This window comes from Streptomyces coacervatus, from assembly GCF_029223485.1.
In the GTDB taxonomy this organism is placed as follows: domain Bacteria; phylum Actinomycetota; class Actinomycetes; order Streptomycetales; family Streptomycetaceae; genus Streptomyces; species Streptomyces coacervatus.
This window is the reverse complement of sequence record NZ_JARHTP010000006.1, coordinates 285,972-343,642: the sequence shown is the minus strand read 5'-3', so window position 1 is coordinate 343,642 and position 57,671 is coordinate 285,972. Positions and strand designations below refer to the sequence as shown.

Here is a 57,671-nt window from a genome sequence, read left to right as displayed (position 1 = left end):
GTCGCCGTCCGGGTGACGAGCGTGGCCCGCGAACTGCCCGAGATCGTCCGGGCCCTGGACGCCGCGGACATCGTCGTCGAGCAACTCGAAGTACGCGCACCGACGTTGAACGACGTGTTCCTGTCGCTCACCGGCGACGGCCGGCAGGAGGCCGGGGACCTGCTCCCCGAGATGGCGTCATGAACACGACGCTGACCCAGGTGGCCTGGCTCGCCCGGCGCTCCGCGCTGCGGACGCTGCGCCGGCCCGCCGCCTTCCTCCCCATGCTGGGCTTCCCGGTGCTGCTGCTCGCCCTGTTCGCCGGCGGCCTCGACCTGTCCACGCGTGTCCCCGGGTTTCCCACGGACTCGTACTTCTCCTTCCTGCTGGCCGGCGGATTCGTCCAGGGCGCGCTGGTCGGAGGCGTGAACACCGGCCTCGACCTGGTGTCCGACGTACAGAGCGGATTCTTCGGCCGGCTGCTGCTGACGCCCATGAACCGGGGGCTGATCGTGCTCGCCCAGCTCTGCGGTTCCGCGATGCTCGCGGTGATCCAGTCCCTGATCTGCCTGCTCGCCGGCGGCGTGGTCGGGGTGTGGCCGCACTCCTTGGCCGAGGCGGTGGTGATCGTGGCGCTGAGTGCCGTCATGGGCATGGCCTTCAGCTCCTGCGGTGCCTTTCTGGCCCTGCGCACCCGTTCCTCCGAGGCGGTCCTCGCGACCTTCCCGCTGACCTTCGTCCTGCTGCTGTTCAGCTCGTTCTTCATGCCGAGGAACCTGATGACGGCCGGATGGTTCCGCACCCTCGCCTCCTGGAACCCGGTGACCTACCTCATCGAGGCCGTACGGGCGCCGCTCATCGGCGGCAACGTCGCACACGCCACCGGAGTCGGCTTCGCGATCGCGGCCGGGCTCGCCGCCGTCACGGTGTCCCTGACGGTGGGGCGCCTGAGCACCCGGACGGTGACGGTATGACCGCCACCACCACCCATGCCGCCGTCGTACAGCGGACCGGCAGCAGCCATGTCGCGCTCGGGATCGCGGCGCGCAACCTCCGCGCGGCGTTCACGACACCCTCCCTGTTCATGCCTCCGGTGGCCGCACCCCTGGTCTTCTTCATCGCGTTCGCCGGCGGGCTCTCCGTCCTCGCCGGGCAGCGGGGTTTCGACTTCCACGACGGCTACACGGCGTTCGAGTACGTCTTCGTGGCGCTGCAGGGCGCGGTCTTCACCGGGATCTTCAGCGGTCTCGCGCTCGCCCGCGACTTCGAGACCGGTGTCGCGCGCAGGTTCCTGCTCAGCGCGCGCAACCAGCAGGCGGTCGTGTGGGGGTACGTCCTGACCGCGATGGGCCGCGCACCGGTGGTCACGGTCATCCTGTACGCCCTGGGGGCCGCGGCCGGGATGCGGGTGAGCGCCGGCCCCGTCGAGCTGCTGCTGTTCTTCGTGATGAGCGAGCTGCTGGCGGCCGCCGGGGCGCTGTGGAGCTGCGGGATCGCGCTGCGGTTCAGGACCATGCAGGCCGCCCCGCTGGCCCAGCTCGTCGCCTTCCTCCTGGTCTACCTCGCACCGGTCTTCGCCCCGGTGGCCCTGCTCGCGCCCTGGCTGCGGGCGGTTGCGCGGGTCAACCCGTTCACCGTGCTCCTTGAGTCCGGGCGGGGCCTGATCCAGGGCGACGCGGTGCGGCTCGCGGCCTCGGGGGCCTGCCTCGCGGTGCTGCTCCTGCTGCTTCAGCTGTGGGTCGTGTTCGGCCTGCGCCGGGCGCGGGCGGCGGGGGCGTCATGACGCCCGCGAGCGAACCGCACGGAAATTCAGCGAACCGCACGGCAATTCGTCGAGAGAGGAGCTCCTCCACATGACCGGACGAACGACGGGCGAACCGTCGTCGCAGAACCGGATCTGCCTGGTCACCGGGGCCAGTTCGGGGATCGGACTGGAGACCGCACGCGGACTTGCCGCACGCGGCGCCGCCGTGGGCCTCGTCTGCCGGTCACCGGCCCGCGGACAGGCCGCGCTGCGCACGCTCAGCGAGGAGTTTCCCGCGGCCCGGCTGACCCTGTTCCAAGCCGACCTCTCCTCGCAGACGGAGATCAGGCGGCTGGCCGAGGACGTCAGGGAGCAACTGCCCGGTCTGAACGTCCTGATCAACAACGCGGGCACCATCGAGAAGGCGCACCGGACCTCGCCGGACGGCATCGAGCTGCAGTTCGCGACCAACTACCTCTCGCTGTTCCTGCTCACCTCGCTCCTCGCGGAGACGCTCACCGCGAACGCGCCGGCCCGCGTGGTCAACGTCGCCTCCGGGATCCACGGCCGCGCCCGGATGGACTGGGACGACCTCGTCTCGCCGCGGTCGTACGACGCCTTCCAGGCCTACGCCCGCTCCAAGTTCGCCGTCGTCGCCCACTCGAAGTCGGCCGCCCGGCGGCTGGCCGACAGCGGAGTGACCGTCAACTCCGTAGAGCCCGGACTGACGCGGACCGGCCTGCTCGACGACGCGAATGTCGGCATGTTCAAGGTGGTCCGGCGCTTCCTGCGCTTCGCGCCGACCGCCGCCCAGTCCGCGAGCCACCTCGTCCGGCTCGCCGTGGAGCCCGAGTTCGAGGGCGTCAGCGGCCTCTACTTCCGCAAGAGCAACCCGGCGAAGCCCGCGAAGGCGATCGCCGACCCGGAGGTCCTGCAACGTCTGTGGGCGTTCAGCGAGCGCCTGACCACGCAGCCCACACCGGACCGGGAGCCCTGAGCCACCCCGGGAAGTTCCGTCATCCGCACCACGTGACAGCACTGGACAGGAAGAGAAACTCCATGACTGAAACAGTTCCGCTGCCGGGCACGAGCGCGGGGCTCGCGACGCCCAACCCGCGGCGATGGCAGATCCTGATACTGCTCTGCCTCGTGCAGTTCATGCTGCTCCTCGACGACACGGTCGTGAACGTGGCGCTGCCGTCCATCCGGGCGGATCTCGGTTTCTCGCTGGCGAACCTCGCCTGGGTCGTCAACTCCTATGTGGTCGCCTTCGGCGGGTTCCTGCTGCTGGGCGGCCGGCTCGCCGACACGCTGGGCCGAAAGCGCATCTTCATGGTCGGCACCCTGGTGTTCGCACTCGGTTCGCTCGGCAACGGAGTGGCCCAGAGCCAGGGCATGCTGATCGGCTCCCGCGCGCTCCAGGGCCTCGGCGGCGCCCTCGCGGCACCCGCCGCGCTGTCCATGGTGGCCGTCCTGTTCACCGACCCCAAGGAGCGGACCCGTGCCCTGGGCCTGTGGGGTGCGCTGACCGGCCTCGGCGGTGCCACGGGCGTGGTCCTCAGCGGCGTGATCACCGATCTCGTCAACTGGCGCTGGATCTTCTTCGTCAACCTTCCGGTGGCGCTGATCCCGCTTCTGCTCCTGCCCCGTATCGCACCCGAGAGCCGTCGCACCGGCACCCGCGGGTTCGACGTGATCGGAGCGGTGACCATCACGTCGGGTTCGTCGATCCTCGTCTACGGCCTGCTGCACGCCTCCGACCACGGATGGGGTTCGACGGCCTCGGTGGCGAGCTTCGTCGCGGCGGCCGTGCTGCTCGCGGGCTTCCTGGTCCGGGAGCGCGTCGCCGACGACCCGCTGGTCCCGCTGTCCTTCTTCAAGCGGCGCGGCCCGACGATGGCCAACATCGGCCAGGTCCTGATGGCCTCGGCGAACTTCGGCACCTTCTTCCTGCTGACGCTCTACATCCAGCAGATCCTGGGCTACTCGCCGATGCGGGCCGGGCTGAGCTACATGGGCTTCTTCGTCGGTATCTTCCTCGGTTTCGGTACGGCGGCTCCGCTGATCCCCAGGATCGGCGTCCGGCCGATCATGACCGGCGGCATGCTTTTCCTCGCATCCGGCATGTTCTGGTTCGCCAACGCCCCCATGGACGGGAAGTACTGGTCGACCATCTTCCCCGGGTTCGTCCTCATGGCCGTCGGGATCGCCTGGACCTCGTTCTCCATCAACATCGCCGGAGTCAACGACGTACCGGAGCACCAGGCGGGCCTCGCCTCCGGTCTGCTGAACGCGAGCCAGCAGGTGGGCGGCGCGATCGGCCTCGGCGTACTGATCACGGTCAACTCCTCGCGCACCGGCCACCTTCTGCACGGTGGCGCGGCGCCCAAGGTCGCGCTGCTCGGCGGCACACATCTCGCGTTCGCCGTCGGTGGCGGTCTGCTGATCGCCGGCGCGGTGCTGACAGCCCTGCTGATCGGCCGCATCAAGCCCACCACCCTGCCGCCCATGGTCGTGCTGGAGGACCAGGGCGACGTCCAGATCGCGCGTTGAGACAGTCGAGACAAGGGAGTTGCCGTGACCGAGAACCCTTCACAGACGCAGGCACCCGGCCCCGGCGGACCGCCTGCCGGCTCGGAGAACCTGCTGCGCATCCTGACCAGCCCGTGGGTGGCGCAGGCCGTGTACACGGTGGCCAGGTTCGACATCGCCGACCGTCTCGCCGACGGCCCGCGGACCTCGGAGGAACTCGCCGAGGCCACCGGCCTCGACCCCGACGCCCTCTACCGGATCATGCGGACGCTCTCCTCCTTCGGAGTGTTCCGGGGCCTCGGTGACCGGAGGTTCGCCCTCGACACGGCGGGTCAACTGCTCCGCGACGGCGTACCGGGAACGCAGAAGTACTCGGCGCTGCTCTTCGGCGAGGAGACCTTCCGGTCCTGGGGAGAGGTCCTCCATTCGGCGCGGACGGGCCGCCCGGCGTTCGACGAGATCTACGGGAAGACGTTCTACGACTATCTCAGCGATCACCCGGCGGGTTCGGAGAACTTCAACCGGGTCATGGGCGGCGCCGCGATCGTGCCGCCGGTGGCCGAATCCTTCGACTTCGGGCCCTACAAGCATGTGGTGGACGTGGGCGGGGGCACCGGTGCGCTCCTGGTGAGCATCCTGTCCCGGCACCCGCATCTGTCCGGGACGTTGTTCGACCTGCCCGAGGCGATCACCCAGGCGGAACAGGAACTGGACGGGCCGGTGCGCGAACGGTGCTCCCTGGCCGCAGGGAGCTTCCTGGACCGGGCCCCGGCCGGCGGTGACGTCTATCTGCTCTCGCGCGTCCTGCACAACTGGGGGGACGGAGACGCGGCGGCGATCCTGCGCAACGTACGGGCGGCGATGAGCCCCGGCGGCCGCCTCCTCATCTTCGAGCGCTTCCTGCCCGACGACGACTCACCCCACATGGGCAAGATCTTCGACCTGGTCATGCTGGTCGTCCTCGGCGGCCGCGAACGAAGCTCCAACGAGTACGGGGCCCTGCTCGCCGAGACCGGCTTCCGCCCCGTACGCGAGATCGAAGGCCCGCGGAACATGGGGTTGCTGGAGGCCGAGGCAATCTGACCGCCCCCGCCGACCGCTCTGCGGCGCGAACCGGCGCGAACCGGCGCGACATCCTGTCGCACTTCCGGCCGGCTCGCGCCGCAGAGCGTCTTCTTCTGCTCTTCTTCTGCTCTTCCTCTGCCAGGAGGTTCCATGACCGGCGTCGGCCGGCAGCTGTCCGGGCTCGTACCGTCCTGGCCCGCCGCCTTCGGGGCGGATCCCGCAGGCGCACGACTGCGGCGGATCGAGCAGTCGCCGAACTACTCCGAGGGAGCGTTCAACAACCCCCTCGGCCCCCCTGACCGGCCCAGTCTCCGCGGTCTGGTCAGGGCGCTGCCGGTCCAGATGCGGGCGTCTGCGCTGCCCGGACGCAAGCCGGAGCGACCCGTTCCCGTGTACGGGAACACACTCGCGGACCTCGCCGTACCGCCCGTCTCCGGGCTGCGCCTGACCTGGATGGGACATGCCACGGTCCTGGCCGAGATCGACGGGCGGCGGGTGCTGTTCGACCCGGTGTGGAGCGAGCGCTGCTCGCCGTTCGACTTCGTGGGACCCCGGCGGCTGCACCCGCCGCCGGTGCCGCTGGAATCGCTGACCGGCCTCGACGTGGTCGTCATCTCCCATGACCACTACGACCACTTGGACATGCCGACCATCCGCACTCTCGTGGACCACGACGTGGTCTTCGCCGTACCGCTCGGCGTCGGCGCGCACCTGGAGCACTGGGGTGTTCCGTCCCAGCGGCTGTGCGAGCTGGACTGGAACGAGTCGGCCCAAGTGGCAGGACTGACCCTGACCGCCGTACCCGCGCGGCACTTCTGCGGGCGCGGACCGCTCGGCCGCCGGCCGACCCTGTGGGCGTCCTGGGTGGTCGGCGGGGACGAGCACCGCGTCTATCACAGCGGTGACACCGGGTACTTCCCCGGATTCACGGAGATCGGCGAACGGCACGGCCCGTTCGACGCGACGATGATCCAGGTCGGTGCCTACAGCGAGCTCTGGCCCGCCAACCACATGACGCCCGCCGAAGGCATGCGCGCGCACGCCGACCTGTCCGGCGGCACACCCTCGGGCGTCATGCTGCCGATCCACTGGGGCACCTTCGACCTCGCACCGCACCCCTGGGCGGAACCCGCGGAGGGCACGGTGGCAGCCGCGCGGGAGCTGGGCGCACGGATCGCCACACCCCGCCCCGGCGCCCCCTTCGAGCCCGCCGCCGATCAGCCCGAGGACTGGTGGTGGCGGGCGGCCGCCGTAGCACCGGAAGGGGGCTGGCCGGAGCATCCTGGCGCGGTCACCGGGACGAGTACGATTCTGGAATGAGTCCTCGCGCCACCCGGAAACCCGCCGAATCCCCCGGTGACGTCCTGCTGCAGGGAGAGATCTTCGAGCTCTTCTACGCACTTTTCGGAAGGCTGCGGGACCACTACGCCGAGACGGCCGCGTCGTTCGGCCTCACACCGCAGCAGGCCAAGACCGTCCGGCTCATCGGCGAGCCGCGGTCCATGCGGGAGATCGCCGTGGACCTGCAGGTCGACGCCTCCTACGTCACCTCCATCGCAGACCAGTTGGAGGACGCCGGCCTGGTGGAGCGACGGGTGAGCCCGAGCGACCGAAGGATCAAACAGCTCGCGCTCACCACGAAGGGCCGACGCACCCGGACCGCACTCGAGACGCGGCTCTTCTCGGAGGTGCCCGGTCTGAAGGCGATGCCCGCCGAGCGCCAGTCGGAGCTGCGGGACGCACTCAGAGAGATGTCGGACGGCATCTGACCCCTCCGCCGGTCCCCTCCCAAAATGCTGGAATGATTCATTCATTGAGTCAGTCATGCATATACTCGTGGGTGAGTCGGGGAGGGGGCTGCCAGATGGCAAGAACCGCAAGAACCGCAAGACACCTACGTTTCTTTCTCCATCCGTACGTCCTGCGGCTGCGGACCACCCTGCTGATCCGCCGGGTGGTCCTCGGGACATGGCGTGGCTTCATCGAACTCGGCCGGACGTGGTACGCGGCAGGGGAGCGCGGCGCCGAGGAAACGCCGAGGGGCCCTGCCCTGCGGGGACCCGGCCCCGGGCATCCTGAACGTGTCATCAGGGGGCTGCCGTTGACGGATGAGGAGCTGTTGCTGTGGACGGAGTTCGCCAGGACCCGTTCCGCGACGCGCCGTTGAGCGCGAGAGATCCGCTGGGGGCCGTACGTCACCAACTCGCCGTATACGGAACGGTGTTGGCGTGGGGTTCCGTCGCCGACTGGCTCCCGGCCGGGTGGGACGGCCAAACGCCCCCGCCCGGGCTGGATCCGGCCGACCGGCGTCGGCTCGCAGCGCTTCGGCATCCGCACGTACGGGACCGGCTGCTGGCGTCGAGGCTGCTGGCCAAGGAGGTCGCCGCCGCGGCGCTCGGCACCGTACCGTCCCGGATCGCCCTGGCCCGCGAACCGGGGGGTCGTCCCACGCTCGACGGCCGGCCCGGCATGGGCATCAGCCTCAGCCACACCGACGATCTGATCCTGGTGGGGCTCTGCCGCGGCGGGCGGATCGGCGTGGACGCGGAGCGGGCGGACCGGCGACTCCCGGCCGCCGACGCTCTGCGCAGACACCATTGCAGCCCCGAGGAGCGCGCCTGGCTCGCATCCCTTCCGGAGGCGGAACAGGAGGCCGAGCTGGTGCGCCTGTGCACGCTGAAGGAGGCGTACGCGAAGGCGGTCGGACTCGGCCTGAGCCTCGACTTCGCCGCGCACGGGTTCCTGCCGCGGCGTACGGAGGGCGGACGGCACAAGTCGGCCACCTACGACCTGGTGGCGACCCGCGCACGCACCGGGGCCGAGAACATCAGGAACGTTCGGAACGAGAGGTGGAGCTTTGCCTGCCACATCGTCGAAGGACCGTACGCACTCACCGTCGCCCGCAGCCACGACCGAGCCGTGTGAGGCGGACGCCGTGGTCCCGCGCCGTCGGCGCGGTCCGCTGCTGGAGTCCGCGATCCTGGACGCGGTGATCGCGGAGCTGAGCCGGGTCGGCTGGGCGGACCTGACCATGGAGGGCGTGGCCGCGGGCGCGGCGACGGGCAAGAGCGCCATCTACCGCCGCTGGCCGTCCAAGGAATCCCTGGTGGCCGCGGCGCTGCGCCACGCACTGCCGGAGCGGATCGAGTGCCCCGAACTCGGCACCGCGCGGGACGAACTCCTCGTACTCGCACTCTCCTTGCACAGACTCATGACCTCGCCGTACGGAATCGCGCTCCGCGCCGTACTCGAAGGATGCGACGCCGTGTCCCTCAGCCCGTTCGCCCGTCTCTTCACGACCACCGTCGCGGAGCCGGCCAAGCGATGCGCCCGCATGATCGTCCGCCGCTCCGGCCACACCACCGCCCACACGGACACGATGGCCGACATGGCCGTCGAGGCCGTACTGGCGCTGCTGCTGTACCGACCCAGGTTCGGCGCGGGGCCCCTTGCGGAACGGGAACTGCGGGGGCTGGTCGATGATGTGATCCTGCCGGTCGTGGGGGCCTGAAACCGCCCTCCCCCCGGACAACTGCCCGAGGCCGAGGAGGATCCCTCACCGGGGGAGAAACACCGGCGCCCGACCGTCCATGGCCCGCCGGGCTGCAGCGGTGGCGATCGGCCCGTCGAGGCCGCACCGTAAGCTGCGCCGGGGTTCTGATTCAGGGGATGGAGGCGCGGGTGGAGGATACGGTCCTCGGCGACCGGTACGAACTGGTCGAGAAGCTCGGTCAAGGTGGCATGGGTACGGTCCATCGCGGGGTGGATCGTCGGCTGCGCCGCACTGTCGCGGTGAAACAGCTCTCGTCGGTGCTGGCCCATGATCCGCAGTCGCGAGCCCGTTTCCGGCGTGAGGCGCACGCGGCTGCCGCGCTGAACCATCCGGCGGTGGCCACCATCCACGACGTCGGCGAGGAGCCGCATCCGGATGGCCCGCGGCCGTACCTGGTCATGGAGTACGTGCAAGGCGCCACGCTCGCCGAGGTCCTGCAAGGCGGCCCACTGCCCGTCGTCGACGCCATCAACACGGCATGCGCGGTGCTGGACGCGCTGCGGCACAGCCACGAGTGCGGGATCGTGCACAGGGACATCAAGCCCTCGAACATCATGCTGACGGGACCTGACACCGTGAAGGTCCTCGACTTCGGCATCGCCAAGGCCTTCACCGAGAACGCCACCCGCATCACCGGGAGCGGCGCGGCGATCGGCACTCCCGCCTACCTCTCCCCCGAGCAGATCAATGGATCGGAGATCGACCATCGGGCCGATCTGTACGCGATGGGCTGTCTGCTGCACGAACTGCTGACCGGGCAGCCCCCGTTCCGTGGCGAATCGCCCTTCTCCGTCATGCATCAGCACCTGTTCGCCGCACCCGAGCCGGTCTCCCTGCTGAGACCGCAGATACCGCCGGCGGTGGAGGCGGTGATCCTGCGCGCCCTGGGCAAGGACCCGAAGGAACGGTTCGCCGATGCCGGGCAGATGCGCGCAGCCCTCGTCGACGCCCTCACCCAGGCCTCCATGCCGACGGTCCAGGCCCCCACGCCCGGCCCCCCGGCGACGCGATCCGACGCCCGAACCGCTCTCCGAGACAGGTTCCGTTTCTCACTGCGCCCCTCCGCCGACAGCGCTCTGGCTCTGCTCGGATGCCTGCTCTCGCTGCTGTGCGCACGTGGCCGACTGGTGGACACCGCTCACTTCGGCTGGGTCGCCATCGCGGCCGGCGCCGTGGGCCTGGTGACGCTGCCGTGGTCCACACGCCTGTCGTGCGCGGTGAGTTGGGGACCGGTGGCCGAGGCCCTGGCGGTCAACTCCGAACTGCGGCGCGCCTACATCGGGTGGCACCACTCGTACGTCGCCATCGCCGCCCTGCTGGCACTGGCCGCCGCCTGCTGCCTCATCAGCGCGGCACGCAGCCGGGAGCGCGGCGCCGGCTCACTGGTCGCCTTCTGGTTCACTGCCACCGCATCGATCTGGTACTTCCTCGACGACCTGCACAAACTCTTCGTCTTCTATCTGCTCCTGGCGTTGGTCGCCGTTGCCGCCGTGTCGTGGGAGGCGGTCGAATTCGTGCGGCACCGGGCCGGAGATAGAGGACGACGACGTGCCTTCGGCCCTCGGTGACCCTCCGCCGGTCTGGGAGGACGTAGACGTGCCGTCTGCCTTCAGTGACCAGCCGCCGCACCGTCGCCGGCAACCGGGAGCAACTCCCATTGAACGCCCTGGTCAAGCCTTGATCAAGTCATTGACGGGGACACGACTTCGTGGGGATAGTGCAGGCGGTGACCGGATAGCGACGCTGATCGTGCAGGGCTGACCCCCCTGTCGACAGGTTCGAAACGGTGACCAGCGGGGGGAATGGGACTCGGGCCTGTCAGGTTGCTGGACGGCTTAATCTGCACCATCCCCTCTTCTCAATAGCCGACGCGGAGCCGGGTTATGACATGGCTCCGCCCGCCCAGGGGGTTCATCTTCATGAATGGGAAGCTTCGTGCTGTGCTGGCAAGCGCCGCCGCGCTGCTTGCAGTCACGGTGACTGCGGGTCCGGCATCCGCGGCAGAGATGCAGCCCATGAGTAAGCACACCGGCACGACAGGCTGCTTCAACTGGTCATGGGCAGACGGGTGGGACAGCACGACTGTGTACTTCCACAACACCTGCAAGACCACCCACGTCATAGAGATCACGTGGAACCATGACCTCGAGTACGACGCCTCCATACCGCCGGACTACAAGAGCAGCCACAACGGCTTGGGCAGCATGACGCACCTCTACGACCGCGGGGCCTGTGGGTCCTTCTGTTAATTCCCGGCCTCGACCTCCGCGTCGGCCTGCTCGTAGAGGTAGATGTCCTTCTTCGCGAGCGGGTCACGCCCGGCGCGGACCCGTTCTGGAAGCCGCCCCGTCGGGCGGATGCTGCCACGCTGACGTCGCTTGCTCTTGGTTTTCGCCATGATTCTGGAACCTATTCATGGTTAATGCCATGGCTACGACGACCAGCGCGTTTACCTCAGAGAGGTAAACGCGCTGGTCAGACACTGTGCCCCCGGCAGGATTCGAACCTGCGACACCCGCTTTAGGAGTGGGGTCGGATCCTTGCCGGGTGGTACCAGGCGCTGCCGCGCGATGCTGTTTTCCCTGGTCAGAACCGCACGGCGAGTCACTTGATCCGGCTCATGCCGCCCGCTATCGGGCCGTCCGCTCACGCATCGCTCACGCGCTGGCGCCTGCTGAGCAGTGCGTGGTCAGATCTGGCCGAGGTCGATCTCCACCGGGAAGGGGGCCGCTACCTTGAGGACGCCGGTGAACACGTCTCCGTCCCGGTAGGTCTTCGTCGCGGGGTCGAGAACGTAGGTGTACACGAGAGGAACGCCTGTCGCGGCCTGTTCGATCCGCCAGTAGAAGCCGATGCCTGCCTTGGCGTACTGGTCGACCTTCACGATCCGGTCGGTGGTCTCCGAGCCTGGTGACACCACCTCCGCGACCAGCAGCACGTGCTCAGGGCGGGTGGGGGTGATATCGATCGTGTCTGCGCGGTACACGACGACGTCCGGTCGCCGATTGGTGAGCGGGACGTCCTGAAGTCGGACGTCGAAGTCCGTGTCGGCGTTCCACTCCGCGCCCGCGGCGGCGTCCAGGGCGTTCGCCAGAATCCGGGCCAGCCGGTTGTGCCGCTTGGACGCGCTCGGACTCACGACGACCATCCCGTCCACGATCTCGATACCGGCGCACTGCTCCTCGGACCAGGACTCGTACTCCTCCGCCGTGATCTGCTCATGCATCCACGCCGGGGCCACCATCTCGGCCGTCATGAAGCACCTCCCGGACACTGGGCTGCGGGCCCGATCCCGCTGGATTCAGGGTACTGTCTGCCATCCGTCCGGCACGCTGATCTCGCTCACGCCACCTCCCCGTCGGCCGGCATCCGACCAGCGATCCCACGGCGAGTGAGGAACCGGCGCGGTGGACTCGTCGCCAGGGGAAGTGGACTCCAGACGCGAGGAAGGCCCCCCGTTCGAATGGAACGGGGGGCCTGGAACTCCCTTACCTGCGGTGCAGGTGGTGCCCCCGGCAGGATTCGAACCTGCGACACCCGCTTTAGGAGTTTTCCCCGGGTGGGGCTATGACCTGCGGAAACGTTGACTACAGGGTGCCTGGCCTGGGAAAACACCCCTCCGTAGTTCTCGCGTGTTCACGGGGTTTCCCGGCCTCATGGGTGCTGCATCCGTTCTGGCCGGGTGGCTGCTTGGGCGGCGGCCGGCGGGCCGACCGCTGGGCCGATCACCAGGTTCCCTTCGCGGCAGACAGGAGATGCTCGCGGACGAGTGTCACGTGCGGGTTGGTGGAGCTGCCCGGGCGTTGGACGAGGTAAGCGGTGTTGATCGGCGGGTCCTCCGGTTGGTGCAGCAGTTGGAGGGCGCCGGAGGCGAGTTCGGTGCGGCACAGGTAGCTGGGCAGGACGCTCCAGCCGGCGCCGACAGTGAGGGCGGTGAGGACGCTGCGCAGGTCAGGGACCGTGATCGCGGCCTGGGCGTGCAGACGGCGGTCGAAGACGTGGCGCCAGTAGCGGCGGGCGATGGGCAGGTCCTCGGCGTAGGCGATCAGTGGGAGGCCCTCCAGGGCAGCGGGCAGCTCCTGCCCCTTGAGCCGCTCGGCCCATACGGGGGCGCCGACCAGGACGAATTCCTCGTCGGCGAGGAGTTCGGCCTGCAGCATCCGGCCGCGGGGCCGTCGCGTGGCGACGACGAGGTCGTGGTGTCCAGCGCGCAGTTCTTCGAGCAGCGGTTCGGCCAGCCCGATGGCCACCCGCAGCCGGACGCCTTGCGCGACCAGCGGGGCCAGCACCTTCAGGCCGGCCACGCTCATGAACTCCGCGGGCCCCGCCAGATGCACCGGTGGCACGGTGCTGCTCGGCTCCTCGTCGGCGATGACGGCCAACTGGTCGAGAGGGGCGGACAGCCGGGTGGCGAGTTCGTTCGCGTGGGGCAGCGGGGTGACGCCTTGCGCCCGGCGTTCGAACAGCTCGCGGCCCAGGCGGTTCTCCAGCGCCCGGATCTGCGTGGTGACGGTGGACTGCGACAGGCTCAGCCGACGTGCAGCTGCGGTGAAGGAGCCCAGGCGGTGAACCGCGAGGAAGGTCCGTAGCAGGTTCAGGTCCAGCGGACCGGACGCATGAGTGTCGTGATCGCTCACGGATCCGAGCCTACGAGGTACGCGCGGCAGTCACACACTGCCTGCCCCAGGGGCAGCGAGGCATCGGCTCATCGATAGCTGGTATCGGGTGCTTCATTGGCGCGGATTCTTCAGCAGCTCTAGCTTCGAGACCAAAGAGCACTGGGCTTGAGAGACCGCCACCGTCGGTGTTGTTCGGCCGCACTCGGCCCCGAACGTGCAGTTGGCCGGCCAAGGAGACGTGGGAAAAGTGAGACGGAAAAAGATTCTGGCGGTGGTGACCAATCAGGCCACCTACGGGGCGAGCGAGCACCGGACCGGCCTGTGGCTGGCTGAACTCGTTCATTTCTACGACAAGGCGGTGAAGGACGGCCACACGGTGGATGTGGTGAGCCCGGCGGGCGGCGAGGCGCCGCTCGACCCTCGAAGCCTCGGCCGCCTGTTCGTCGACCGGACGGTCCGCGGATATCTCGACGACCCGGCCTTCATGGACGCTCTGCAGGCCACCGCTTCTGTCGGCGACACGGATCCGGACGACTACTCCACGATCTTCTTCACGGGTGGCCACGGCACGATGTGGGACTTCCCCGACAGCGCTGATGTGCAGCGAACGGCCGATGCCATCTACGCCGGCGGCGGCATCGTCTCCTCGGTCTGCCACGGCGCCTGCGCCCTGATCAACCTCCGCGACGGCGACGGGAACCCGCTTGTACAGAACCGCACTGTGACCGGCTTCGCGACCGTCGAGGAACGACTGGCCGGTGTGAAGAGCAGGGTGCCGTTCCTCCTGGAGGACGAATTGCGCGCGAAGGGAGCCAAGTACGTGCGAGGCACTGTCCCGATGACGCCCCATGCCGTGCGGGACGGCCGCCTGATCACGGGCCAGAACCCGGTGTCCACCAAGGCCGTCAGCGACCTGATTCTCGCTGCCTTGGCTGAGACCGAGTAACCAGTACGGAGACCTGGGCGCCCGCATCTGCCGGGCGCCGACCGATATCCCGGCTCTAGGAGACCGCACCATGTCGAAGATCCTTTTTGTGATGACCGGCGCCGACCACTGGACGCTGGCGGACGGCACCAAGCACCCGACCGGCTTCTGGGCCGAGGAAGCCGTCACCCCGTACCAGGCGTTCACTGCCGCCGGCCACGAGATCGTCGTCGCCACCCCGGGCGGCGTTGTACCGCCCCTGGACCAGGGCAGCCTGGCACCGCAGTTCAACGGCGGCGAGGAGGGCGCCAGGAAGATGGCGGACGCTCTCGCCTCGATCAGCGAGATCCAGCACCCCATCAGGCTGGAGGACGTCGACCTCGACGACTATGCCGCCGTCTTCTACCCCGGCGGACACGGCCCCATGGAGGACCTGGCCGTCGACGCCACCTCCGGCAGGCTCCTCATCGACACCCTCGCCTCGGGCAAGCCGCTCGGCGTGGTCTGCCACGCCCCGGCCGCTCTACTGGCGGCCACCAAGGGCGACGGCACCAACGCCTTCGCCGGCTACCGGCTCACAGGCTTCAGCAACGCCGAGGAGACCCAGGGGGGCCTCGCGGCGGGCGCCAAGTGGCTGCTCCAGGACCGCCTGGTCGAAATCGGCGTCGACTACCAGGAGGGCGAGCCGTGGGCCCCGAACGTGGTCGTGGACCGCAACCTGGTCACCGGTCAGAACCCTGCCTCCGCCGGACCGGCTGCGGCCGAAATGCTCAAGAAGCTGACGTGACGTAGTAGCGCACCCGCACCTGTTCCCGTACCCAACATCCGCATCCGTACGGCGGCGGCTGGTGCCCGTCCCGGTCTACGCGCTTTCCCGGGCTCAAGCAGGCCGGTGATGTCGCGACTCCGGCGTGCGTGCATGCGGTCGGCACTGCTGGCAGGCGCACACACCGCCGCCCGTCAGGTGCCCGAGAAGGAGAGACGTGAAAGCAATATCGATCAAGGAACCCGGAGGGCCGGAGGTCCTGGAGTGGACCGTGGTCGAGGACCCGTCCCCCGCCGCGGGCGAGGTGATCGTCGACGTGGTGGCCGGCGCGGTCAACCGAGCAGATGTCGCCCAGCGGATGGGGTTGTACCCGGTCCCGCCGGGAGCATCGCCCTACCCGGGACTGGAGGTCTCGGGCCGGATCAGCGCCGTCGGCGAAGGAGTGACCCAGTGGCAACCGGGCGACGAAGTATGCGCGTTGCTTGCCGGGGGCGGGTACGCGCAGAAGGTCGCCGTCCCGGCCGGCCAGCTGCTCACGGTGCCCAAGGGCATCAGCCTTCTCGAAGCGGCGGCCCTGCCGGAAGCCGCCGCCACGGTGTGGTCGAACGTCTTCATGACCGGCGCTCTGGAGGCGGGCGAAACCTTCCTCATGCACGGCGGAGCCGGCGGCATCGGCACGATGGCCATCCAGCTCGCCAAGGCCCGCGGCGCCCGCGTCGTCACCACTGTCGGCGGCCGCGAGCAGGCCGCCAGGGTACGAGACCTCGGCGCCGACCTCGCGATCAACTACCGCACCGAGGACTTCGCCGAGCACGGCCCGTACGACATGATCCTCGACGTCATCGGCGGCCACTACCTCCAGCGCAACGTGCACTCACTGGCCCCGGACGGGCGACTGGTCGTCATCGGTCTGCAGAACGGCCTGGAGGGCGAACTCAACCTCGCCGAACTCCTCTTCAAGCGCGCGTCCGTACACGGGACCACCCTGCGCTCCCGCCCGACCGGGCAGAAGGCAGCCATCGTGGCCGAGGTCCAGGAGCACGTGTGGCCACTGATCGAGAACGGATCCGTACATCCGGTCATCGACCGCACCCTGCCCATGACCGAGGCTGCCGAGGCCCACCGGATCCTGGACGCCCACCACTTCGGCAAGATCGTCCTGGTCAACCCCGACACCGCGTAACGCCGACGCCTATCGCTCACGAAGCTGACGGCAGGGTTGTAGTGCGCGCCGGAAACGGCCCGAGGAGCGCGGTCGGTGCGCCCACGCCGAAGACGCCGGCGAGCAGGTTGGCCAGCAGCAGTACGCCGACGTCGTGCGTGCCCGGGGCACCCGCAGTGGATCGGCGGACCCACGCTCAGCCCGTGCGCGATCGGCTCCGTCCTGCGCATGACGAGTTCCCCGGATAGGGCTATGACCTGCGAAAACGTCTGGCCCATGCCCATGCCCAGCCGGTCCAGTGGTCGACGAACCAGGCGAAGCGCTGGTGGATGGGGTCGTCCATCTGGTCGGCGTAGGCGTCGGCGTGTACGTCGATGAGGCTCCCCGCCTCTGCTCGCAGCCGCATGTGTGCTGCGAGTACGAGGGCCCTTCCGCCCGATGGACGGAAGGGCCTCTGACCAGGTGTTTCTCTGTGCCCCCGGCAGGATTCGAACCTGCGACACCCGCTTTAGGAGAGCGGTGCTCTATCCCCTGAGCTACGAAGGCAGGGATGTGTGGGCAAATGTGTTGGAAAGCGGCCGTATCGGATGGATCCCGTCCCGAAAGGCCCCAGACACCCACACGGTGCCCCGCCGAAGCGGTGCACCGTTCACAGTCTAGCGGTTGTCGGTCGGGGGGCGGAGCGGGATGTGCTGTCTGTCGTCGAGGCGAGGTCCCTCCCGTGAGAACCGGAAGACAAGCCCTTGTGCGACGGCGCGACAGCGGGGTGAGGGTGTGCCGGCCGGTGGCCGCACGGATGTGCGCGGGGGAGTGCCACCGGCCGGCGCCGGTCGTGGTCGTCTCCTACGGGAGTGACCAGAACCGGGGATCAGAGGGGGTCGGCAGCCGTGGGCGACGGTGCCGCGGCTGCCGCGGCCGGAACCTGGAGGTGGTGGTTTCCGGTGGCCGATGTGCACGGTTCCAGCAGGGCGTAGTAGGCCATGACGCTCCCGATCTGCCTGGTCAGGTGGAGTCCGGCGGCGTTCGCGTGGTGCGCCAGAGCGGCCGGACGGACCTGGTGGCGGTCGAAGAACTCGCCCACGACGAGACGACCGGTCGGCTTGAGCACCCGGCGCAACTCCTTGAGCGCGGACGGGAAATCAGGGATCTCACCCAGCGCCGTGACCAGGTAGGCGGCGTCGAAACTCGCACTCTCGCAGGGGAGTTCCCGCGCGTCGGCCAGGGTCGGGACGATGTTGTCGATGCCCCGGTCTGCAGCGCGGCGCATCACATGGTCGAGCATCTGCTGCTGGATGTCGACGATCTGCAACGTGCCGTCGGGGCCGAGCCGCGGAGCCACTTCCAGCGCTTGCAGCCCGGTACCGGGGCCGATTTCCAGGACGCGCCCGCCAGGCTGCGGCCGGAGCAGGCTGTTCAACCGCTCCTGGGTGAGGAACGGCAGCGGAAGATCGAGAATCCAGCGCTGTGCGTAGGGGTACGGCGCGGAGTCGGACGCCCACCAGGCGGCAGCGGCTGCCGCCGCCGATACGCCGGCCAATGCACAGGCACCCGCCTTGCCCCGGGGAAGGCCGAACCGTGAAGAGAGTCGTTGCATGGTTTTTCTCCAGCGCGGTATGTCTCACGAGGAAGCGCTCAGTGTCCGGATCTCCGAGTCCGTACCTCAGTCCGTACCTCAGTCCGGACCTCCGAAATCCACGACTTACGCTAAGGGGCCGTCGACCGGCCGTGCCACGAGGGAAGGCCCCCGAAACGGGGGTAGGGATAACCCACCTCTCCGCTGTCGTCGCAGCGAGCGGTTCTGTGCACTGGGCGGCGCCCGGTACACGTCCGGCACATCGGCCACGTATCGAACAAATATGGCTTTGCATTGCATCGTGTTCTCGCCGTTGGGTTTTCCCAAGGTGGTGTGGGAGTTCCAGGACGACGAGAGAAAGTGGACATGATGGATCAAGGGACTCTGGTTCCTGAGCGCGCCCTGCTCGACCTGACGCTCACCAGTGCCGAACGGGATGAGCTGGGGCAGGTGGCGGCCCTCCTGGCAGACGCCGGGCGGCGGCTGATCGACGACCGGGAGTGGCTCACACAGGCCCGGGAGCTGTCGTGCCGACTGCCCCTGCGGTTGCGGGAAGCGGTACGCCGGTTCCGGCACGACCCGGGCGACGACGGAGTGATGGCTCTCCGGAACCTGCCCGTCGGCGATCCCGGCCTCCCCGCGACTCCGACCGTCACGGAATCGGTGGAACGTACGGTGACCGTGCCGGCTGCGGTCGCCGTACTGATCAGCCTGTACCTGGGCGAAGTCGTCGCCTTTCGCGACGAGAAGTCCGGTGCGCTGGTCCAGAACGTGGTGCCGGTGCCGGGACGGGAGGGGTCGCAGAGCAATGCCGGCTCGATCCCGCTCGAACTGCACGTGGAGAACGCGTTCCATGCCCACAGACCCGATTTCGTCGGGCTGCTGTGTCTGCGCAACGACCATTCCGGGACGGCCGGCACGCTGGTCTCTTCGGTGCGGCGGGCGGTCCGGCTCCTTCCGCAGGACGTCCGGGACGTCCTGTTCCAGCCGCGATTTGCCACGGAGCCACCGCCTTCGTTCCGGGCGGCAAGCTCGCTCCACGGCCGCGGCACCGTACCCGCGAACGAGTCCCACGCCGTCCTGGGAGGACTGCCGGACGACCCGAACGTACGCGTCGACTTCCACGCCACCTGTGCCCTCGACGACACCGCGAAGGCAGCACTGGAACTGTTGCGCAACGCGTTTCTGGAGGTGGCTGCGTCCCTGGTGCTGCAACCCGGCGAAATGGCGTTCCTGGACAATCGCATAGCCATTCACGGCCGTACTGCATTCACACCGCGCTACGACGGCCGCGACCGCTGGCTCCACCGCACCTTCGTCCACCTGGACAACCGCCGTGGCCTGGCGCAGCGGGTGGGCGGCGGCCCCGTCATCAGCTGAACAGCACGGACACCAGGTGCGCCGGCGGCTCCGTCAAGGGAGCCGCCGGCGCACTGTCGCACACAGGGGGCGTTGCCTATGGGGTTGTCGGTCTGCCGGGTGCTGCGGAACTCCTAACCGGACATCGCGACGAGCACCCGGCGCCTACCGGTGAAGGCCCGCCGGCCGTGGCCGACCAGCACATTGTCGATCAGCATCAGATCCCCGGTCCGCCAGTCGACGTCGACGGCCGCCTCCAGACCGCGGTCGCGCACCTGCAGGACGTACTCCGGGGGAATCGGGCTGCCGTCGGCGAAGGTGACCGTCTGCGGCAGCTCGTCCATCGGCAGCACCTTGGCCAGGGCCGCCGCGTCCTTGCCCAGGGTCGCCGGATGCCACTGGTCCGACTGGTTGAACCAGACTTCCGTGCCCGTGACCGGGTGCCGCAGGATCGACTGCCGGGCGTGGGTGATCCTCAGATCGTCCCCCCGGCGCCATTCCCAGCTCGCCTCGGCCTCGGTGAGGAACCGCTCCACCTCGTCGCGGTCCTCGGTCTCGAAGGTCTGCTGCCAGCTCTTGCCCAGGCCCCGGCCGCCGTGCAGGTTCTGGGTGTAGCGCACGCCCCCGGCGAACGCCTCCCGCACCTCGTCGTCGAGGGAGGCGAGCCACAGCGCCCCGTCGACCACCGGAGTGGCGCCGCCCGTCTCCGCTGCGACGGCGCAGAAGAACAGCAGCCGACTGGGCCAGCGGTGCGCGTACGACAGCTCGTTGTGCATCGAGATGACGAACTCGGCCGGGTACTCCGTGGAGGTGTACACGTTCTGGCCGACCTTGGTCCGGGGTGAGTTTCCGTGCACATAGGCCGCCCGGCTGGGCAGCAATTCGTCGATGATCGGATCGAGAGACATCTCGTCCACTCCGAAGCCGCGGAAGACCACGGCCTTCTCCTTCACCAGAAGGCCGCCGATGTCCGCCGACTTCACAAATGTGGAAAGTCCCTCGGCGCTGGCCTCCAACTGCACATCCGCCGGGCTTATCTCCAGGGGACTCCACTCGTGACCGTCTTTCATCGAGGCCGCCCCTCCCTTCCGTCGATGATTTCCAAAGGTGCCGAAATTAGCCGTTCGAGCATTCTGACAGTCGTGTCTATATAGCCTCTACATGCTCTGGTCGGGGTTTTCGGCGAACGGTATAGACGGCTTATAGGGGAGCGCCGCACAGTGTCGTTGATCCAGTCTCATTCAACCTAGGAGCGAAATGGCCGAGCAGAGCGCCGACGTGCAGATCTACGACGTCGTTCTCAATGACGAGGAGCAGTACTCGATCTGGTGGGCGGACCGGGAGATGCCCGAGGGCTGGCGCGCCGAGGGCACCCGCGGCACCAAAGACGAATGCCTGGCCCATATCGACGAGGTCTGGACCGATATGCGCCCGCTGAGCCTGCGCCGGCGCATGGCGGAGAGCGCGGCGAGCTGAGGAAGCGTCCGCTGCGGACGGACCACGACCTGGGCGAGGCCCCATGGCCTCGCCGGGGGTCGGATCCCGGCAGTCGTCCGGCGCACAACTGATTGCTGAAGAAAGTCGCTTGGGGGAAGAGGAAGCATGAGCACCGGTGACGAGCCGTCCAACGGACAGGGCAGGAACGAGCTGCGGGAGAAGCTGCTGCGGCGCTGGTTGTCCGGGGACCGCGGAGCCCGTCGCTCACGGATGACCAGGGCCGATCGCGACCAGCCGCTGCGGCTGTCCTTCGGGCAGCAGCAGATGTGGTTCCTCAACCAGATGGCTCCCGACAGCCCCGAATACCTCGTACCGCTGGCGGCCCGGCTGCGGGGGCCGCTGGACGCCGAGGCGCTGCGCGCTGCCCTGGAAGGCATCGTCACCCGGCACGAGATCCTCCGCACCAGGTACGTCCTGTCCGGCGAGGAACCCGTCCAGGTGGTGGACGCGCCGCGGCGGCTGGAACTTCCGGTCGTCGGCCTGTCCGATGTGCCCGCGGACCGGCGCGCCGAGCGTGCGCGGGAACTGGCGGAGCAGGAGGCGTCCGTCCCCCTCGACCTGGCCCGGGACTGGCCGGTGCGGGCCAAACTGTTCCAGCTGGACCACGCCGACCACATGCTGGTGGTGACCTTCCACCACATCGCCTGTGACGCCTGGTCGATGGGCGTGTTCGCCGACGAGCTGAGCAGCCTGTACACCGCGCACACCGCCGGTCGTACGCCCGAGCTGGAACCTCTTCCCCTCCAGTACGCGGACTACGCCGCCTGGCAGCGCAGGGAACTCGCCGACGAGACGCTGGAGGCCGAACTCGCCTACTGGCGCGAGAAGTTGGCAGATCTTCCCGTACTGGAACTGCCCACGGACCATCCGCGGCCCGCGCTCCGCGACCCCAGTGGCGAAGGAATCGCCTTCGCCATTCCCGCCCACCTGGCCGAGCGCATCGGAAAGCTGGCCAAGGACAGCGGAGTCACCCGGTTCGTCGTCCTTCTCACCGCTTTCCAGATCCTGCTGTCCCGGTACACGGGGACCACGGACATTCCCGTGGGCACCACGGTCTCCGGACGCAACCGCCCCGAGCTCCAGCGACTCATCGGCTACGGCATCAATGTGCTGGTCGCCCGTGCCGCGTGGAACGGTGACCCCTCGTTCAGCGAGCTGCTCGCCGCCGGACGCGGCACGATCCTGGACGCCTTCGAACACCAGGCGGTTCCCTTTGCCCGCCTGGTCGACGAACTGCAGCCGGAACGGGATCTGTCCCGCAGCCCCCTCTACCAGGCCGACTTCATCCTGCGCGAGCGGCAGGGCGCGGGCCTGGAACTGCCCGGCCTCGATGTGGAGCCCGTGACGGGCGACGCGATCGTCAAGTCCGATCTGACACTGGACGTGGAGGATGCCCGGGAGGGCGAGCTCAACGCCCGGCTGATCTTCGCCACCTCGCTCTTCGCACGCGAGACCGCCGAGCGCATGGCGGACCACTACGTCCGACTGCTCGACGGCCTCACCGCCGCGCCGCAGGCACGGCTCTCCACGGTGGATCTCCTGTCGGACGGCGAGCTCGACCGTCTGCTCGACGTGTGGAATGCGACCGTCGAGTTCCCGGTGGGTGAGTGTGTTCATGAGGTGTTTGCGCGGCGGGCGGCTCGGGTGCCGGATCGGGTTGCGGTGGTGTGCGGGGAGCGTTCGCTGACGTATCGGGAGGTGGATGAGCGGGCGAATCGTCTGGCGCATCATCTGCGTGAGCTGGGCGCCGGCCCGGAGGTCTTGGTCGGCATCTCGCTGGAGCGGGGCATCGAGCTGATCCCCACGATTCTCGGTGTGCTCAAGTCGGGTGCGGCGTATCTGCCGCTGGATCCGGTGAACCCGGATGAGCGGCTGGCGCATATCGCGGGGGATGCGGGCGCTCTTGTGGTGGTGACGCAGGAGAGTCTGGCCGGGCGGGTCGCAGGGTTCTTCGGCGGTGGTCTGGTGGTGGTCGATGGTGAGCGGGATGCCGCGGCCATCGCGGCCCGGCCGGCCGCCGCCCCGGTTGCGCTGGGAGGTCCGGACCATCTCATCTATGTCATCTACACGTCCGGCTCGACCGGTAAGCCGAAGGGCGTGAGTTTGACGCATGCCAATGTGCTGCGGCTTTTTGCGAGTGCGCAGCAGCACTATGGCTTCGGTGACGGTGATGTGTGGCCGTTGTTCCACTCGTATGCGTTCGATGTGTCGGTGTGGGAGATGTGGGGTGCGTTGCTGCATGGTGGGCGGTTGGTGGTGGTGCCTGCGGCGGTGACGCGTTCGCCGGAGGAGTTCCTGGATGTGCTGGTGGGGTCGGGGGCGACGGTGTTGTGTCAGACGCCGTCGGCGTTCCGTTCGTTGTCGGCTCTGGCGGGTGCGGGTGATCCGAGGGTCGGGGAGCTGGCTCTGCGTGCGGTGGTTTTCGCGGGTGAGCGGCTTGAGCTGAGTGAGTTGCGGCCTTGGACGGACGTGATGGGGTATGAGCGTCCGGCGTTGGTGAACATGTACGGGATCACCGAGACGACGGTGCATTCGACGTTTCATCGGGTGACCGAGGCGGATGTTGGCCGGTCGGATCGTAATCCGGTGGGTGTGCCGCTGTCGGACACGGCGATTCATCTGCTGGATGGGCAGGGCCGGCTGGTGCCGGTGGGTGTGGCGGGTGAGATGTATGTGGGTGGTCCGGCTGTTGCGCGGGGGTATCTGGAGCGGCCGTCGTTGACGGCGGAGCGGTTTGTGCCGGATCCGTTCGGTCGGGCGGGTGCGCGGATGTATCGCAGTGGGGATCAGGCGCGGCGTCTGGCGGATGGTTCGCTGGATTTCCTGGGGCGTATCGACAAGCAGGTCAAGGTCCGTGGTTACCGGATCGAGCTGGGTGAGATCGAGGCCGTGCTGCGTGGCCACGAGGCTGTCCGGGATGCGGTGGTGGTCGCCCGGGAGGGCCGGGACGGCGAGAAGTCGCTGGTCGCGTATGTGATCGCGGAGACCGCCGTGCAGGCGGAGGAGCTGCGCGTGCATCTCGGCGCGAGCCTGCCGGACTACATGGTCCCGGCCGCATACGTCACGCTGGATGCGATTCCGCTGACGCCGAACGGCAAGCTGGATCACCGCGCCCTGCCGGCCCCGGACGCGGCGGCGTTCTCGGCCAGCCGGTATGTGGCTGCCCGCACCCCCGTGGAGGAACGTCTTGCCGCGATCTGGTCGGAGGTTCTCGGCCTGGAGCGGGTGAGTGTCGAGGACAGCTTCTTCGACCTCGGCGGCGATTCCATCCGTGCCGTCCGCCTGGTCGGTGAGATCCGGGCCGGCGGCTATGAGGTGTCGGTGCGCGATGTGTTCGAGTTCCGGAGTGTCGCGGAGCTTGCGGGCCGGTTGTCGGGGCAGACGGCGGGTGAGTCGCTGATCGCGGCGGTCGAGCCGTTCGCGCTGATCGGTGCCGAGGACCGGGCCGCGCTGCCCGAGGACGTCGTGGACGCCTACCCGCTGTCCCAGCTCCAGACCGGCATGCTGGTGGAAATGCTGGCCAGCCGTGACTCCGGCGAAAAGCTTGCTGCCTATCACAACGTCAATTCCGTTCGCTTCGACGACGAACAGCCCTTCGTGGTGGATGCGTTCCGTGCGGCACTGAATGCGCTGGCGAGCCGTCACGAGGCACTGCGGACCTCGATGCACCTGAGCGGCTACTCGCAGCCGCTCCAGCTCGTCCAGGCCACAGCTGAACTCCCTTTGACAGTCGCGGACTTGCGCGGCCTGGGAGTCGAGGAACGGGAACGTCGGAAGGGCGAGGACCTCGCCGAGGAACAGGCCGGCCTCTTCGACCTGGCCAACCCCCCGCTGCTGCGGTTCCGCGTCCACCTCGAAGACGGTGCGTGGCAGCTCACCGTCGTCCACTGCCACGCGATCACCGAGGGCTGGACGCTCAGCGTGCTGCTGACCGAGGTCGTGGAGTGCTATCAGCACCTGCGTGACGGTCGTGAGCTGCCCGAGTACGTAGCGCCTTCGGTGCGTTACGCCGATTTCGTCGCGGCGGAGCTGGAGTCGCTGGGCAGTGAGGTCGACCGGTCGTTCTGGCGGGGCGTGGTGGAGGAGCATGCTCCGTTGCGGCTTCCCGCGGAGTGGGCGGGGGCGGAGGAGGGTGCGCCGGAGCGTCATGGTGTGCAGGTGCCGTTCGCGGATCTCGAGGACGGGTTGCGTGGGCTGGCGCTGAAGGCGAACACGTCGCTCAAGAGTGTGCTGTTGGCGGCTCATCTGAAGGTGATGAGCTCGCTGACGAGTGAGGATGCGTTCCATACGGGTGTGGTGTTCCACGGTCGGCTGGAGGCTCCGGGTGCCGATCGGGTGCTGGGTATGCACTTGAACACGGTTCCGTTCCCGGCGGTCCGTCCGGCGGGTACGTGGCGTCGGCTGGTGGAGCAGGTGTACGCGCAGGAGGCGGAGATCTGGGCGCACCGCCGCTATCCGCTCCCGGCCATCCAGCGTGAGACCGACAGCGGCCGGCGTCTGCTCTCGGTGATGTTCGAGCACCAGAACTTCGACCAGCTCGATTCTCCCGTCATCGACAGCGGCGCGGACACGAAGGGCGCCGCCAACGAGTTCTCCCTCAGCGTCGTCGCCGCAGACGGAGCCTTCCACCTGGGAACGTCCACGTCGGCGCTCGACCAGATCGCCGTGACGCGCCTTGCGTCGATGTATCGGTCGGTGTTGGAGGCGATGGCTGCGGATGCTGAGGGAGATGCGTCGGTGGCGTGTCTTGCCGAGGGTTCGTGGGGCCGTGCGCGGGGTGAGGTCGTCGAGTGGTCGGGTGGCAGCACGCTGGAGTTGTTCGAGGCTCGGGCGGCGTCGGCGCCGGGGTCGCCTGCTGTGGTGTGTGGCGATGAGTGTGTGACGTTCGGGGAGTTGGAGGGGCGTGCGAACCGGCTGGCGCATCATCTGCGTGGGCTGGGTGTGGGTGCTGGTTCGGTGGTGGGTGTGTGCCTGGATCGTGGTCCGGGTGTGCTGGTGGCGATGCTGGCGGTGTGGAAGGCCGGTGCGGGGTATGTGCCGGTGGATCCCGGGCTGCCGGGTGAGCGCCGTGCCTACATGCTCACGGATGCCGGAGTGTCGGTCCTGGTCACTGAATCCGGCGTGGGGGCTGCGGAGTTCGACGGCCATCGGGTGCTGCTGGATGCGGACGCTGAGGCGATTGCCGGTGAGTCGGCCGGGTCGTTGGGTGTGCGGCCGGGTGCTGGTGAGCTGGCGTATGTGCTGTACACGTCGGGGTCGACGGGCCGGCCGAAGGGTGTGATGATCCCGCACCGGGCGCTGGTGAACCTGCTGATGTCGATGGCGGGTGTCGCCGGTAGTGATGCCGGGAGTGTGTGGCTGGCGTCGACGTCGATCTCGTTCGACATTTCGGGGCTGGAGCTGTTCCTGCCGCTGATCAGCGGCGGACGTCTGGTCATTGCGTCGGCTGGCGAGGTCAAGGACGCCGAGGCGCTCGTATCGCTGATCGGTGCGAATGAGGTCACGCATGTGCAGTTGACGCCGTCGGGTTGGCGGTTGTTGCTCGCGGCCGGGTTCGCGGATGACGCGGTGACGGCGTTGGTGGGTGGCGAGGCGTGTTCGCCGGAGCTGGCGGGTGAGCTGCGGGCTCGGACCCGGCGTCTGGTGAATGTGTACGGTCCGACGGAGACCACGATCTGGTCGACGTTCTGGGAGGTGCCCGAGGAGACCGAGTCGGTCTCGATCGGGGGGCCGCTGGCCAACACCGACCTGTACGTGCTCGACTCCAACGGCCGGCCGGTGGCCGACGGCGTCAGCGGTGAGCTGTTCATCGGCGGTGCCGGTCTGGCGCGCGGCTATATGGGGCGTGCCGATCTGACGGCGGAGCGGTTCGTCCCCGATCCGTTCGGCCCGGCCGGTTCCCGGCTGTATCGCACCGGCGACCTGGTACAGCGCCTGCAGGACGGCTCGCTGGACTACCTCGGTCGCATCGACTCCCAGGTGAAGGTGCGTGGTTACCGGATCGAGCTGGGTGAGATCGAGACCGTCCTGCGGGCCCACGCGGCGGTGCGGGACACCGTGGTCTCCGCCCGTGAGGACCACGTGGGCGACAAGACCCTGGTCGCCTACGTGGTCGCCGACGACGCGATCGACACGGCCGACCTGCGGCGTCACCTCGGGACCACGCTGCCGGAGTACATGGTCCCGGCGGCGTTCGTGGCCATCGACCGGATCCCGTTGACCAACAGCGGAAAGGTCGACCACCGCGCTCTCCCCGCGCCGGAGGCGGAGATGTTCTCGGCGCGCCGGCATTACGTGGCGCCCCGCACCCCGCTGGAGGAGCGGCTGGCCGTGATCTGGGCGGAGGTCCTCGGCCTGGAGCAAGTGAGTGTCGACGACAGCTTCTTCGACCTCGGCGGCGACTCCATCCGAGCCGTACGCCTGGTCGGAGCGCTGCGCGCCGCCGGCTACGAGGCCTCGATCCGTGACGTGTTCGAGCACCGGAGCATCGCGGAGCTTGCGGGCCGGTTGTCGGGACAGACGGCGGGTGAGTCGCTGATCGCGGCCGTAGAGCCGTTCGCGCTGATCAGCGAGCAGGACCGGGCCGCGCTGCCCGAAGACGTGGTCGACGCCTACCCGTTGTCGCAGATCCAGACCGGCATGCTCGTCGAGATGCTGGCCGCCGGCGAGGCGGGCGGGAACCTCTACCTCAACGTCAACTCGTTCCGCATCCCGGATGCGCGGCCCTTCTCGGCCGAGGCCTTGCGGGAGGCACTGAACGTGGTGGCGGGCCGCCATGACGTCCTGCGTACCTCGATGCACCTGAGCGGGTACTCGCGGCCCCTGCAGCTGGTGCATGCCGAGGCGGAAATTCCCCTGTCCATACAGGACTTGAGCGCGCTGACCGCCGAACGGCAGATCGCCGCGCTGCGCGAGTTCGCCGACGCGGCCGGTGCCGAGCAGCTCGAACTGACCATCGCGCCTCTGATGCGGGTTGCGGTGCACGTCGAATCGGAAGAGGCCTGGCGGCTGATCTTCTGCTACAACCACGCGATCGCCGAGGGCTGGGCGGTCAACTCCCTGCTGATGGAGGTCCTGGCCGCCTACCGGGCACTCCGCGACCGGCATGAGGTGCCTGCCTATGAGGCGCCCTCGGTCCGTTACGCCGACTTCATCGCCGCCGAGATGGACTCCGTTTCCCACGGGGCGGACCAGGCCTTCTGGACAGGTGTGGTCCAGGAGCATGTCCCGTTCGCCATGCCCGCGGGGTGGGGCGTTCGGAACGGCACCGGAGACCCCCTGCGGATCGAGCTCGATTTCCACGAACTCGAACCTGCGCTGCGGGGCTTGGCGAAGGAAGCGGGCACGTCTTTCAAGAGCGTGCTGCTCGCCGCCCATGCGAAGGTGATGAGCTCGCTCACGAACGAGGACGCGTTCCTTCTGGGTGTGGTGTTCCACGGTCGGCTGGAAGCTCCGGGAGCCGACCGCGTCCTGGGCATGCACCTCAACACGCTGCCGTTCCCGGTATCCCGTCCGACCGGGACCTGGCAGCAACTGGTCAAGAAGGTCTACGCACGAGAGACGGAGATCTGGGAGCACCGCCGTTACCCGCTCCCCGCCATCCAGCGCTCCGCCAAGGGCGACGGTCGGCTCATCTCGGTGATGTTCGACCACTTGGATTTCCACCAGGTGGACACCGACGCGGTCGATGTCGGAGCCGGCCTCGGCACCGGCGCCAATGAGTTCGCGGTGAACGTCATCGTGAACGGCCACACGCTGGTGATCAAGGCGAACGCCGACGCGTTGAGCCCGGCCACGGCCGAGCGGCTCGCCTCCATGTACCGGCTCGTGCTCGAAGCCATGGCTGACGATCCGGCGGGCGACGCCACCGCCGCCTACCTACCTGAAGTGGAGAAGACCCCCGTGTCCCGCCTGCAGACCGAATCGACCAACGAGGCGCTGACCCTTGAGCTGTTCGAGGCTCAGGCGGCGTCGGCTCCCAAATCCGTTGCTGTGGTGTTCGGTGATGAGCGGGTGACGTTCGGGGAGTTGGAGGAGCGGTCGAACCGGCTGGCGCATCATCTGCGTGGGCTGGGTGTGGGTGCTGGTTCGGTGGTGGGTGTGTGCCTGGACCGTGGTCCGGGTGTGCTGGTGGCGATGCTGGCGGTGTGGAAGGCCGGTGCCGGGTATGTGCCGGTGGATCCGGGGCTGCCGGAAGAACGTCGCGGCTACATGCTCAGTGATGCCGGGGTGTCGGTCCTGGTCACCGAGTCGACTGTGGCCGCGGACGGCTTCGACGGTCATCGGGTGTTGCTGGATGCGGATGCCGCGGTGATCGCTGCGGAGTCGGCCGGGTCGTTGGGCGTGCGGCCGGGTGCTGGTGAGCTGGCGTATGTGCTGTACACGTCGGGTTCGACGGGTCGGCCGAAGGGTGTGATGATCCCGCACCAGGCCCTGCACAACCTGCTGATGTCCGTCCGGGACGACATAGGCATCAACCGTGGCAGCGCCTGGCTGGCGTCGACGTCGATCTCGTTCGACATTTCCGGTCTGGAGCTGTTCCTGCCGCTGGTCACCGGCGGGCGTGTGGTCATGGCCTCGGCTGACCAGGTCAAGGACGCCGAGGCACTGATCGAGCTCATCGGCAGGAACCGGGTCACGCATGCGCAGCTGACTCCGTCCGGCTGGCGGCTGTTGCTCGCCGCCGGCTTCGACAACTATGCCGTGACGGCGCTGGTGGGTGGCGAGGCGTGCTCGCCGGAGCTGGCGCGTGAGCTCCGTGAGAAGACCCAGCGTCTGGTGAATGTGTACGGCCCGACGGAGACCACGATCTGGTCGACGTTCTGGGAGGTACCGGAGGAGACCGAGTCCGTCTCGATCGGGGGGCCCCTGGCCAACACCGACCTGTACGTGCTCGACTCCAACGGCCGGCCGGTGGCCGACGGCGTCAGCGGTGAGCTGTTCATCGGCGGTGCCGGTCTGGCACGCGGCTACATGGGCCGTGCCGATCTGACGGCGGAGCGGTTCGTGCCGAGCCCGTTCGGCCCCGCGGGCGGACGGCTGTATCGCACCGGTGACCTGGTACAGCGGTCGGCGGACGGTGAGCTGGACTACCTCGGCCGCATCGACAGCCAGGTCAAGATCCGCGGCTACCGTATCGAGCTGGGCGAGATCGAGACCGTCCTGCGGGCCCATGACGCGGTGCGGGACACCGTGGTCTCCGCCCGTGAGGACCAGGCGGGCGACAAGACCCTGGTCGCCTACGTGGTCGCCGACGACGCGATCGACACCGCTGACCTGCGGCGTCACCTCGGGACCACGCTGCCGGAGTACATGGTTCCGGCGGCGTTCGTGGCCATCGACCGGGTCCCGTTGACCAACAGCGGCAAGGTCGACCACCGGGCCCTGCCCGCACCGGATGTCACCGCGTTTGCCGGAGCCCGGCACATCGCCCCCCGTACTCCGCTGGAGGAGCGGCTGGCCGCCGTCTGGTCCGAGCTCCTGGAAACGGAGCGCGTGAGTGTCGAGGACAGCTTCTTCGACGTGGGCGGCGACTCCATCCGGGCCGTTCAGCTGGTCGGTGCGCTGCGTGCGGCCGGCTATGAGGTGTCGGTGCGTGACGTGTTCGAGTTCCGGAGTGTCGCGGAGCTTGCGGGTCGGTTGTCGGGGCAGACGGCGGGTGAGTCGCTGATCGCCGCGGTCGAGCCGTTCGCGCTGATCAGTGACGAGGACCGGGCCGCGCTGCCCGAGGACGTGGTCGACGCCTACCCGTTGTCGCAGATCCAGACCGGCATGCTCGTCGAGATGCTGGCCGCCGGCGAGGCGGGCGGGAACCTCTATCACAACATCAACTCGTTCCGGATCCCGGATGACAACGAGTTCTCCCTGCCGGTCCTGACCGAGGCCGTGGAGACCGTCGTCCGGCGCCATGACATCCTGCGCACGTCGATGCACCTCAGCAGCTATGCGCAGCCGCTGCAGCTGGTGCACGCCACGGCCGAGGTGCCGGTCACGGTGCACGACTGGCGCGGCACGAGCGCCGACGAACAGCGCGAGGCACTCCGGGCGTTCGCCGACAGGGAATGGGCTCTCGGGTTCGACCTGGGCTCGGCTCCGCTGGTGCGCATCGCCGCGCAGCTGGAGGAGGAGGGAGCCTGGCGACTGACCATCAGCCATTCGCACGCGGTCACCGAAGGCTGGACCATCAACTCCCTGATGATGGAGATCGTCGAGTGCTACGGCCATCTCCGCGACGGTCGTGAGCTGCCCGCCTACGAGGCACCATCGGTCCGCTACGCCGACTTCATCGCTGCCGAACTCGACGCGCTGGACGATTCCGAGCACCGGTCGTACTGGCAGCTCGTTCTGGCCGGCCACACTCCGGTGCGGGTGCCCGACACCTGGGCGGACGAGAACGGTGCGGCCACGGAATTCCAGCGCCTCGCCGTGCCGTACCACGATGTGGAGGAGGGCCTGCGGCGGCTGGCCGGTCAGGCGAAGGCGTCGCTGAAGAGCGTGCTGCTGGCGGCGCACCTGAAGGTGCTGAGCACCCTCACCTCCGACGCGGCGTTCCACACCGGCGTGGTGTTCCACGGCCGTCTGGAGGCACCCGGAGCCGAGCGCGTGCTGGGCATGCACCTCAACACCGTGCCCTTCCCCGGCACTCGGCCGGCCGGGACATGGCGCGACCTGGTGGAGCGGGTCTACGCGCAGGAAGCCGAGATCTGGGAGCACCGCCGCTATCCGCTCCCGGCGATCCAGCGGGACTCCGGCACCGGTCAGCGCCTGATCACCACGCTCTTCGACCATCAGGACTTCCACCAGGTCGACGGCGAAGTGGTGGACACCGGCGCGACGGAGAACGCCGGCGGCAACGAGTTCGCGCTCAACGTCATCGTCACCGGCGGCACGGTCAAGCTGGTCACGACGACGGCAGCGCTCACCCGGACCAACCTCGAACGCCTCGGCGCGATGTACCGCGCGGTGCTGGAGGCGATGGCCGCCGACGCCGCGGGGGACGCGTCAGTGACCTGCCTTCCGCAGGGCGAGCGCGAGCTGCTTGCCGCGTGGGGTACCGCCGACACCGTGGCGTGGCCCGTCGGAACCACGGTCGACCTGGTCGAAAGGCAGGCAGCCGCCACCCCGGACGCGGTCGCCGTGGTGGTCGGTGAGCACCGGCTCACCTTCGCCGAGATCGACGAACGAGCCAACCGGATCGCCCACCACCTGCGGGCGCTCGGCGCCGGCCCGGACACCCTGGTCGGTGTGGGGCTGCACCGCGACCTCCACCTGGTACCCGCCCTGTTGGGTGTCTGGAAGACCGGAGCCGCCTATCTGCCGCTCGATCCCGCCATCCCGGCCGAGCGGTTGGGCTACATGCTCGACGACACGCGCGCCTCGATCGTCGTCACGACGGCGGACCTGATGCCCGTGCTGGGCGACGTCCACAGCGGGACCTTCGTCGTGCTGGACCGGGACCGGTCGCTGATCGACCAGCAGGCCGTCACGCCGGTCGAGCGGTCCATCGATCCGCAGCAACTCGCCTACGTGATCTACACGTCCGGGTCCACCGGACGTCCCAAGGGCGTCATGGTGCACCATGACGGTCTGGCCAACTACCTCCGGTGGACGGTCCAGGCCTACGCCGCGCACGGCACGACGGGCGCGCCGCTCTTCTCGTCGATCTCCTTCGACCTCGGCATACCCAACCTCTTCACACCGCTGATCACCGGGCAGCCCGTCCACCTGATGCCCATGGACCTGGACACCGCCGAGCTCGGCGCCGCACTCGCCGCCGCGGGCCCGTTCAGCTTCATCAAACTCACCCCCGGGCATCTGGACCTGCTCACCCACCAGCTCACCCCGCAGCAGGCCCGCGACGTGGCCGGGCTGGTGATCGCCGCCGGCGACACCTTCCCCACCGCGCTGGCCGCCCGCTGGCGCGCCCTGGCGGGGGACGAGGGCACCCGGGTGGGCTCGGAGTACGGGCCCACCGAGATCACCATCGGCAACTCCGGACAGCCGATCGACCGGCTGCCGGAGAACGAGCTCATCCCGCTCGGTGACCCCATCCCCAACAGCACGATGTACGTCCTTACCGAGGACCTCCGGCTCGCTCCGGCCGGAGTGGCCGGAGAGGTCTACATAGGCGGCACCGGCCTCGCCCGGGGCTACCTGAACCGTCCGTCGCTGACGGCGGAGCGATTCGTACCGGACCCGTTCGGTCCGGCCGGTTCACGGCTCTACCGCAGCGGTGACCAGGCCCGACGGCTCGCCGACGGCTCGCTGGACTTCCTCGGCCGTATCGACAACCAGGTCAAGGTCCGCGGCTACCGGATCGAGCTCGGCGAGATCGAGGCCGCACTGCGCGGCCACCCGTCCGTCCGGGACGCCGCGGTGGTCGCCCGCGAGGCGGACGGCGGCGACAAGGCACTCGTCGCCTATGTGGTGCCCGAGGGCCACGAGCTGGACGTGCCCCAGCTGCGCGCGCATCTCGGCGCGAGCCTGCCCGACTACATGGTCCCGGTCGCCTACGTGGAGCTGGCCGCCATCCCGCTGACCGCGAACGGCAAGGTCGGCTACCGGGCCCTGCCCGCACCGGACGTCGCCGCGTTCTCGGTGAGCCGGTACGTGGCCCCCCGCACCCCGGTGGAGGAGCGGCTGACCGCGATCTGGTCGGACGTCCTGGGGCTGGAGCAGGTCGGTGTCGAGGACGGCTTCTTCGACCTCGGCGGCGACTCCATCCGTGCCGTCCGCCTGGTCGGTGCGCTGCGTGCGGCCGGCTATGAGGTGTCGGTGCGTGACGTGCTCGAACACCGGAGTGTCGCGGAGCTTGCGGGCCGGTTGTCGGGGCAGACGGCGGGTGAGTCGCTGATCGCGGCCGTCGAGCCGTTTGCGCTGATCAGCGCCGAGGACCGGGCCGCGCTGCCCGAGGACGTCGTGGACGCCTACCCGTTGTCGCAAATTCAGACCGGCATGCTCGTCGAGATGCTGGCCACCCGCGACACGGCCAGGAACGTCTACCACAACATCAACTCCTTCCGGATTCCCGACGAGCGCGGATTCTCCCTGCCGGCTCTGCAGGAGGCCGTGGACACCGTGGCCCGGCGCCACGACATCCTGCGGACGTCGATGCACCTGAGCGGCTACGCGCAGCCGCTGCAGCTGGTCCACGCCACGGTCGCGCTCCCGGTCGCCGTGTACGACTGGCGTGGACACGACGCCGGGGAGCTCGAGCGCCTGCGCCGCGAGTACACCGATGCGGAGTGGGCCACCGGATTCGACCTGGCCATCGCTCCGTTGATGCGGTTCTGCGCGCACCTCGAAGAGGACGAGGCGTGGCGCCTCACCATCAGCCACTCCCACGCGGTCACCGAAGGCTGGACCCTCAACACCCTGATGATGGAGATCGTGGAGTGCTACCGGCATCTCCGCGACGGTCGTGAACTGCCCGCCCACCAGGCGCCGTCGGTGCGCTACGCCGACTACGTGGCCGCCGAGCTGACATCGCTCGGCGATCCGGTGGACCGCGCGTTCTGGCAGGACGTCGTGGCCGGACACGCCCCGCTGCACCTCCCCGCCACCTGGGCCGACGACAACGGCAAGGCGGAGGAGCGGTACTGGCTCCAAGTCCCCTTCGGTGACTGGGAGGAGGGGCTGCGGCGGTTGGCCGGTCAGGCGAAGGCGTCGTTGAAGAGTGTGCTGTTGGCGGCGCATCTGAAGGTGCTGAGCACGCTCACGCCCGAGGACGCGTTCCACACGGGTGTGGTCTACCACGGCCGCTTGGAGGTCCCCGACGCCGAGCGCGTGCTGGGCATGCACCTGAACACCGTGCCGTTCCCGGCGGTCCGTCCGGCCGGCACGTGGCGCCGGCTGGTCGAGCAGGTGTACGCGCAGGAAGCCGAGATCTGGGAGCACCGCCGCTACCCGCTGCCCGCCATCCAGCGGGACGCAGGCAGCAACCAGCGCCTGATCACCACGATGTTCGACCACCAGAACTTCCACCAGGTCGACGCAGACACCGTGGACGTGGCGTCGACGGAGAACGCCGGCGGCAACGAGTTCGCCCTCAGCGTCATCGCCGCGGGCGGGATGCTCAACCTCGGTACGACGACAGCCGTGATGAGCCGCGCCGACCTGGAGCGCCTCGCCTCCATGTACCGCGCGGTGCTGGCGGCCATGGCCACGGACCCCACGGGGGACGCGTCCGCGGCGTGCCTTCCGCAGGGCGAGCTCGACCGTCTGCTCGACGAGTGGAACGCCACGGAGGAGTTCCCGGTCGACGCCTGTGTCCACGAGGTGTTCGCGGCGCAGGCGGCCCGGACCCCGGAGAGCGTCGCGGTCATGTGCGGGGAGCGTTCGCTGACCTATCGGGAGGTGAACGAGCGGGCGAATCGTCTGGCGCATCATCTGCGTGAGCTGGGTGCGGGTCCGGAGGTCTTGGTCGGAGTCTCGCTGGAGCGGGGCCTTGAGCTGATCCCGACGCTGTTGGGCGTGCTGAAGTCCGGGGCGGCGTATCTGCCGCTCGACCCGGTGAACCCGGACGAGCGGCTGGCGCATATCGCTGGGGATGCGGGCGCCCTGGTCGTGATCACCCAGACGAGCCTCGCCGACCGTGTGGGCGGTTTCTTCGACGGCGACCTGGTGGTCATCGACGGTGAGCGGGATGCCGCCGTCATCGCGGCCCGGCCGGCCACCGACCCGGTTCCGGTGGGTGGTTCGGAGCATCTCATCTACGTGATCTACACGTCTGGTTCGACGGGTAAGCCGAAGGGCGTGAGCCTGACGCATGCCAATGTGCTGCGGCTGTTCGCCAGTGCGCAGGAGCATTACGGGTTTGGCGAGCGTGATGTGTGGCCGTTGTTCCACTCGTATGCGTTCGATGTGTCGGTGTGGGAGATGTGGGGTGCGTTGCTGCATGGTGGGCGGCTGGTGGTGGTGCCTGCGGCGGTGACGCGTTCGCCGGAGGAGTTCCTGGATGTGCTGGTGGGGTCGGGGGCGACGGTGTTGTGTCAGACGCCGTCGGCGTTCCGTTCGTTGTCGGCTCTGGCGGGTGCGGGTGATCCGCGGGTCGGGGAGCTGGCCCTGCGTGCGGTGGTTTTCGCGGGTGAGCGGCTTGAGCTGAGTGAGTTGCGGCCTTGGACGGACGTGATGGGGTATGAGCGTCCGGCGCTGGTGAACATGTACGGCATCACCGAGACGACGGTGCACTCGACGTTTCATCGGGTGACCGAGGCGGATGTTGGCCGGTCGGATCGTAATCCGGTGGGTGTGGCGCTGTCGGACACGGCGATTCATCTGCTGGATGGGCAGGGCCGGCTGGTGCCGGTGGGTGTGCCGGGTGAGATGTATGTGGGTGGTCCGGCTGTTGCGCGGGGGTATTTGGAGCGGCCTTCGTTGACGGCGGAGCGGTTCGTGCCGGATCCGTTCGGTCCGGCGGGTGCGCGGATGTATCGCAGTGGTGACCAGGCGCGGCGTCTGGCGGATGGTTCGCTGGATTTCCTGGGGCGTATCGACAAGCAGGTCAAGGTCCGTGGTTACCGGATCGAGCTCGGTGAGATCGAGGCCGCGCTGCGTGATCACCCGGCCGTCGACGACGCGGTGGTGGTCGCCCGGGAGGGCCAGGGCGGCGAGAAGTCCCTGGTGGCCTATGTGGTCACCGCTCTGGGCGTGGAGGCGGAGGGACTACGCGTCCACCTCGGCGCGAGCCTGCCGGACTACATGATCCCCGCTGCCTATGTGCCGCTGGACGCGATCCCGCTGACGCCGAACGGCAAGCTGGATCACCGCGCCCTCCCGGCCCCGGACGCCACCGCGTTCTCGGCGAGCCGGTACGTGGCCCCCCGCACTCCCGTGGAGGAACGTCTCGCCGCGATCTGGGCGGAAGTCCTCGGCCTTGAGCGGGTGAGTATCGAGGACAGCTTCTTCGACCTCGGCGGCGACTCCATCCGTGCCGTGCGCCTGGTCGGCGGGATGCGGGCGGCCGGCTACGAGGTGTCGGTGCGCGATGTGTTCGAGTACCGCAGCATCGCGGAGCTCGCGGGCCGGCTCTCGGGGCAGACGGCGGGTGAGTCGCTGATCGCGGCGGTCGAGCCGTTCGCGCTGATCAGTGACGAGGACCGGGCCGCGCTGCCCGAGGGCGTCGTGGACGCCTACCCGCTGTCCCAGCTCCAGACCGGCATGCTCGTCGAGATGCTCAAGGCCGGTGAGCTGCACACCTACCACAACCTCACGTCGTTCCGGATTCCCGACGAGGCCGAGTTCTCCCTGCCGGCGCTGCGCCGGGCCGTGGAGATCGTGGTGCAGCGTCACGACATGCTGCGGACGTCGATGCATCTGAGCGGCTACTCGCAGCCGCTGCAACTGGTGCACGCCACGGCCGATGTGCCGGTCACGATGCATGACTGGCGTGGGCTGGACGCCGAGGAACTCGACCGCGCCCGGCGTTCCTACGCCGAGCAGGAGTGGGCGGCCGGCTTCGACCTGGCCACCGCACCGCTGATGCGGCTCTCCGTGCAGCTCGAAGAAGAGGGAGCCTGGCGGCTCACCATCAGCCACTGCCACGCGATCACCGAGGGCTGGAGCTACCACTCCATGCTGATGGAGATCCAGACCTGCTATCGGCAGATCCGCGACGGACAGGAGCCGGCTGCCGTCGAGCCCCTCGCCGTGCGCTACGCGGACTTCGTCGCCGCCGAGCTGACGTCGCTGGCCGATCCCGAGGACCGCGCGTTCTGGCAGGACGTCGTGGCCGGGCACGCACCGCTCCGGCTTCCGGACACCTGGGCCGACGAGTGCGGCACCGCCGCCGAATACCACCGGCAGTACGTCCCCTACCACGATGTGGAGGAGGGGCTGCGGCGGTTGGCCGGTCAGGCGAAGGCGTCGTTGAAGAGTGTGCTGCTGGCGGCGCATCTGAAGGTGCTGAGCACGCTCACGCCCGAGGACGCTTTCCACACCGGCGTGGTCTACCACGGCCGTCTGGAGGCCCCGGACGCCGAGCGCGTGCTCGGCATGCACCTCAACTCCCTCCCGTTCCCGGCGGTACGTCCCACGGGCACGTGGCGTCGGCTGGTGGAGCAGGTGTACGCGCAGGAAGCCGAGATCTGGACGCACCGCCGCTACCCGCTCCCCGCCATCCAGCGGGACCTGGGTGAAGGCGAGCGGCTGCTCTCGGTGCTGTTCGAGCACCAGAACTTCCACCAGGTCGACGAGGACGACGTGGACGTCGACGCCACGCTGAACTCCTCCCCGAACGAGTTCGCCCTCAGCGCGGTGGCGCGCGGCGGCCACATCAACCTCGGCACGTCGACCGACGTGATCAGCCGGGCGAACCTGGCGCGCCTCGCCTCGATGTACCGCTCCGTGCTGGAGGCCATGGCCGCCGATCCCGCGGGAGACGCGTCCGCGGCATGCCTCCCGGACACCGAGTTCGAGCGGCTGACCAAGGAGTGGAACGCCACGACCGAATTCCCGGTCGAGGACAGCGTCCACGGGGTGTTCTCCCGGCAGGCGGCCCGGACGCCGGACAGCGTCGCGCTGGTGTGCGGTGACCGTGCACTGACTTACGCGGAGGTGAACGAGCGGGCCAACCGGCTCGCCCACCACCTTCGGGCGCTGGGGGCCGGCCCGGAGACGCTGGTCGGTGTCTCGCTCGACCGCGGCATCGATCTGGTGCCGACGCTCCTCGGCATCCTCAAGTCCGGTGCCGCATATGTGCCGCTCGACCCGGTGAACCCGGACGACCGGCTGGCGTACATCGTCGATGACGCCGCCGCGCCGATCGTGGTGACCCACTCCGATCTCGTGGACCGGGTGGCCGGGTACTTCGACGGCGAGCTGGTGGTCGTCGACGGCGAGCGGGACGCGGCGGCGATAGCGGCCCGCCCGGCCGGCGACCCGGTGGAGACCAGCGGGCCGGACAGCCAGGTCTACGTCATCTACACCTCGGGATCGACGGGCAGGCCCAAGGGCGTGAGCCTGACCCACGCCAACGTGCTGCGTCACTTCACCGCCACCGGCGACCAGCTCGGATTCTCCGGCTCCGACGTGGTGACCCAGTCCCACTCCTATGCGTTCGACGTGTCGGTCTGGGAGATGTGGGGCGCTCTGCTGCACGGCGGCCGACTGGTGGTCGTCCCGACCGAGATCAGCCGCTCCCCCCGTGACTTCCTGGACCTGCTGGTCGAGGAGGGCGTCACGGTGCTGCTGCAGACCCCGACGGCCTTCCGGGCCCTGGCCGCCATGGCCGGCGACGGCGACCCGCGCTTCGACCGGCTGGACCTGCGGCTGGTGTGCTTCGGCGGCGAGAAGGTCGAACTCTCCGAGCTGCAGCCGTGGGTGGAGCGCCTGGGCCTCGACCGGCCCGCACTGCTGAACCTGTACGGGCCGACCGAGACGACCATGCACGCCGCATACCGTCGCCTCACCACCGAGGACTTCGGCCGCCCCGGACGGAGCAACATCGGCGAGCCCCTGCGCGACCTGCGGATGCACCTCCTGGACGCGGTCGGCCGACTGGTGCCGGTCGGCGTTCCGGGTGAGATCCACGTGGGCGGACCGAGCCTCGCGCGCGGCTACCTCGGCCGTGCGGGACTGACGGCCGAGCGGTTCGTCCCCGACCCCTTCGGCCCCGCCGGAGGGCGGCTGTACCGCACCGGTGACCTGGCGCGGCGTCTGCCGGACGGTTCGCTGGACTTCCTCGGCCGGGTCGACAGCCAGGTCAAGGTCCGCGGTTATCGCATCGAGCTGGGCGAGATCGAGGCCGCGCTGCGCACCCACCACGCCGTGCGGGACGCCGTGGTGGTCGCCCGTGCGGACGAGGCGGGGGACAAGTCCCTCATCGCCTACGTCGTACCCGTCGTACCCGACGTACCCGACGGAGCCGTCGACGCGGAGCAGATCCGCACGCACCTGATCACCGGCCTGCCGGACTACATGGTTCCGGTCGCCTATGTGACGCTGGACGCGATCCCGCTGACCAGTAACGGCAAGCTGGATCACCGTGCGCTGCCGGCCCCCGACGCGAGCGCGTTCTCGGCCGGCCGGTACGTGGCGCCGCGTACCCCGCTCGAGGAGCGGCTGGCCGCCATCTGGGCGGAGGTGCTCGATGCCCGTCAGGTCGGTGTCGAGGACAGCTTCTTCGACCTCGGCGGCGACTCGATCCGGGCCGTGCGCCTGGTCGGTGCACTGCGCGCGGCGGGCTACGAGGTGTCGGTGCGCGATGTCTTCGAGTTCCGCAGCATCGCGGAGCTTGCGGGCCGGTTGTCGGGGCAGACGGCGGGTGAGTCGCTGATCGCGGCGGTCGAGCCGTTCGCGCTGATCGGCGAGCAGGACCGGGCCGCGCTGCCCGAGGACGTCGTGGACGCCTACCCGTTGTCGCAGCTCCAGACCGGCATGCTCGTCGAGATGCTCGCCGCCGGATCAGCGGGCGGAAACCTCTACCACAACATCAACTCCTTCCGGATTCCCGACGGGGCCGAGTTCTCCCTGCCGGCGCTGTGCCAGGTCGTGGAGGTCGTGGTCGGGCGTCACGACATGCTGCGGACGTCGATGCATCTGAGCGGCTACTCGCAGCCGCTGCAGCTGGTGCACGCGACGGCCGATGTGCCGGTCACGATGCATGACTGGCGTGGGCTGGATGCCGAGGAACTCGACCGCGCCCGGCGTTCCTACGCCGAGCAGGAGTGGGCGGCCGGCTTCGACCTGGCGAGCGCACCGCTGCTGCGCATCTCCGCGCACGTGGAGGAGGACGGGGCCTGGCGGCTCACCCTCAGCAACTGCCATGCGGTGTCCGAAGGTTGGACGCTCAACACCCTGATGATGGAGATCGTGGAGTGCTACCGGCATCTCCGCGACGGCCGCGAACTCCCCTCCTACCAGGCGCCGTTGGTGCGGTACACGGACTTCGTCGCGGCCGAGCTGAAGTCGCTCGCCGACTCCGAGGATCGCGCCTACTGGCAGGACGTCACCGCCGGTCACGTTCCCTTCGAGCTCCCCTCCACCTGGGCTGCCGAAGACGGCAAGGCGGAGGAGGGGCACGGCGCCCGCATCTCGTTCGCGGACCTTGAGGAGGGTCTGCGGCGGCTGGCCGGTGGGGCGAAGGCGTCGTTGAAGAGTGTGCTGCTGGCGGCGCATCTGAAGGTGCTGAGCACGCTGACGCCCGAGGACGCGTTCCACACGGGTGTGGTCTACCACGGCCGTCTGGAGGCCCCGGACGCCGAGCGCGTGCTGGGCATGCACCTGAACACCGTGCCGTTCCCGGCGGTCCGTCCGGCGGGTACGTGGCGTCGGCTGGTGGAGCAGGTGTACGCGCAGGAAGCCGAGATCTGGGAGCACCGCCGCTATCCGCTGCCCGCCATCCAGCGGGACGCGGGCAGCAACCAGCGCCTGATCACCACGCTCTTCGACCACCAGGACTTCTACCAGGTCGACGCCGAGGCGGTGGACACCGACGGCGGCCTGAACGAAGGCCGTAACGAGGCCGCGCTCAGTGTCGTGGCATCGGGCAGGCACATCCAGCTGGCCAGCAGCGCCGACGCGGTCAGCCGGGACAATCTGGAACGCCTCGCCTCCATGTACCGCGCGGTGCTGGAGGCGATGGCCGCCGACCTCGACGGCAGCGCCACCGCGCCCTGCCTGCCGAAGGACGAGCGAGCCCGGCTGCTGACCGAGTGGAACAGCACCGTCGAGGAGCCCGTCGACGGCTTCGTCCACGGCGTCTTCGCCGACCGAGCCGCCTCGGCACCGGACGCCGTCGCGGTGACCTTCGGCGCGACGGAGCTCACCTACGGGCAGGTCAACGAGCGAGCCAACCGACTCGCCCGTCACCTGCGCCAGCTCGGAGCGGGGCCGGACACGTTGATCGGTGTCTCGCTCGAGCGGGACATCGACCTCGTACCCACGCTGCTCGGCGTCCTCAAGTCCGGCGCGGCCTATGTGCCGCTCGACCCGACCAACCCGGTCGACCGCCTGGCGTACATCCTCGACGACGCGGACACCCCGATCCTGATCACCAGGGCCGAGCACGTGCCCACGTTCGCCGACATCTACGGCGGCGAACTGGTCCTCCTCGACGCCGACGACGACCGCGACGCGATCGACGCCCAGCCCGCCGACGACCCGACCCCGGTCGGCACGCCCGACAACCTGATGTACGTCATCTACACCTCGGGCTCCACGGGGAAGCCGAAGGGCGTCACGCTGACCCATGCGAACGTCCTGCGCATGTTCGCGGCCATCAGCCGGCAGATGAACTTCACCAGCGACGACGTCGTCACACAGTCGCACTCCTATGCCTTCGACTTCTCCGTGTGGGAGATGTGGGGCGCACTGCTGCACGGCGGCCGACTGGTGATCGTTCCGCCGGAGGTCAGCCGTTCCCCCGAGGACCTTCTCGACCTGCTCGTCTCCCAGCAGGTCACCGTCCTGTGCCAGATCCCCTCGGCGTTCCGCGCCCTCGCGGCCATGGCCGGCGAGGCGGACACCCGGATCGACCGGCTCGCCCTGCGCGCCATCGTGTTCGGTGGCGAGAAGCTGGAGATCACCGAGCTGCGGCCGTGGGTCGCGAGGACCGGGCTGGACCGGACGGCGCTGGTCAACCTGTACGGCCCGACCGAGATCACGGTGCACTGCACCTTCCACGAACTCGTCGCGGACGATTTCGAGCACCCGTCCAGGAGCCACCTCGGCCGGCGGATCGCCGACCTGAGCATCCATGTGCTGGACGCCCGGCAGCAGCTGGTGCCCGTGGGAGTACCGGGTGAGATCTACGTGGGAGGCCCCGGCCTCGCGCGCGGTTACCTCGGCCGTGCAGGGCTGACGGCCGAGCGGTTCGTCCCCGACCCCTTCGGCCCCGTCGGCGCACGGCTGTACCGCACCGGTGACCTGGTGCGGCGTCTGCCGGACGGTTCGCTGGACTTCCTCGGCCGGGTCGACAGCCAGGTCAAGGTCCGCGGTTATCGCATCGAGCTGGGCGAGATCGAGGCCGCGCTGCGCACCCACCCGGAGGTCCGCGAGGTCGTTGTCACCGCTCCGGCCACGGAGAGCGGCGAGAAGTCCCTGGTCGCCTATGTGGTCGGCGACGACGGCGACGACGCGGCTCCCTCGGCCGGCCGGCTGCGCGAGCACCTGAGCGCCACGCTGCCCGCCTACATGATTCCCTCGGCCTTCGTCAGCCTCGACGCCATCCCTCTGATCAGCGGCGGAAAGATCAACTATCGGGCGCTGCCGGAGCCCGACCGCGCGGCCTTCGAGGCCGGCCGGTACGTGGCACCGCAGACCCCCGTCGAAGAGCGGCTGGCCGCGATCTGGTCGGAGGTGCTCGGTGTCCGCCAGGTCAGCGTCGAGGACAGCTTCTTCGACCTCGGCGGCGATTCCCTCCGCGCCGTACGCCTCGTCGGCGCGATGCGCACCGTCGGGTACGACGTGTCGATCCCGGACGTCTTCGAGTACCGCACCATCGCCGCCCTGGCGGCTCAGATGGCCGGTCATGAGGCGGGCCGGTCGCTGATCGAAGCGGTGTCCCCGTTCGCTCTGATCAGCGACGAGGACCGCGCGGCGCTCCCGGCGGGCGTGGTCGACGCCTACCCGCTGTCACAGATCCAGACCGGCATGCTGGCCGAAACCATGGCTGCCGAGCCCGGCGGCAGGGCCGTCTACCACAACCTCAACTCCTTCAGGATCCGCGACGACCAGCCGTTCTCGCTGACCGCTCTGGAGGAAGCGGTGGGCATCGTGGTCCGCCGGCACGACATCCTGCGCACGTCGATGCACCTGAGCGGCTACTCCCAGCCCATGCAACTGGTCCACGAAGCGGCCGACCATCCGGTCACCCTTGAGGATCTGCGCGGCCTGGACGCTCAGGAACAGGAGCGCCTGAAAAGGGAGTTCGTCGCCCGGCAGCACGCGGTCGTCTTCGACCTGACCACGGCGCCTCTGCTGCACATATCCGCTCTCATCGACTCCGACGAGGCGTGGCGACTCAACTTCACCTATCACCACGCCATTTCGGAGGGGTGGAGCTACAACGCCCTGATGATGGAGGTCGTGGAGTGCTATCAGCACCTGCGTGACGGTCGTGAGCTGCCCGAGTATGTGGCGCCTTCGGTGCGTTATGCCGATTTCGTCGCGGCGGAGCTGGAGTCGCTGGGCAGTGAGGTCGACCGGTCGTTCTGGCGGGGTGTGGTGGAGGAGCATGCTCCGTTGCGGCTTCCCGCGGAGTGGGCGGGGGCGGAGGAGGGTGCGCCGGAGCGTCATGGTGTGCAGGTGCCGTTCGCGGATCTCGAGGACGGGTTGCGTGGGCTGGCGCTGAAGGCGAACACGTCGCTCAAGAGTGTGCTGTTGGCGGCTCATCTGAAGGTGATGAGCTCGCTGACGAGTGAGGATGCGTTCCATACGGGTGTGGTGTTCCACGGTCGGCTGGAGGCTCCGGGTGCCGATCGGGTGCTGGGTATGCACTTGAACACGGTTCCGTTCCCGGCGGTCCGTCCGGCGGGTACGTGGCGTCGGCTGGTGGAGCAGGTGTACGCGCAGGAAGTCGAGATCTGGGCGCACAGGCGACACCCGCTGCCCGCCATCCAGCGTGCGTCCGGCAACTCCCGCCATCTGCTCTCCGTCCTGTTCGAGTACCTCGACTTCCACCACGTCGACAGGGACAAGGTGGATGTCGCCCAGGGCCTGAACGACGGAATCAATGAGTTCGCCATGAACGTGATTCCTACCGGCGGCAACATCAACCTGGGTACGACGACGGATGTGATCGGCCGGAGTGGTCTGGCGAGGCTTGCGTCGATGTATCGGTCGGTGTTGGAGGCGATGGCTGCGGATGCTGAGGGGGATGCGTCGGTGGCGTGTCTTGCCGAGGGTTCGTGGGGTCGTGGGGAGGGTGAGGTCGTCGAGTGGTCGGGCGACAGCGCGCTGGAGTTGTTCGGGGCTCGGGCGTTGTCGGCTCCCGATTCCGTTGCTGTGGTGTTCGGTGATGAGCGGGTGACGTTCGGGGAGTTGGAGGAGCGGTCGAACCGGCTGGCGCATCATCTGCGTGGGCTGGGTGTGGGTGCTGGTTCGGTGGTGGGCGTGTGCCTGGACCGTGGTCCGGGTGTGCTGGTGGCGATGCTGGCGGTGTGGAAGACCGGCGCGGGGTATGTGCCGGTGGATCCGGGGCTGCCGGAAGAGCGCCGTGCCTACATGCTCACGGATGCCGGAGTGTCGGTCCTGGTCACTGAATCCGGCGTGGGGGCTGCGGAGTTCGACGGCCATCGGGTGCTGCTGGATGCGGACGCTGAGGCGATTGCCGGTGAGTCGGCCGGGTCGTTGGGTGTGCGGCCGGGTGCTGGTGAGCTGGCGTATGTGCTGTACACGTCCGGTTCGACGGGCCGGCCGAAGGGTGTGATGGTCCCTCACCGGGCTCTGCACAACCTGTTGATGTCGATGGCGGGTGTCGCCGGTAGTGATGCCCGGAGTGTGTGGCTGGCGTCGACGTCGATCTCGTTCGACATTTCGGGGCTGGAGCTGTTCCTGCCGCTGATCAGCGGCGGGCGTGTGGTCATGGCGTCGGCTGGCGAGGTCAAGGACGCCGAGGCGCTCGTAGAGCTGATCGGCGCGAACGGGGTCACGCATGTGCAGTTGACGCCGTCGGGCTGGCGGCTGTTGCTCGCGGCCGGGTTCGCCGATGAAGCGGTGACGGCGCTGGTGGGTGGCGAGGCGTGCTCGCCGGAGCTGGCATGTGAGCTCCGCGCGAAGACCCGGCGTCTGGTGAATGTGTACGGTCCGACGGAGACCACGATCTGGTCGACGTGCTGGGAGGTGCCCGAGGAGACCGAGTCGGTCTCGATCGGGGGGCCGCTGGCCAACACCGACCTGTATGTCCTGGATTCCAACGGCCGGCCGGTGGCCGATGGCGTCAGTGGTGAGCTGTTCATCGGCGGTGCGGGTCTGGCACGCGGCTATATGGGGCGCGCGGGTCTGACGGCGGAGCGGTTCGTCCCCGATCCGTTCGGCCCGGCCGGTTCCCGGCTGTACCGCACCGGCGACCTGGTACAGCGCCGGCAGGACGGCTCGCTGGACTACCTCGGCCGTATCGACAGCCAGGTGAAGGTGCGTGGTTACCGGATCGAGCTGGGTGAGATCGAGACCGTCCTGCGGGCCCATGACGCGGTGCGGGACACCGTGGTCTCCGCCCGTGAGGACCACGTGGGCGACAAGACCCTGGTCGCCTACGTGGTCGCCGACGACGCGATCGACACGGCCGACCTGCGGCGTCACCTCGGGACCACGCTGCCGGAGTACATGGTCCCGGCGGCGTTCGTGGCCATCGACCGGATCCCGCTGACCAACAGCGGAAAGGTCGACCACCGCGCTCTCCCCGCACCCGAGGCGGAGATGTTCTCGGCGAGCCGGTACGTGGCGCCGCGCACCCCGCTGGAGGAACGGCTGGCCGCCATCTGGTCCGACGTCCTGGGCGTGGAACAGGTCGGTGTCGAGGACAGCTTCTTCGACCTCGGCGGCGACTCCATCCGAGCCGTACGCCTCGTCGGCGGAATGCGTGCGGCCGGGTATGAGGTGTCGGTGCGCGATGTCTTCGAGTTCCGGAGCATCGCGGAGCTTGCGGGACGGTTGTCGGGGCAGACGGCGGGTGAGTCGCTGATCGCGGCGGTCGAGCCGTTTGCGCTGATCAGCGCCGAGGACCGGGCCGCGCTGCCCGAGGACGTCGTGGACGCCTATCCGCTGTCGCAGATCCAGACCGGCATGCTCGTGGAAATGCTGGCCACCCTTGACAGGGGTGAGGACCAGGTCGCCTACCACAACATCAACTCGTTCCGTATTCCGGATGCGCGGCCCTTCTCGGCCGAGGCCTTGCGGGCAGCGGTGGACGTGGTGGCGAGCCGCCACGATGTCCTGCGCACGTCGATGCACCTGAGCGGATACTCGCAGCCGCTGCAACTCGTACACGCCGACGCCGAACTGTCGCTGGCCGTCCGGGACCTGCGCGAGCTGCAGGCTGTGAAGCAGCGTGAGGCACTCCGCGCATTCGCCTACGAGGAGTGCGCCGCGCCGTCGGACCTGACGAGCACGTCCTTGATGAGGCTCGCCGTACACCTGGAGTCGAATGAGACGTGGCGGCTGACCTTCAGCTACAACCACGCCATCGCCGAGGGCTGGACCATCAACACCCTGGCGATGGAGATCGTGGAGTGCTATCAGCACCTGCGTGACGGTCGTGAGCTGCCCGAGTATGTGGCGCCTTCGGTGCGTTATGCCGACTTCGTCGCGGCGGAGTTGGAGTCGCTGAGCAGTGACGGCGACCGCTCCTTCTGGCGGGGCGTGGTCGATGAGCACGCTCCCTTGCGGATTCCGGCGGCCTGGTCGGAGGGCGCCGACTCCCTGCGCGAGCGAATCGGCACCGAAGTGCCGTTCGCGGATCTTGAGGAGGGGTTGCGTGGGCTGGCGCTGCGGGCGAACACGTCGCTCAAGAGTGTGCTGTTGGCGGCGCATCTGAAGGTGATGAGCTCGCTGACGAGTGAGGGTGCGTTTCATACGGGTGTGGTGTTCCACGGTCGGCTGGAGGCTCCGGGTGCCGATCGGGTGCTGGGTATGCACTTGAACACGGTGCCGTTCCCGGCGGTCCGTCCGGCGGGTACGTGGCGTCGGCTGGTGGAGCAGGTGTACGCGCAGGAGGCGGAGATCTGGGCGCACCGTCGCTATCCGCTCCCGGCCATCCAGCGTGAGACCGACAGCGGCCGGCGTCTGCTCTCGGTGATGTTCGAGCACCAGAACTTCCACCAGGTCGATGCGGCCACGGTCGGCACCGGGTCCGACGGCCAGGGCGGCGGCACCGACTTCGCACTGAGCGTCGTGACAACGCATGGCGACATCAACCTGGCTACGACGACGGATGTCATCGGCCGGAGTGGTCTGGCGAGGCTTGCGTCGATGTATCGGTCGGTGTTGGAGGCGATGGCTGCGGATGCTGAGGGGGATGCGTCGGCGACGTGTCTTGCCGAGGGTTCGTGGGGCCGGGCGGAGGGTGAGGTCGTCGAGTGGTCGGGCGGCAGCACGCTGGAGTTGTTCGAGGCTCGGGCGGCGTCGGCGCCGGGGTCGCCTGCTGTGGTGTGTGGCGACGAGTGTGTGACGTTCGGGGAGTTGGAGGAGCGGTCGAATCGGCTGGCGCATCATCTGCGTGGGCTGGGTGTGGCTGCTGGTTCGGTGGTGGGTGTGTGCCTGGACCGTGGTCCGGGTGTGCTGGTGGCGATGCTGGCGGTGTGGAAGGCCGGTGCGGGGTATGTGCCGGTGGATCCGGGGCTGCCGGAAGAGCGCCGTGCCTACATGCTCAGTGATGCCGGGGTGTCGGTCCTGGTCACCGAGTCGACTGTGGCCGCGGACGGCTTCGACGGGCATCGGGTGTTGCTGGATGCGGATGCTGCGGTGATCGCTGCGGAGTCGGCCGGGTCGTTGGGCGCGCGGCCGGGCGCCGATGAGCTGGCGTATGTGCTCTACACGTCCGGATCGACCGGCCGCCCCAAGGGCGTGATGATCCCTCACCGGGCCCTGCACAACCTGTTGATGTCGATGGCCGATGTTGCGGGCTGTGACAGTGAGAGCACCTGGCTGGCGTCGACGTCGATCTCGTTCGACATTTCGGGACTGGAGCTGTTCCTGCCGCTGGTGACGGGTGGGCGTGTGGTGATGGCGTCGAGCACTGAGGCCAGGGACGCCGAGGCGCTCGTAGAGCTGATCGGCAGGAACCGGGTCGCGCATGTGCAGTTGACGCCGTCGGGCTGGCGGCTGTTGCTCGCGGCCGGTTTCGCCGATGAAGCGGTGACGGCGCTGGTGGGTGGCGAGGCCTGTTCGCCGGAGCTGGCGGGTGAGCTCCGTGAGAAGACCCGGCGTCTGGTGAATGTGTACGGTCCGACGGAGACCACGATCTGGTCGACGTTCTGGGAGGTGCCCGAGGAGACCGAGACGGTCTCGATCGGGGGGCCGCTGGCCAACACCGACCTGTACGTGCTCGACTCCAACGGCCGGCCGGTGGCCGACGGCGTCAGCGGTGAGCTGTTCATCGGTGGTGTGGGTCTGGCGCGCGGCTACATGGGCCGTGCTGATCTGACGGCGGAGCGGTTCGTGCCGAGCCCGTTCGGTCCCGCGGGCGGACGGCTGTATCGCACCGGCGACCTGGTCCTGCGGTCGCCGGACGGCTCGCTGGACTACCTCGGCCGCATCGACAGCCAGGTCAAGATCCGCGGCTACCGGATCGAGCTGGGTGAGATCGAGACCGTCCTGCGGGCCCACGCGGCGGTGCGGGATGCGGTGGTCTCGGCCCGTGAGGACCAGGCGGGCGACAAGACCCTGGTCGCCTACGTGGTCGCCGACGACGCGATCGACACCGCTGACCTGCGGCGTCACCTGGGGGCCAGCCTGCCGGAGTACATGGTCCCGGCGGCGTTCGTGGCCATCGACCGGATCCCGCTGACCAACAGCGGAAAGGTCGACCACCGTGCCCTGCCCGCGCCGGAAGCGAAGACGTTCTCGGCGCGCCGGCATTACGTGGCGCCCCGCACCCCGCTGGAGGAGCGGCTGGCCGTGATCTGGGCGGAGGTCCTCGGCCTGGAGCAAGTGAGCGTCGACGACAGCTTCTTCGACCTCGGCGGCGACTCCATCCGAGCCGTACGACTCCTGTCAGCGGCTCAGGCGGCCGGAATCCCGCTGTCCATGTGGCTGGTGCTCCAGGCGAGGAGCCTCGGCGAGCTGGCGCAGATGATGGAGAGGGATGAGGACCGCTTCCCGGTTGAGGAAGGGATGCCGCTCCTGCCGGGGCACCTCAAGTGGCCGGACAGTGAATCCTCGGCAGGCCGAACGGTCCGGCTGTCGCTGAATCAGCCGGCTGACGCCGACGCCCTCGAACGGGCACTGCGGGAAGTGGTTCAGCACCATGAGGCGCTCCGTCTTCGGTACGGCAGCCAAGTCCCTGGTGGACGAGCCCAGTTGACCGAGATTTCGGACGAGGCGCTGGTTCGCGTACTCGACCTGGGTACGGTGCCCGCTGATGACCGGTCGGCTGCGATGACCGAGGCGTTGGCTCAGGCGCGTGCCGCTCTTGACGCCGGGCAGGGCTCGGTGATCCGGGGGACACTGGTCCGGTTCGAGGAGGGGACGCCGGGCGAACTGTGGCTCACGGCCCTCGACTCGGCACTCGACCAGTACTCGTGGTCGGTCGTACTCGGTGACCTGAACGTCGCGTACCGGCAGAGCGCTGAAGGGCAGCCGGTGTCCTTGCCGCCCGTGGGCACGCCCCTGCATGCATGGGCGCGCGACCTGGCGGGGCTGGCGTTCTCCGACGAGGTGCTGGATCAGGCCGGTGTGTGGCTGAACAGGCCGGACGCGACTCCCCTGCCCGTCGATCGTGCGCGGGAACATCACACGGACGCCGTCGGCAACAGCGTCACCGCGACCCTGTCGGCCGAGCTGACCGGTGTGCTGCTGAACGACGCCCACCCCGAGCACCTGCTGCTGGGGACGCTGGCGCGGACACTGGCCCGGTGGGCCGGAGCGGAGCGCGTGGCCATCGACGTCACCGTGGACCCGCGTCACGACCCGGACCGTGGTGAGGCCCTGGCCCGTACGGTCGGCCCGCTGACCGACAGCTACCCGGTGTCGCTGCGTGTTCCGGGAAGTGGCGATGCCACTGCCGCTCTGCGGTCAGTGGCGCGGCAACTGCGTACCCTTCCGGAGCCGAGTCATGGATACGGGCTGCTCCGCCATCTGGCGCCCGACGCCGATGTGGCGGAGGAACTGGCCACGCTGTCCGCGCCGGAGGTCGGTTTCACCTTCACCCCGCGGCAGGCGCCGGGCGGTGACTCCACGCTGGCGTTCGTCCCGGATCGGGCCGCATCGGTCGGCGCGCAGGACGCGATGCGCGCGCATCTGCTGGAGGTCGAGGCATACCTCGTCGGGGAACAGCTGTATCTCCAGTGGACCCACAGCACCGCCGTGCACGATCCGCGGACCGTCCAGCGACTGGCCGACGAGCAGGTGGAGGAGCTGAGCGCCGTGCTGCGGCAGGGTGTCGGCACCGTCGGCAAGGGCGCCCGGCGCTCCGGGCCGGCCGCCTTCGAGTCGACCGTGGCCGAGGTGGAGAAGGTGATGGCCGAGCATGAGATCCCGGGTGTGAGCCTTGCTCTGCTCCAGGACGGGCAGGCCGCGGAGGTGAGGAGCTTCGGCGTGGTGAGCGCTGCGGACTCCGAGCCGGTCACCCCGTACACCGTGTTCGCCGCCGGTTCGATCAGCAAGCACGTGACGACGTTCACGGTGCTGCGTCTGGTCTCGGAAGGGAGGCTCGACCTCGACCGGGACCTCAATGAGTACCTGACGTCGTGGCGCATTCCTTCCGCACCCGGTCACCCGGTCACGGCGAGGATGCTTCTGGCGAACCTCGGCGGGTTCGCTCAGCATCCGCCTCTCGCCGACGGGTATCACCGGTTCGATCCGGTGCCGACGCTGCTGGATGTACTGAACGGGCGTCCTCCGGCCAAGACCCCACCGGTCGCGATGGGGGAGACTCCCGGCAAGGTGTTCCAGAAGAGCCTGACCGGTTTCTCCGTACTCCAGCAGGCCATGGTCGACATCACGGGGGAGTCCTACCCCGACCTCGCGCGCCGCTTGGTCTTCGAGCCGCTGGGCATGAACGACAGCAGCTTCGACCCGCGGTTCCCGGACAGCTCCGGGCGCAGGTTCGCGCGTGGCCACGACGAGGTGGGCAGGCAGATGTCCGACGGTTACTACGTCAACCCGGAGGCGGCCGGCGGTGGCCTGTGGACGACGGCCGCCGACCTCGCCGGCTTCGCCGCCGAAGTGCGACGCGGCTATCTGGGGCGGGAGGAGAGCCTCGTCGATACCGGACTGGTGCGGCAGATGCTCACGCCGCAGTCCGATCGTGCCTATGGCTGGAGCACCATCATCGACACCACCAGTGGCGACATGGAGTTCGGCCACGGCGGACAGGCGGCCGGCTACCAGGCGATGACCTGGATGCGTGCGCACTCCGGGCTCGGCCTGGTGATGCTGAGCAACTCGGTGAGCGGCCGGGAACTGGTCAAGCACCTCATCGCCACCGTGCTGGCCGGGGGGCGGACCCGGTTGGCCGGTGTCTGGCAGCGGGCCATCGACGAGGCCGTGCGGCGGGAACAGGGCAACGTCGACGGACCGGGCCGCAACTGATGACGGAGCCCACGGCCGCGACCGAGCAGTCGGTCGCGGCCGGCGGCAATGTGCCGCCGCTGCGCAAGAACGCGGACTTCATCCGGCTGTGGGTGAGCTCCGGGATCTCCCGGCTCGGCACCTCGTTCACGATGGTGGCCTATCCGCTGCTGGCCCTGTGGCACACCGGCTCGGCAAGCGCGACGGGACTGGTGACGTTCGCCGCCGCGCTGCCGAGCTTCCTGGTCCAACTGCCGGCCGGTGCGCTGGTGGACCGGGTGGACCGCCGAAGGGTGATGCTCTGGTGTGACATCGTCGGTCTCCTGGCAGTCGGCGCGGTTGCCGTGGCCGAGGCAGGGGGCTGGTTCTGGCTGCCGGGCCTGATGATCGCGGCCTTCGCCCAGGCCGCACTCGTGTTGGTCTGTCAGCTGGCCGAGCGTGCCATGGTCCGGCATGTCGTGGCTCCGGAACAACTGCCCGAGGCCATGGCGCAGAACGAGGTGCGCGGAGCTGCGATCGGACTGCTCGGTCAGCCGGGCAGCGGTCTGCTGTTCACGCTGGCGAGATGGCTGCCCTTCGCCGTCAACGCGGTCGCGAACGCCTTCGCCGTGGTCCTGCTCGTGCTGCTCAGAAGGAACTTCAAGCCTCCGCACCCCGTCTCGCGGCAGCCTCTTCACGTCGACATCACGGAGGGGCTCCGCTGGCTGTGGCAGCGCAGGTATGCCAGGCGGGTCACCGGTGTGTTCGCCGGGAGCAACCTGGTGTTCCAGGTGCTCCTGCTGGCCGTGATGGTGACCATCCGCAGTGGCGGGCACTCGCCCACCGTCGTCGGCGTCGTGCTCGGTGCGGGCGGGGTCGGCGGGGTGCTGGGAGCGCTCAACGCGCCCTGGGCCACCCGCAGACTGAGCTTCCACCGCTCGATGGTGGCCGGCTTCGCGCTCTGGACGATGCTCATACCACTGGCGGTGGCCACTCGTGATCCGGTGGCGCTCGCCTGCATCCTGGCGGGAATTTCCTATGTGGCAAGCCTATTCAACGTCATCGGGGCCGTGTACCAAATGCGGGTCACGCCGGATGAGCTGCAGGGCCGGGTCAGCGGTGCCAGCAGCTTTCTGCTGTCTGGCGCGAATGCTCTGGGTGCGGTGTCCGGTGGCTATGTGATCGAGTGCTTCGGTGTCACGGCGACCAGCATCGTCGTCGGTGCCTTCGTCCTGTTTCTGACTGTATTGGTGGCTGCGACGCTGACCCCCGCCGAGGGCGGGACGGATGATTCCGGTCACATGCCAAGGTGAATGGATGCCATCTGCATGGAGTGATAGCATGAGGCCGACCTGATTAGTCGTCGTTAACCAGCACACCTGGGTAAGGGAAGGGGAAGAGGAAGGGAAGAGAGTAGGGACACCGCTTGAATCTCGGTGTATTGCTCCGCTCGTCCCGCCTACCCCTGTGATGCGCAGAAGAAAGCGCTTGTGCCCAGAGTTCTCTTTCTAGGATGGTAGTTTCGCTCCAGAATCGATAGCGATGACTCATCCCTTTTGGGCTGCCATGTGACCAAATGCTGCCCTTTTAGGTGAGAGTCGCGTTATCTACTGCACGAACGGGGGAAGTATGGATTTTCAGCTGCTTGGTTCCGTGGGAGTCAAGAGGGGCGGAAAGTCAATAGAATTATCCGGAGCCAAGGAGAACACCTTGTTGGCGGCGTTGCTGCTGGCTCGGGGAAAAGTTGTCTCGGACGAGCGCCTCATCTCACTTCTGTGGGGATGGAACCCGCCCAAGACGGTGAACGCGCAGATCTACACCTATATATCTCGCCTGCGCAAGAGGCTCGGTGCGGATGTGGAATTCATCCGCCGGCAGCCCGGTTACCTGTTGGACGTCCGCGATGCACGGGTCGACGTGGCCGAGTTCGACCGGCTCGGGCGCTGCGGCGGGACCGCCCTTGAAGAAGGGCGTTACCCGGAGGCGGCCCGGACCCTGCGTGAGGCGCTCGCCCTGTGGAGCGGCGGCGCGCTGGCCAATGTCACACCACAGCTGGCGCAGGCCCATGTGCCGCAGCTGGAGGAGGCCTGGGCCACGGTGCTGGAGCAGCGCATTCAGGCTGACCTGGCGCTCGGCATGCACAAGGAACTCATCGCGGAACTCACCGGCCTCGTCGCCGCATACCCGGTACGGGAACGGCTGCGGGCCCATCTCATGACCGCGCTGTACCTGTGCGGCCGGCAGGCCGACGCGCTGCATGTCTACTACGAAGGCCGCCGAGTCCTCTCCGACGAGCTGGGAATCGATCCCTCATCGACGCTCATGGACGCCTACCAGGCGGTTCTCAACGGTGACCTCGGCCCGTCGCCGCAGCGCGAAGCCGACACCCGGCCGGTCATGCGTACCAGGGCGCCGGTCAGTCTTCCGCCGGCCCTTCCGGACTTCGTCGGCAGGCGGGAGCAGCTCGAAAGGCTCTGCGGTCTCCTGCAGCCGGCGAACGGCGGAATCGGCCATGCTCCGTCGCGTCGCTTCCTGGTGGTCGGCATGGGAGGAGTCGGCAAGACGGCACTTGCCCTGCAGGCCGCACATGACATGCGTGAGGCCTTCCCGGACGGCCAGATATACGTCAATCTCTGCTATTCGGACGGAGAGCCCAAGGAGACAGAGGAAGTCCTCGTCGCTCTTCTGCGTGCGCTCGGCGAGCGGCCCGATGCATGCCGGGAGAGCCTGGACGACCTGGTAAGGCTTTTCCGTGCCGCCACCTTCGGCAAGCGGGTCCTGGTCTTCCTCGACAACGCTGTCGGGGACCTGCAATTGGAACCGCTTCTACCCAACACGGCGGAACCCACCGTGCTGATCACCGGGCGCACCCGAATAACCAGCGTCTCCGAGGCGAACACCCTCGCGGTGAACCCCATGGACGACGTCGACGCATTCCTTCTGCTCTCGAAGGTGGCGGGAGACGGGCGGATAAGCGCCACTTCGGACGATACCCAGAAAATCATCACCCACTGTGCCGGCCTGCCCCTGGCCCTCCGAATTGTGGGAGCCCGCCTCGCGGCCCGGCCTCATTGGTCCGCCTCGCGGCTCGTGGCCCGTTTGAGTAATCCCCGCACCCGGCTCGACGAGTTGCGCATGGGGGATCTCGATGTGCGACGGAGCTTGTATCTGTCGGTGAACCGACTGCCGTCAGAGATCCGTGATTTCCTGTGCCATCTGGCACGCACGGGCCGAGGAGCGGTCTCTCCCGCGGAGATCGCGGATGAATTGCGGATGCCGGTGGAAAGTGCCGAGCAGATGATGGAGGCCCTGGTCGACGTGGGGCTTCTCAACGTAACGGGCGTGGACCACGGAGAGCGATTGCTCTATCTACTCCACGATTTCCTGTACCTCTTGGCGGCCGAGATGGTCGATGAAACTCCCGCGGCCTTACATATGACCACGCTGCCGCGGTCATGGACGCGCGCCGTCACCAGGCTGGCGACCAGCCCGGTCGGACTACCGATGCTTGGACAGCCGAGCGGAGTGTGCCAATGAGAAACAGATCACCGCGGTCGCGGCCCACACGACCGCAACGGCCGACGGGCTGTACCACGTAAGCGCCAGGGAGATGACAGTGGCGGCGACAACCGTGGTCGTCAAGGGCAGGACGGGGACACGCTGATGCTGCCGCAGCCGTTCTTCGATGATCTCGTCGAGGACTTCACCGATGCGGTCGTCGATGGTGTCGCCGTAGCGGGCGAGGAACTGGTCGGTCTCGTGTTCGTCGAGTCGGGCCGGCTTGCTGCCAACGGTCAGTTGTCGCTCTGTCATGTCTCCACTGTGCCGCTCCGGATGCCCGGAGTCGGCCACGTGAGCCCACCGGCCCTTGGGCGGGTTATCCCTACCCCCAATTTGTCGGATCTCCTCGCTGACCTGCCCGCATCGGCTCGGCTACGTTCCTGTCGACGGAACAGCGTGAGACAGGTGAGCACCTCGTCCTGCTCTCACGGAACGAGAGTCGGGCGATGAGTTGACGGGAAACACTGCTCAGAATGTTCAGGACGGCGACGGTGCCGGCAGCCGGCCGCGCCAGGTGACGGTGGACCGCAACCCGTTACGGGCACTCACCTCGCCGGCTCTGTGGCTGGTGTGCGCGCACCTGGCCCTGGACGGCGTCATGGCCATGGCCGGCCTGGCCGTGCTCACGGTCCTGGGGGCGGGCCTGTGCCTGGTGCCCTTCGGGTTGGTGGGGGTGCCCGTCACGGTGGCCGCGGGGTGGGCCCTCTACCGGCTCGCGGCCCTGGAGCGCATGCGTTTCGCCATCGCCTCCGGGGCGAGGATCTCCGAACCGCCGGAGCCGCCGTGGTCGTGGCGGTCGTTGGAGTCGATCGTGGTGCTCCTGCGCAGCCGTTGCACCTGGCGGCTGGTCACCTACTTCATCCTGCTGACCGGGGTGTCCTGGGTGACCACCGTGGGTGTGGCGCTGGTATGGGCGGTGCCGCTGATGCTGGTACTGCTGCCGGTCTACTACCAGTTGCTTCCGCACGGGCAGGTGGGGATCGGGCCGTGGGTGCTCGGAGGTCTGCCCTCGGTGCTCCTGGTCGCGGCCCTGGCGCTGTTCTTCGGCGCCTGCGTCTCCCCGTTGCTGGTCAGGCCGCTCATGGCCCTCGACGCTTTTCTCGGACGCACGCTCCTGTCGCGGCCTGCCGGCATGGAACTGATGGAACGGGTCAGGGATCTGACGGCGAGCCGGGCCCGGGTCGTCGACGCGGCCGAAGCGGAGCGCAAGCGCATCGAACGTGACCTTCACGACGGGGCGCAGCAGCGCCTGGTGGCCATGTCCATGACGCTGGGGCGGGCCAGCTCCCGGCTCAGGAAGTCGGGGGACATGGTGACCGGCGAACTGGTGGAGGACGTACGCCGCGAGACGCTGTACACCATCACGGAGTTGCGCAACCTGGCGCGCGGCCTGCACCCCCCGGTGCTCACCGACCGAGGTCTGGAAGCGGCGCTCTCGGCCGTCATCGCGCTGGCCCCCGTACCGGTGCGACTCGAGGTCGACGCCGAGCCGCGGCCCTCGGCCACCGTGGAAGCCGTCGCGTACTTCACGGTGACGGAGGCGCTGACCAACGTGGCCAAGCATGCCAGGGCCGACCGTGCCTGGGTGGAGATCAAGCGGGAGGGCGACCTGCTCACCATGACGATCGGCGACGACGGACAGGGCGGAGCGGATCCCGCCCGCGGCAGCGGCCTGTCCGGCCTGGCGGGCCGGATCTCAGGGGTGGACGGCCGGCTGCGCGTCGACAGCCCCGTCGGTGGACCGACCGTTATCGAGGTGGAGATTCCATGCGGGTAGTGATCGCAGAGGATTCCGCGCTGCTGCGCAAGGGAATCGTCCTGCTCCTCGAGGAGGAGGGGATCGACGTGGTCGCCGCGGTCGCTGACGGAGAAGCGCTGCTGCGCGCCGTGGCCGAGCACGAGCCCGACGTCTGTGTGGTGGATGTCCGTATGCCGCCCACGTTCATCGACGAGGGACTGCGGGCGGCGCTCGTCATCCGCAGCCGGTGGCCCGAGGTCGGCGTGCTGGTGCTGTCGCAGTACGTGGAGGAGCGATACGCCTTCGATCTGATCGACAGCAATGACAACGGCATCGGCTACCTGCTGAAGGATCGTGTGTCCGACGCCGCTGAATTCGTGGACGCACTCCAGCGGATCGATGCGGGTGACACCGTGCTGGACCCCGAGGTGGTCAAGCAGTTGTTGGCGCGC

General features: G+C 68.7%; 29 protein-coding genes, 1 tRNA gene and 1 pseudogene (2 of these 31 cut by a window edge). 23 read left to right on the top strand and 8 right to left on the bottom strand.

The window, feature by feature from the left end:
- The 13 genes from P2Q00_RS17375 to P2Q00_RS17320 form a co-directional block, all read left to right on the top strand.
- Nucleotides 1–183 carry the 3' end of an ATP-binding cassette domain-containing protein gene (locus P2Q00_RS17375; protein ID WP_275773446.1) on the top strand. The gene continues 804 nt to the left of window position 1, outside the view, so only the last 183 of its 987 coding nucleotides appear in the window; its start codon lies off the left edge, out of view; its stop codon occupies nt 181–183.
- Nucleotides 180–953 carry an ABC transporter permease gene (locus tag P2Q00_RS17370; RefSeq protein ID WP_275773445.1) on the top strand — a complete coding sequence of 258 codons (774 nt, stop codon included), beginning with the start codon at nt 180–182 and terminating at the stop codon, nt 951–953. Before P2Q00_RS17375 ends, P2Q00_RS17370 begins: the two co-directional genes overlap by 4 nt.
- Nucleotides 950–1,762, top strand: coding sequence for an ABC transporter permease (locus P2Q00_RS17365; protein ID WP_275773444.1), 813 nt, complete (start codon nt 950–952; stop codon nt 1,760–1,762). Before P2Q00_RS17370 ends, P2Q00_RS17365 begins: the two co-directional genes overlap by 4 nt.
- A gap of 70 nt (nt 1,763–1,832) precedes the next feature.
- On the top strand, nt 1,833–2,720 hold the full coding sequence (locus tag P2Q00_RS17360) for an SDR family NAD(P)-dependent oxidoreductase (protein ID WP_275773443.1): 888 nt from the start codon (nt 1,833–1,835) through the stop codon (nt 2,718–2,720).
- 62 nt (nt 2,721–2,782) lie between these two features.
- Nucleotides 2,783–4,276, top strand: a complete 1,494-nt coding sequence (locus P2Q00_RS17355) for a DHA2 family efflux MFS transporter permease subunit (protein ID WP_275773442.1) — start codon at nt 2,783–2,785, stop codon at nt 4,274–4,276.
- Nucleotides 4,277–4,300: 24 nt separating this feature from the next.
- On the top strand, nt 4,301–5,338 hold the full coding sequence (locus P2Q00_RS17350) for a methyltransferase (RefSeq protein ID WP_275773441.1): 1,038 nt from the start codon (nt 4,301–4,303) through the stop codon (nt 5,336–5,338).
- A 132-nt stretch (nt 5,339–5,470) separates the two neighbouring features.
- A complete protein-coding gene (locus P2Q00_RS17345) occupies nt 5,471–6,640 on the top strand; it encodes an MBL fold metallo-hydrolase (RefSeq protein WP_275773440.1) in 1,170 nt (389 codons plus the stop codon).
- On the top strand, nt 6,637–7,089 hold the full coding sequence (locus P2Q00_RS17340) for a MarR family winged helix-turn-helix transcriptional regulator (protein WP_275773439.1): 453 nt from the start codon (nt 6,637–6,639) through the stop codon (nt 7,087–7,089). Before P2Q00_RS17345 ends, P2Q00_RS17340 begins: the two co-directional genes overlap by 4 nt.
- Nucleotides 7,090–7,121: 32 nt before the next feature.
- Complete coding sequence (locus P2Q00_RS50940) at nt 7,122–7,487, top strand: DUF6059 family protein (RefSeq protein WP_369293668.1); 366 nt, start codon at nt 7,122–7,124, stop codon at nt 7,485–7,487.
- Nucleotides 7,445–8,245 (top strand): 4'-phosphopantetheinyl transferase family protein, encoded by an 801-nt coding sequence (locus P2Q00_RS17335; protein ID WP_275773438.1) that lies wholly within the window; start codon nt 7,445–7,447, stop codon nt 8,243–8,245. The genes P2Q00_RS50940 and P2Q00_RS17335 overlap by 43 nt, the downstream gene beginning before the upstream one ends.
- A gap of 10 nt (nt 8,246–8,255) precedes the next feature.
- A complete protein-coding gene (locus P2Q00_RS17330; protein WP_275773437.1) occupies nt 8,256–8,831 on the top strand; it encodes a TetR/AcrR family transcriptional regulator in 576 nt (191 codons plus the stop codon).
- A 170-nt stretch (nt 8,832–9,001) separates the two neighbouring features.
- Complete coding sequence (locus tag P2Q00_RS17325) at nt 9,002–10,441, top strand: protein kinase domain-containing protein (RefSeq protein ID WP_275773436.1); 1,440 nt, start codon at nt 9,002–9,004, stop codon at nt 10,439–10,441.
- A gap of 315 nt (nt 10,442–10,756) precedes the next feature.
- On the top strand, nt 10,757–11,122 hold the full coding sequence (locus tag P2Q00_RS17320) for a hypothetical protein (RefSeq protein WP_275773435.1): 366 nt from the start codon (nt 10,757–10,759) through the stop codon (nt 11,120–11,122).
- Here the strand turns inward: P2Q00_RS17320 and P2Q00_RS17315 are convergent.
- The 3 genes from P2Q00_RS17315 to P2Q00_RS17305 form a co-directional block, all read right to left on the bottom strand.
- On the bottom strand, nt 11,119–11,271 hold the full coding sequence (locus P2Q00_RS17315; protein WP_275773434.1) for a hypothetical protein: 153 nt from the start codon (nt 11,269–11,271) through the stop codon (nt 11,119–11,121). The genes P2Q00_RS17320 and P2Q00_RS17315 overlap by 4 nt on opposite strands.
- A gap of 291 nt (nt 11,272–11,562) precedes the next feature.
- Nucleotides 11,563–12,129, bottom strand: a complete 567-nt coding sequence (locus P2Q00_RS17310; protein ID WP_275773433.1) for a Uma2 family endonuclease — start codon at nt 12,127–12,129, stop codon at nt 11,563–11,565.
- A gap of 469 nt (nt 12,130–12,598) precedes the next feature.
- A complete protein-coding gene (locus tag P2Q00_RS17305) occupies nt 12,599–13,510 on the bottom strand; it encodes a LysR family transcriptional regulator (RefSeq protein WP_275773432.1) in 912 nt (303 codons plus the stop codon).
- Nucleotides 13,511–13,739: 229 nt separating this feature from the next.
- On the opposite strand from P2Q00_RS17305, the gene P2Q00_RS17300 reads away from it, so the two are divergent.
- The 3 genes from P2Q00_RS17300 (at nt 13,740) to P2Q00_RS17290 (ending at nt 16,366) form a co-directional block, all read left to right on the top strand.
- A complete protein-coding gene (locus tag P2Q00_RS17300; protein ID WP_275773431.1) occupies nt 13,740–14,438 on the top strand; it encodes a type 1 glutamine amidotransferase domain-containing protein in 699 nt (232 codons plus the stop codon).
- 70 nt (nt 14,439–14,508) lie between these two features.
- Nucleotides 14,509–15,204, top strand: coding sequence for a type 1 glutamine amidotransferase domain-containing protein (locus tag P2Q00_RS17295; RefSeq protein WP_275773430.1), 696 nt, complete (start codon nt 14,509–14,511; stop codon nt 15,202–15,204).
- A 196-nt stretch (nt 15,205–15,400) separates the two neighbouring features.
- A complete protein-coding gene (locus tag P2Q00_RS17290; protein WP_275773429.1) occupies nt 15,401–16,366 on the top strand; it encodes an NAD(P)H-quinone oxidoreductase in 966 nt (321 codons plus the stop codon).
- A gap of 268 nt (nt 16,367–16,634) precedes the next feature.
- Here P2Q00_RS17290 and P2Q00_RS17285 read toward each other — a convergent pair.
- The 3 genes and pseudogenes from P2Q00_RS17285 to P2Q00_RS17275 form a co-directional block, all read right to left on the bottom strand.
- Nucleotides 16,635–16,724: pseudogene (locus P2Q00_RS17285) on the bottom strand (GNAT family N-acetyltransferase); the annotation flags it as partial.
- A 94-nt stretch (nt 16,725–16,818) separates the two neighbouring features.
- Nucleotides 16,819–16,891: transfer RNA gene (locus P2Q00_RS17280), tRNA-Arg, on the bottom strand.
- A 322-nt stretch (nt 16,892–17,213) separates the two neighbouring features.
- Complete coding sequence (locus tag P2Q00_RS17275; RefSeq protein ID WP_275773428.1) at nt 17,214–17,939, bottom strand: class I SAM-dependent methyltransferase; 726 nt, start codon at nt 17,937–17,939, stop codon at nt 17,214–17,216.
- Nucleotides 17,940–18,284: 345 nt separating this feature from the next.
- Between P2Q00_RS17275 and P2Q00_RS17270 the strand changes: the two genes are divergently transcribed.
- Nucleotides 18,285–19,298 (top strand): TauD/TfdA family dioxygenase, encoded by a 1,014-nt coding sequence (locus P2Q00_RS17270; RefSeq protein WP_338059318.1) that lies wholly within the window; start codon nt 18,285–18,287, stop codon nt 19,296–19,298.
- A 113-nt stretch (nt 19,299–19,411) separates the two neighbouring features.
- Here the strand turns inward: P2Q00_RS17270 and P2Q00_RS17265 are convergent, their stop codons facing one another.
- Complete coding sequence (locus P2Q00_RS17265; protein WP_275773427.1) at nt 19,412–20,347, bottom strand: TauD/TfdA family dioxygenase; 936 nt, start codon at nt 20,345–20,347, stop codon at nt 19,412–19,414.
- A 187-nt stretch (nt 20,348–20,534) separates the two neighbouring features.
- On the opposite strand from P2Q00_RS17265, the gene P2Q00_RS17260 reads away from it, so the two are divergent.
- The 4 genes from P2Q00_RS17260 (at nt 20,535) to P2Q00_RS17245 (ending at nt 55,457) form a co-directional block, all read left to right on the top strand.
- Nucleotides 20,535–20,753: an MbtH family protein gene (locus P2Q00_RS17260; RefSeq protein WP_275773426.1), complete on the top strand. Its 219-nt coding sequence runs from the start codon at nt 20,535–20,537 to the stop codon at nt 20,751–20,753.
- Nucleotides 20,754–20,879: 126 nt separating this feature from the next.
- On the top strand, nt 20,880–51,962 hold the full coding sequence (locus tag P2Q00_RS17255; protein ID WP_275773425.1) for a non-ribosomal peptide synthase/polyketide synthase: 31,083 nt from the start codon (nt 20,880–20,882) through the stop codon (nt 51,960–51,962).
- Entirely contained in the window at nt 51,962–53,233 is a 1,272-nt protein-coding gene (locus P2Q00_RS17250) for an MFS transporter (RefSeq protein WP_275773424.1), read from the top strand. Before P2Q00_RS17255 ends, P2Q00_RS17250 begins: the two co-directional genes overlap by 1 nt.
- A gap of 316 nt (nt 53,234–53,549) precedes the next feature.
- A complete protein-coding gene (locus P2Q00_RS17245) occupies nt 53,550–55,457 on the top strand; it encodes an AfsR/SARP family transcriptional regulator (RefSeq protein ID WP_275773423.1) in 1,908 nt (635 codons plus the stop codon).
- On the opposite strand, the gene P2Q00_RS17240 is transcribed toward P2Q00_RS17245, so the two are convergent.
- Nucleotides 55,419–55,733 carry a hypothetical protein gene (locus P2Q00_RS17240; protein ID WP_275773422.1) on the bottom strand — a complete coding sequence of 105 codons (315 nt, stop codon included), beginning with the start codon at nt 55,731–55,733 and terminating at the stop codon, nt 55,419–55,421. The genes P2Q00_RS17245 and P2Q00_RS17240 overlap by 39 nt on opposite strands.
- Before the next feature lie 268 nt (nt 55,734–56,001).
- Between P2Q00_RS17240 and P2Q00_RS17235 the strand changes: the two genes are divergently transcribed.
- Nucleotides 56,002–57,258, top strand: a complete 1,257-nt coding sequence (locus tag P2Q00_RS17235; RefSeq protein WP_275773421.1) for a sensor histidine kinase — start codon at nt 56,002–56,004, stop codon at nt 57,256–57,258.
- Nucleotides 57,249–57,671, top strand: partial view of a response regulator transcription factor gene (locus P2Q00_RS17230; protein ID WP_275773420.1) — the 5' portion only. Its footprint extends 222 nt past the window's final position; the window shows 423 of its 645 coding nt (coding positions 1–423); it begins with the start codon at nt 57,249–57,251; its stop codon lies off the right edge, out of view. Before P2Q00_RS17235 ends, P2Q00_RS17230 begins: the two co-directional genes overlap by 10 nt.

Coding starts and splice junctions, on each gene's coding strand:
- P2Q00_RS17370 (WP_275773445.1), top strand. CDS start 180: ATGAACACGACGCTGACCCAGGTGGCCTGGCTCGCCCGGCGCTCCGCG.
- P2Q00_RS17240 (WP_275773422.1), bottom strand. CDS start 55,733: ATGACAGAGCGACAACTGACCGTTGGCAGCAAGCCGGCCCGACTCGAC.
- P2Q00_RS17270 (WP_338059318.1), top strand. CDS start 18,285: ATGATGGATCAAGGGACTCTGGTTCCTGAGCGCGCCCTGCTCGACCTG.
- P2Q00_RS50940 (WP_369293668.1), top strand. CDS start 7,122: ATGATTCATTCATTGAGTCAGTCATGCATATACTCGTGGGTGAGTCGG.
- P2Q00_RS17365 (WP_275773444.1), top strand. CDS start 950: ATGACCGCCACCACCACCCATGCCGCCGTCGTACAGCGGACCGGCAGC.
- P2Q00_RS17245 (WP_275773423.1), top strand. CDS start 53,550: ATGGATTTTCAGCTGCTTGGTTCCGTGGGAGTCAAGAGGGGCGGAAAG.
- P2Q00_RS17340 (WP_275773439.1), top strand. CDS start 6,637: ATGAGTCCTCGCGCCACCCGGAAACCCGCCGAATCCCCCGGTGACGTC.
- P2Q00_RS17275 (WP_275773428.1), bottom strand. CDS start 17,939: ATGCAACGACTCTCTTCACGGTTCGGCCTTCCCCGGGGCAAGGCGGGT.
- P2Q00_RS17260 (WP_275773426.1), top strand. CDS start 20,535: ATGGCCGAGCAGAGCGCCGACGTGCAGATCTACGACGTCGTTCTCAAT.
- P2Q00_RS17320 (WP_275773435.1), top strand. CDS start 10,757: ATGACATGGCTCCGCCCGCCCAGGGGGTTCATCTTCATGAATGGGAAG.
- P2Q00_RS17265 (WP_275773427.1), bottom strand. CDS start 20,347: ATGAAAGACGGTCACGAGTGGAGTCCCCTGGAGATAAGCCCGGCGGAT.
- P2Q00_RS17295 (WP_275773430.1), top strand. CDS start 14,509: ATGTCGAAGATCCTTTTTGTGATGACCGGCGCCGACCACTGGACGCTG.
- P2Q00_RS17345 (WP_275773440.1), top strand. CDS start 5,471: ATGACCGGCGTCGGCCGGCAGCTGTCCGGGCTCGTACCGTCCTGGCCC.
- P2Q00_RS17355 (WP_275773442.1), top strand. CDS start 2,783: ATGACTGAAACAGTTCCGCTGCCGGGCACGAGCGCGGGGCTCGCGACG.
- P2Q00_RS17255 (WP_275773425.1), top strand. CDS start 20,880: ATGAGCACCGGTGACGAGCCGTCCAACGGACAGGGCAGGAACGAGCTG.
- P2Q00_RS17315 (WP_275773434.1), bottom strand. CDS start 11,271: ATGGCGAAAACCAAGAGCAAGCGACGTCAGCGTGGCAGCATCCGCCCG.
- P2Q00_RS17360 (WP_275773443.1), top strand. CDS start 1,833: ATGACCGGACGAACGACGGGCGAACCGTCGTCGCAGAACCGGATCTGC.
- P2Q00_RS17250 (WP_275773424.1), top strand. CDS start 51,962: ATGACGGAGCCCACGGCCGCGACCGAGCAGTCGGTCGCGGCCGGCGGC.
- P2Q00_RS17310 (WP_275773433.1), bottom strand. CDS start 12,129: ATGACGGCCGAGATGGTGGCCCCGGCGTGGATGCATGAGCAGATCACG.